The organism is Streptomyces tailanensis, assembly GCF_008386495.1.
GTDB lineage: Bacteria > Actinomycetota > Actinomycetes > Streptomycetales > Streptomycetaceae > Streptomyces > Streptomyces tailanensis.
On the sequence record NZ_VTHJ01000062.1, the window covers coordinates 1 to 57,671 of the forward strand.

The following is a 57,671-nucleotide window of genomic DNA, read 5'->3' on the forward strand; positions in this document are numbered from 1 at the left end:
AGCGCCTGGTGGAGGAGCTGCGGCCCGAGAGGGACCTGAGCTACACCCCCCTCTTCCAGGCCATGCTCGTCCTCCAGAACGTCCCCGCCGCCACGCTCGCCACCCCGGACCTCACGATGGAGGCGTACGACGCCCACAACGGCACGGCCAAGTTCGATCTGTCCTTCATGTTCTTCGACGAGTCGAAGCTGACCTGCTGGGCCGAGTACGCCACCGATCTGTTCGACGAGGCCACCATCGGACGGCTCACCGACGGCTTCTTGGCCTTCCTGGAGCAGGCCGTCGCCGACCCAGGCGCCCCGCTGTGGCGGATTGGCCTGGACGGCGCCCAGCGGCCCGGCGGTGTCCCGCCGGGCGACGGGGGCGCGCCACACCCGCTGGCCGCTGGGCGCCCGGTGCACGAGCTGATCGACGAGCGGGCCAGGAGCACCCCCGGCGCCGTGGCCCTCAGTGGCAACGGCGGGCTGGTCACCTACCGCGAGGTGACCGAGCGCGCCAACGCCTTTGCCTACCGCCTGCGAGCCCACGGCGCTGGGCCGGAGACGCCCGTGGGAGTCGCGCTCGACCGCTCGCCGGAACTCGTCGTCACCTTGCTCGGCATCCTCAAAGCCGGTGCGGCGTACGTACCGGTCGAGCCGGACCATCCGCCGGAGCGGCTGCGGCGGATGCTGCGGGGGGCCGGGGCGCGTCTGCTGGTCACCACGCCCGGCCTGCTGCCCGGCGGCGCGGCCGACGGCATGACGGTGCTGGCTCCCCCCGGCGAGGGCGAGACTGCCCAGGACCCGCCGCCCACCGCCGTCACCGGCGACTCGCTGGCCTACGTCATCCACACCTCGGGCTCGACCGGCGCCCCGAAGGGCGTGATGGGCACCCACCGCGGGATGCTCAACCGCCTGCTGTGGCTGCGCGACCTGTACCGGCTCGACGAGAGCGACCGGGTGCTGTTCAAGACGCCGGTCAGCGTGGACACCTCCATCGAGGAGGTCTTCCTGCCCCTTCTGTGCGGCGGCCGTGTGGTCGTCGCGGCGCCCGGCGGCCACCGCGATCCGTCATACCTGGTGGACGTCGTGCGGGCGGAGCGGGTCACGCGGCTGCGGTTCGTGCCCTCGATGCTCGAACCCTTCCTCGCCGAGCCCGCCGCCACCGACTGCACCAGCCTGCGCCTGGTGCTCTCCGGCGGCGAGCGGCTGCCGCGCACCTTGGAGCGGCGGTTCCTGGAACGGCTCGGCGCCCGGCTGGACAACGTCTACGGGCCGACCGAAGCGTCGATCGACGTCACATGGTGGCGGTGCCACCCCGAGGACGACACGCCGCGTGTTCCGATCGGCCGCCCCATGGCCGGGGCCACGATCCGCCTGCTCGACGACCACCTGTGCCCGGTGCCGGTGGGCGTGCCGGGCGAGCTGTACATCGGAGGGGAGTGCGTCACCAGGGGCTACGCCGGTCGGCCCGCGACCACCGCCGAGCGGTTCGTCCCCGACCCGTTCGCCGCCGAGCCGGGTGCCCGCATGTACCGGACCGGCGACCGGGCCCGGTACCTGCTCGACGGCAGCATCGACTACCTCGACCGGGTGGACAACCAGGTCCAGATCCGCGGGTTCCGGATCGAGCCCGCCGAGATCGAGACGGCGCTGGGCGGCCACCCCGCGGTCAGGTCCGCCGTCGTCACCGCCCACCAGCACGGCCGCGGGCCGCTGCGCCTGGTCGCGTACCTGGTGACCAGCGAGCCACGCCCCTCGCTGCCCGAGCTCCGGGCCCACCTGCGGGGCGACCTGCCGGAGCACATGGTGCCGGCGTTGTTCCTCTTCCTCGACGCACTGCCGCTCACGGCCAACGGCAAGGTGGACCGCCGCCGCCTCCCAGAACCCGGCAATGAGCGCCCGGAGATCGGCGCGTTCGCCGCCCCCGTCACGGAGACCGAGCACGCGCTGGCCGAGCTGTGGGCGAGCCTGCTGGGCGTGGACCGGGTCGGGATCGACGACAGCTTCTTCTCGCTCGGCGGCGACTCGATCCTCAGCATCAAGGTCGTCTCCCGCGCCCGCGAACTGGGCCTCGACCTCTCAGTACGGCAGGTCTTCGCCCACCAGACGGTACGTGAGCTGGCGGGCGCCGCCACAGCTGCGAGAACGGGAAGGCACGCGAGCCGGTCGTTCGAGCTGATCCCCCCGGCGGACCGGGAACGGCTCCCCAGCACGGTGCGGGACGCCTACCCGCTGTCGGCCATGCAGGCGGGCATGCTCTTCGACACGGAGTTCGCCGCCGACCAGGCCCTCTATCGGCAGGTGATCAGCCTGCACCTGCGCGGCCGGTTCGACCACGGCCGGCTGGCCGCGGTGCTCTCCGGTATGTGCGCGCGCCACCCCCTGCTGCGGACCTCCTTCGACATCGGCGGCTACACCGACCCGCTCCAACTCGTTCACGCGGAGGTGGCCGTCCCCCTGGAGGTCGCCGATCTGCGCGGCCTGCCGCTCGAGGAGAAGGACGCCTGGCTCGCCGAGTGGACCGAGCGGGAGCTGCGCCGGAAGCCCGACCTCGCGGCGGCGCCCCTGTTCCTGGTCCACATCTGCCGCTGGACCGACGTCAGTTTCCAGCTGTCGCTGAGCACCTCGGCGCTGATCCTGGACGGCTGGAGCAACGCGTCCCTGCTGAGCGAACTGCTCCACGACTACGCCGCCGCGCTCGCGGACCGGGAGACCAGGCACGAACCGCCTGCCAGCCTGTACCGGGACTTCGTGCGCGCGGAACTGGCGGCCACGGCGTCGGAGGACCAGCGCCGCTACTGGGCGAAGCGGCTCGCCGAGCCCGCCGGGCGGCTGCCCGCATGGCAGCCCGGGGACGAGGACGATGACGGCGGTGAGCCCACCGCGGCCGGCCAGGACGCCACCCCGCGCCGCGAGGTGGCCGTTCCTGAGGAGGTCGAGCGGGGGCTGCGGGACCTCGCGGCGCGCGCGGCCGTGCCGCTCAAGAGCGTGCTGCTCGCCGCGCACCTCAGGGTGCTCGTCCTCCTCACCGGCGGGTCACGCGCGGCCACCGGGCTGGTCGTCAACGGCCGCCTGGAGGAGCTCGACGGCGAGCGTGTGCTGGGCCAGTTCCTCAACGTCGTCCCGCAGACCATGACGCTGCGGCCCGGCACCTGGACAGACCTGGTCAGGCAGACGTTCGAGGAAGAGCGCGAGGGCCTGCCGTTCCGGCGCTACCCGGTGGCGCGCGCGGACGCCGGGCACGACGCCGCCTACCTGGACACCGGCTTCAACTACGTCCACTTCCATGTCTACGAACTGCTGCGGGACGTCGAGGGCCTGGAACTGCGCGGCGCCTCGGTGGCGAACAGCACCACCTTCGCGCTCTTCGCCGAGTTCAGCGTGGATCCCCGGACTTCCCGCATGCGGCTGGACCTCCAGTACGACCCCGCCCGGATCGGAGCCCGGCAGATCGACGGAATCGCCGGCCACTACGCCGGCGTGCTGGCCGCGATGGCGGCGGAGCCCGAGCAGCGGCACGAGGCCCACCAGGCGCTGTCGGGCACCGACCGGGATCTCGTCGTGCGCACGTGGAACAACACTGGCGCCGGAGTGGGCGAGGACGGCAGGTCCATCCCCGAGCTGTTCGAGGAGCGAGTGCGCCTCGAACCGGACAGCACCGCCCTCATCCAGGGCGGGGAGCGGCTGACCTACGCGGAGCTGAACCGCCGCGCCAACCGGCTGGCCGCCTTCCTGCTCGACCGCGGTGTCACCCCCGAGGCGCCCGTCGCCGTATGCCTGGAGCGGTCGTTCGACCTGACGACCGCTATGCTCGCCGTCCTCAAGGCTGGTGCCGCCTATCTGCCGATCGACCCGGCCACGCCCGCGGAGCGCCGGGCCGTCCTCCTGGCGCGGGCCACGCCCGCCGTGCTCGTGACCCGGCGGGACCTGGTCCCCGACCCCCCGCCGGAGCGCGTCCTCGTCGTCCGGCTGGACAGCGAGGCAGCGGCCATCGAGCGGTTTCCTTCCGAGAACCCGGGGCTCGCGATCCACCCGGAACATCTCGCCTGCCTGATCACCACGTCGGGATCGAGCGGCAAGCCGAAGACAGTCGCTCTGCCGCATCGGCAGCTTCACAACCGGCTCGCCTGGTCGTGGCGCGCCTACCCGTTCGCGCCCGGCGAGACCGGCTGCCAGAAGACACCGATCGGCTTCGTGGACGCGCTGGCGGAGTCGCTCGGCCCGCTGCTGGCCGGGGTGCCCGCCGTGCTGGTCCCCAAGGAGGCGGTCCACGACCCGGAGCGGCTGGTCGCGCTGCTCGCCGAGCACGGCGTCACGCGGATCCTGCTCGTACCGACGCTGCTGGGCGTCCTGCTGGAGCACGGCGATTTCCTGGAGCACACTGAGTCCCTGGGGCGCGAACTGCCGTTGCTGCGGCTGTGGATGGTCAGCGGCGAAGCCGTCCCGGCGGGCCTGGTGGACCGGTTCGAGGAGCGGCTGCCGGGGCGGAGGCTCGTGAACATCTACGGCTCGACCGAGGCGTGGGACACCACCCACCACGAGCTGCCGCGCTCCGGCCGCCGCGGCGGCCGGGTACCCGCGGGCCGGCCGATCGACGGCACGCGCGTCTACCTTCTCGACGCCACCTTCCAGCCCGCCCCCGTGGGCGCCGTCGCGGAGGTCTACGTGGCGGGCGCGGGCATGGCGCGCGGGTACGTGGAAGCGCCCGGCCTGACCGCCGAGCGGTTCGTCCCCAGCCCGTTCGGCACCGGCGAGCGCCTCTACCGCACGGGCGACCTCGGGCGCTATCGGACAGGAGGGGAGATCGAGCTGCTCGGCAGGGCCGACGACCAGATCCAGATCAGTGGCATCCGTGTCGAGCCGGCGGAAATCGAGGCGGTTCTGCTGCGCCACCCCAGCGTGCGGCAGGCGGCCGTGGTGGCAGTCCAAGCTGACGGCGGCCCGCGGCTTACCGTCTGCGTGGTCATGCGTGCCGGCGAGCGACTCGGTGCCGTGGCCCGGTTCGCCCGGGAACGGCTGCCGGGCGGGGTGGCCCTCCACATGGTAGCTCGGGACCGGATGCCGCTGACGGCCACGGGGAAGGTGGACAGGCGTGTCCTGGCGGCCGAGGCGGGCGCAGGACCCGGTGCCGGTGCCGGGAAGGAGGCCGGGCAGACGCCCAGGAACCCGGTCGAAGAAGCGATCCGCGCCGACTGGGCGACCGTACTGCGCCGCGAGGGTGTGGGCGTGCACGACGACTTCTTCCAGCTGGGTGGCAGCTCCGTCAGCGCCATGCAGCTGCTGGCCCGCGCCCGCGCCACGTGGGGCGTCGAGCTCACGGTGCGGGAGGTGTTCACCTACCCGACCGTGGCCCAGCTGGCGCGGCGGGTGTCCGCGCTACGCGCCGGGGCCCGCGGCTCACGTACGCCGCTGACGAAGGCGGCGGCCCCCGCGGAGGGGCAGGGCCGGCCGCTGTCCTTCGCGCAACAGCGGCTGTGGTACCTCCACCAAGTGGACGCCACGAGTGCCGCCTACCACCTGCACGCGGCCGTCCGGATGCGGGGAGCGCTCGACGCGGACGCCCTGGAACGCGCGCTGTCGGAGATCGCGCGGCGGCACGAGGCACTGCGCACCAGGTTCCGGATCCGCGACGGCGAGCCCGCGCAGTTCGTCCAGCCGCATGCGCCGCTGCGGCTCGAACGGATCGACCTGAGCGCCGGAACGGACCACAACACGCTGACCGCGACGGTAGGCGCGGCCGTGCGCGAGCCGTTCGACCTGGAACAAGGACCGCTGCTCCGGGCCACGCTGATCAGGCTGGGAGAGGACCACCATGTCGCCCTGCTGACGACCCACCACATCGTGAGCGACGCCTGGTCGATGCGGGTGCTGATACGCGAGCTGACCGCGCTGTACGGGGCGTTCGTCTCGGGCGCGCCGTCACCGCTGCCGGAGCTTCCCCTTCAGTACGCCGACTACGCGGCCTGGCAGCGGGCTGAGCTGGACGGCGAGGCACTCGCGCGGCTGGAGGACCACTGGCGACAGCAGCTTCGGGGCGCGCCCCTGCTCCTCGACCTGGCTCCCCGCCGGACACGGGGCGCGCGGCGCGGCCGTGGCGCCACGGAGACGGTCGAGCTGACCGCGCCGCTGACCGCCGCGGTCAGAGGGCTGGCCACCGGGTCGGGCGCCACGCTGTTCATGTGCCTGCTGGCCGCCTTCACCGTCGTGCTGCACCACCGCACCGGCCACGAGGACCTGATCGTCGGCACCGACGTGGCGGGCCGCGACGAGGAGGCGCTGGAGGACCTGATGGGGTTCTTCATCAATCAGCTTCCCCTGCGGGCCGATCTCTCGGGCGATCCTCCGTTCCGCGAACTGCTGGGCCGTGTGCGTGCCGCGACGCTCACCGCCTACGACCACCGGGACCTGCCCTTCGAACGGCTGGTGAGCGCCATCCGGCCCCGGCGCAGCCCGGACCACGCGCCGGTCGTCCAGGTCAAGCTTGTGATGCACAACGTGCCGGAGCAGCGGCTCGATCTCCCTGGCCTGGGCCTCGAACCGTTCGAGGTGAACCGTGGCACCTCGCAGCTCGACCTGAACATCCGCGTCGTCGAGGACGGTCCTGGGCTGCGCCTGTCCGCCGAGTACGACACGGACCTGCTCCCCGCCTCGGCGGTCCGGTTGCTCCTGGAGCAGCTGCGCGTGGTGCTGGCCCGAGTCACCGAGACACCCGGCACAAGGCTTTCCGGCCTCGTCGCGGAGTTGGACGCGGAGCGCGAGCGGCAGCGCGAGCACGAGGGCAGGGGCCGTGAGGCCGCCAGCGCGCTGCGGCTGCGGACGGCGCGCCGCATCCCGGTACGCGCGCCCGAGGGGGGCGACGCGGCAGCCGGAGCTGACGGACCAGAAGAAACGGACGAGACGGAGGACGCGCCATGACGAGCCAGCCAGAACTGGGACCCGAGGTTGTCGAACGGCCGCTGTTCGGCCGTCGGCTGATGCCCCTGGCGATCAGACCGGCCACGGCGCCGCTGGGACTCGTCAGCTGGGCCGCCGCGCGCGGCGACGCGCTGCGTGCCCGGCTCACCCGGCACGGCGCCGTGCTGCTGCGCGGATTCGCTGACGTCTCGGCCGAGACCTTCGAGGAGCTCATCGCCCACGTGTGCGGTGATCCGCTCGACTACGTGGAACGAAGCTCCCCCCGGCACGCCGTCCACCGCAACGTCTACACCTCGACGGACCACCCGCCGGAGGAGCCGATCTACCTCCACAACGAGCAGTCGTACAACCTGTCCTGGCCTCGGTATATCTGCTTCTGCTGCCTCCAGCCCGCCCGGTCCGGCGGCGCCACACCCCTTGCCGATTGCCGCCGGGTCCACGACCGGATATCCGAGCCCGTCCGGGACCGTTTCGCGGAGCTGGGCTATGTGTACGCCCGCGCCTTCGGAAACGGTTTCGGGCTCAGTTGGCAGGAGGCGTTCCAGACCCAGGATCCATTGGAGGTGAAGCGGTACTGCGAGGCGAACGACATCGCCTACGAATGGACCGGGGAAGGCCGGTTGCGCACGCGGCAGAAAAGGCCCGCCGTGGCCCGCCATCCGCTGACGGGAGAACCAGTGTGGTTCAACCACATCACGTTCTTTCATGTCTCCACGCTCGGGCAGGAACTGTCCTCGCGTCTGATTGATTCAGTAGGTATGGACGGTCTGCCGAACAATACCTACTATGGCGACGGTCGCCACATCGAGCCCGAAGTCATGAACGAACTGCGGGCCGCCTATGACGCCGAGCGGATCGAATTCCCGTGGAAGCAAGGAGACGTACTGCTTCTCGACAACATGCTGACCGCTCACGGCCGCTCTCCATATCAACCTCCCCGCCAGATCATTGTCGGTATGGCCGCACCAGAAAGGACCGCGCCATGACCAATCCCTTTGACGACCCGAACGGTAAGTTCTTCGTCGTGGTGAATGACGAGAACCAGCACGCCCTGTGGCCCGCGTTCGCCGATATCCCCCTCGGCTGGACATCCGCTCACGGCGCCGCCGGGCGGGAGGACTGCCTCGCCTACGTGGAGAAGCACTGGACCGACATGCGGCCGGCCAGCCTGATACGCGAGATGGAGAAGCGGAGCGAATGACCGCGAGCCGGCAGACGAGGGCATGGCGCACCACGGTCGCGGCCGCGGCGATCGCCGGATTGGCCATCAACACCACCGCGTACGCGACCGTGGGGGACAGCCTCATGTCCTTCACACAGCAGAGCAACGCCCTGGTGGCGCTGTGCTTTCTCTGGCTCGCGCTGCGGCCGGTCCCGAGCGACGGGCGGCGGCAGGAGCACGTGATATTCCTGCGTGGCGCGGTCACGCTGTACATCCTCATCACCGGAATCGTGTACAGCCTGCTTCTCGCCGACGGCTGGGATTCGTACGGGCTCGGCGACACGCTGGCGCACGTCGCCGTACCGTCCGCAGTTCTTGTCGACTGGGTCGCTACGGGAATGAACGGCGCGCCACGCCGCACCTGGTATCCGGTGACCTGGCTTGCCTATCTCGTCGGCTATCTGACGGCCGTGCTGATACGCGGAGCCATCACCGACCGTTATCCTTACTATTTCCTGAATCCGGACACCGTAGGTGTTGACGGCCTGATCTTCTACATCGCGGCCTTTATCGCCGGATTCACGGCACTTGGATACGTAGTGCTGGCCGCCGGCCGGATGAAAAGAGCCGGCGACGCTGGTATCGCGTACAGACCTGAGAGCGAATATGCCGGACCACAGTGAATCGGTGTCAGAGATCCCCGGATTCCTTTTCCGCCCCTACCGGGGGGAGGACGACCATCCGCACATCCTCCGCGTGCGGCTGGCGTGCCGGAACGGCAGCGGCATCGACCCCCGGTCGGTGGCCGAACCGCTCCCCACCGCCCGGGAGGTAGCCGACGCGGCGGCTGCGCCCGGCGATCCGCACCGGGACCAGATAGTTGTCGAGCAGGCCGGATCCGTTGCCGGTTACGCCGTCATCACGTCGTGGCGGGACCAGGACGGCACCGAGGTCTACCTGCACCGGGGCTGGCTGCTGCCCGCGCTGCGGGGCCGGGGCGCCGGCACCGCCATGGTCCGGTGGGCGGAGGACCGGATCGCCGCGCTCGTCGGCGCGCACGGCACCGGTGACCGCGCCTGCTTCGCGGCCAACGCCGCGGACGTCGAGCCGGCGGCCGTGGCGCTGCTCAAGGACCTGGGGTACCGGCGCGTGTTCGGCGTCACCGAGTTCGAGCGGGCAGATCTTGACGACCTCCCGCCACTGCCCGGTGCTCTGCCCGACGGCGCCGAGCTACGGCCCGCTGACGAGTCCCACTACCACGCGGTGTGGGAGATGATCAGGGAAGCGTACGCCGACACCGGCAACGTCGGGGGCTGGGACTTCGAGGCGTTCGCCCGGCGCGCCGAGCCCGCGCACTGGCAGGTCGCCTGGTGCGGCCCCGAGGTGGTGGGCGCGGCGCTCTGCGTGGCGGGACCGGAGGGCAGCGGCGTCAGCGAGGTGCGCGAACTGAGCGTTCGCAAGGACCGACGGCGCCGCGGGCTGGGCAGGGCCCTCCTTCTCTGCGGCCTGCACGCGCTGGCCCGGCACGGCGAGCGCGGCGTGCGGCTGTTCACCGGATCGGCCAACCCCTACCGCTCCTACGAGCTGTACCAGAGCGCCGGGTTCCGCCGCGTCGCAGAGTTCGGGCGCTACCGCAAGCCGTTCGACGGCGAATGACCGGCCACACGAGGCAGATAGGACAGACCACCATGCGGACCGACGATCACCGTGCACGTGCCCGACCTCAGAGGGCGGCATGAGACTTGATGCCTGCTTCTTCGTTTCGTCCAGAGTGGGCGGGCAGGTCGTGGTGGTGCCGGACGGCTACGGCCGGGGCTGGGTGAACAGGCCCTGCTCGGTCTCGGCCGGGATTCCGCGGTCGGTCAGCCGCTTGAGCTTCAGGCGGATGTTGTTGATGTTGTTGGGTGCGACCGTCAGGTCCATCGCCTCGCAGACCTGCCGCGCCCGCAGTGGATGGTCGGCCGTGGTGAACACGGCCATGATCTGCTGGTAGGCCGGATGGTCCGGCAGTTTCGGTGCCGGCGGCGCGGACGGTTGCGGATCGGGCAGCTCCAGCAGTGTCTTGCGGGTGATCCGGACTTCCTCGGCGGCCCGGTGGAGTTCGTTGAGCTGTGCGGTCAGCTGCGCGATCTGCTCTTTCGTCGCCCCGGCCTGTGCGCTGATCTCTCGTTCCCGCTCCTCCAGCCGCGCCAGCACCGCCCCGAGCGTCAGCTCCCCGCCGGTCATGCGGTGCGCCAGGCCGGCGTGGTCGCCCCGGTCAGCCGGCGCACTATCACCGCGGTCATCGCCCAGTACACCCGCGACTCCGAACTGCGGGGCATGTGCTCGTACTATTCCGAGCTTCGCGTTATCCCGAGCTGACACAGACCGTGCAGGTCAGCGGAGTCGCATGTCACTGGTGCTCGGTATAACGGGCGGGGTCAGAGGCTGTTGAGGAAGGCGAGGACGGGGTCGGGGGCGGTGTAGCGGCCCGGTTTGCTGTCGGGTGGTGTGGTCCGGGCGAGGGCACGTTCCTTGAGCGTCATGTCCGCGTGGAGGTAGATCATCGAGGTTTCCTGCGACTCGTGACCGAGCCACAGGGCGATGACGGAGGTGTCGGCCCCGGCGTGTAGCAACGACATGGCCGCGGTGTGCCGGAGGGTGTGCGGCGTGACGTTCTTGGTGCGGAGGGAGGCGCGGGCCGCGGCTGCGGTGTCGGTGTGCTTGGCGACGAGACGGGCGACGGCGTCCGGGCTGAGGCGGCTGCCGCGGCGGGAGCAGAACAGCGGGTCGGCAGGGTTTCCGCCGCGTTCGGCGAGCCAGCCGCGCAGGACGGTGACGGTGTGGGGGGTGAGCGGGGTGGCGCGGTCCTTGCGGCCCTTGCCGTGGCAGAGGACGCGCGGGCCGCGTCCCAGGTAGATGTCCTGGAGTTGGACGCCGGTGAGTTCGCAAACGCGCAGGCCGGTCTGGACGGCCAGGTGCAAGAGGGCGTGATCGCGGCGCCCCCACCAGGTGTTGAGGTCGGGTGCGGTGAGCAGTGCCTCGATTTCGTCCCGGGTGAGGTAGCAGACGTCGCGCCGCTCGGTGCGTTTGGAGGGAATGGCCAGCACCTGCTGGATCAGGGCGGAGTGCTCGGGGACCCGGAAGGCGGCGTATCGGAACAGCGAGTGGATCGCGGCCAGACGCGCGTTGCGGGTGGTGGTGCCGTTGCCCCGGCCGTTCTCCAGATGCCGCAGGAACGCGCCGATCAGTGTGGCGCCGAGGTCGCCGAGGTCGAGGCCGGCGGGCTGTTTGCCGGTCTGCTGGCTCGCATAGCGGAGCAGCAGCCGGATGGTGTCGCGGTAGGCGACAACGGTGTGCTCGCTGGCCTGGCGTTGGTGGGCGAGCCGGTCGGTGAAGAAGCCCTGGAGTAGGGGTGCGAGTGAACTCATGGGAGGTCTCCGAGGAAGGCGTCGAGTCGGCCTGCGGCCAGGGTGAGCAGTTCGGGGGCCGCTTGGAGATACCAGTAGGTCGAGACCGGATCGACGTGACCCAAGTAGGTCGACAGCACGGGAAGTTGGGCCTGGACGTCCGCGCCGGCGCGGTACCAGTCGAGCATCGTCGCCAGGCAGAAGGTATGTCGCAGGTCATGGATGCGGGGTTTGCGTCCGCCCGCCGCGGGCCGGATCCCGGCGGTGTCGCGGAGCCGGGCGAACATTTCGGGGACGCGGCGGGCGGCGAGCCGGTCTCCTCGGGTGTTGACGAAGAACGCCGGTGTCGTCACTGCGGGTTGCAGCCGGTCTCGCCGCTGGTCAAAGTCGTGCAGGGCCTGAACGGTGCTGGGGTGCACGGGAACCTCGCGGGCTTTGCCGAGTTTCCCCGCGCGGATAGTGAGCACTCCGGCGTCCCAGTTGATGTCGGTGTGGTCGAGACCGCAGGCTTCGCCGACCCGCATGCCGGTGACGGCCAGCAGGCCGATCAAGGTGGTGTAGTTGAGTGCCTGCAGCGGGTGGCGCAGAGAGGCGGCGGCCGCCATCAGCGCGGCGATCTCGTCCGGGGTGAACAGGTGCGGGGCGATACGGCGGTAGCGCAGCGGCATCAGGTCCGCGGGTGGGATCTCGGTGGCCGGGTCAAGGGTATGCAGGTGCCGGGCGAAGATCCGCGCCACTGTGAGCCGCGCGTTCCAGCGGGCCGGGTTCGCTCCAGGCGCGGTTCGCGTGGCCCAGGCGACCGCCAGGTCGGTGGTCACGGTGGCGGCACCGGCGCCTTCGAGGTAGCCGACGAAGTCCATGAGCACCCTGCCGTGGCCCTCCAGCGTGAACCCAAGGTTCCGCCGCATCGCCAGGTAGTCCTCCGCGCATTCCCGCAGGCTGGTCATGCCGTCGCCCCGGGCCAGGGCCGGGCCAGTTCCCGCAGCCGTACTCGGTCGACCTTGGCGTAGATCGCCGTGGACAACTGAGAGCGGTGCCGCAGGACCTGGCCGATCTCGGGCAACGGTGCCCCGGCAGCCAGCAGGTCGCTGGCCACCGTGTGCCGCAGCCGATGGGCGGCAAACCGCGGCAGACCGGCCCGCTTGCAGCCACGGGCAACGAGAGCACGGACGCCACTGGGGGCGACAGGCCGGCGCGGAGCGCGTTCGGTGAGGAACAGGCGGCCGGTCGAGCAGCCGGGAGGGCGGCCGTGCAGCAGGTAGTCGGCCAGGGCCTCGCCGACGTCGGCCGGCAACGGGAGACGGTCAGCGAGTCCGCCCTTGCCCCGGACCGCCAGCACCCCAGACCGCCAGTCGATGTCGCTGATCTCGATGGCGGCGACCTCGCAGGCACGCAGTCCGAGCCGGGCGAGAACGGTCAGAATGGCGAAGTCGCGCCGCCCGGCGGGAGTACTCCGGTCGCAGCCGGACAGCAGCGAGTTCACCTCACCGGCTGTCAGACGGCCGGGCAAGGCGGCGAGCTTCCGGTTCGCCACCGTGGGCACCGCATCGGCCAGCGGCCTGCTGATCCGGCCCGTGACGAACAAGAACCGCAGCAGCGACCGCAAGCCGGTGACCATCTTCTTGGCGTCAGCGGTGCTGCGGCGCTGGGCCCCTTCCATGACGAAGCGGACGACCTCCTCAGCCCTCAGATCGGCCAGGCCCTGCGCCAGCGGCGGGGGCACGGTGGACAAGAACGCCCGCACCGGCGGCAGGTAGCGGCGGATGGACACCTCGGCCAGCCCGCGCTCGTCCCGCAGGTACTGCCGGTACTCGGTCAGCAGCACCCCCACCTCGCTGTCGTCGACGGGCACCGGCGCCTCCGGCACCACCCCGGACGCTCGCAGACAGGCGAGCAACGGCATGACGGCACGCGGGGTCGTCCTCTTGTGGTAGTTGTGCCGACGCTCGGCGAGGAACTCCCCGATCACCTGGTCTGTCAGGGCTGCCGGTTCCAGACCGCGGGCGCCCATCCAGCGGCTCAAGTGGGCCGTAAGCTGCATCAGTTCACAAGCCGACTTGTGGGTGTAGCCCTGGCGCAGCACCGTGGTGCACACGCTGGCCGCGTACAGAGCCAGCGGCCCGACCACCACCACTCGCGACGGATCACGCTCATACATGACCGCCCTCCCAACTGGGCTTCCACCAGTCAGGCAGGCCGAGCCGCCGAACGCGACCCCTGCGTTATTCCGATCGATCTACGCTTGCTTACTGGCTCTACCTGCACGGTCTGTGTCAGATCGGGGTAACGCGAAGCTCGGAATAGTACGAGACCCTCACTGCCAGTTCCGAAGCCATGATCCACATCGCCTCGATCGACAACCTCGCCAAACGCATAACGGACGAGACCACGCCAACCTGGCGAGGAACCTACTAGGGCATACAGGGCAATACGCGTATATCAAACGCCCTCTGAGGCGACTCGCTGAAGCAGCCGCGCAGCAGGCGCCCGTTCCGATCCATGTCGTCGATGACAGTGCTGAAAGGCTTTCCGTTCCCGGTAAGAGCTTCGATGCCGTGGTGTTCTCGTTCGTGCTTTGCACGGTCCCCGATCCCAACGTGGCCCTCGACGAAGCCCTCCGCGTACTCAGACCGGGCGGACAACTCCGTTTCCTGGAACACATCCGCGCCGATACCTCCGGCCTCATCCGAGTTCAGCGCCTGCTGGACGCCACCGTCTGGCCGCTCCTCGTCGGCGGGTGTCACACCGGCCGCGACACTCAAGAAGCCATCACACGGGCGGGATTCACCATCGAGCACCTCGACCGCTTCCTCTTCCCTGAAGCACGGACTCCCGTCTCCTTCCACATACTGGGAACAGCATCCCGAGACTCGAGGTCGAAGTAGACGGCAGGATCAAGTTCGTTGTCCCGACCCCCAGCACGAGACCGCTCGCTAGAGTGGGCTTCGTCACCTGCCAGCCCGGAGAAAGCGACACGCTGAGCTGCGCGAATGCGACACAGGCCGAATCAGCAGCCCGGCTGTAAAGCGACACCACCTGCGGGGGACACGGTCTCTGCGGAAACAAACCTCCTGCGCGAACTGCACTGGAGCCCGACCGCCCTCGGGATCGTCATGGGCGCCGGCGGAGTTGGCGGCATCCTCGGAGCTCTCGTCTGGCAGCCCCTGGAGCGACGTTGGGGTCCGGGCAAGGTGATGCTCGGCGCGCTCGCCCTCAACCCCGTCGCCCAGATTCCCCTGGTCGTCGCCGGCCCCGGGCTCGGCGGGCAGTCCGCCATCGGCGTCGGCATGGTCATCCAAACCGGTGCCGCCGTGTGCCACGGCGGGCTCCAGCGCGCCGTCCGCCAGGAACTCGCCCCCGACCACCTCCAAGGACGGGCCCAGGCCACCGGAGCCTGGCTCGCCTTCAGCCTGCGCCCGTTCGCCGCGCTCGCCGCCGGCGCTCTGGGCAGCCTGCTCGGCCTGCGCCCCACCCTCACCCTCATTACCGCGGCCCTGGCCGTCCCGTTCCTCGTGCTGTGGAACTCGCCCGTCCGCGCGCTCGGCCCCGCCGCCCCTGTCTCCCTGACCCCGACCGAGGAGCCCGCCAGCCCATGACGATCACCAAACCGGCCGATTACTGGGACCCGCTGTGGACTTCGGGGCGCCGCTATCGCGGCCTTGGCCCCGAGGAACAGGAGCTGACCCGCCGCTTCCTCGGTGCCGGCCGAGGCCGGCCCGCGCTCGACATCGGCTGTGGCGATGGTTGTATCGGCAGGGACCGTGTCCCACGCAGTTCGTGTCGCATTACGTGGGGGCGGAGTTCGAAGCGCCTGTCGCGTTGTGGCGACTCATCGTGTTCCTTTCCACCCTCGGGATTGTGATCGACATCACATGGAGTGGATCAGTCGACCAACCGGGATGACAGGAGCCATGCACTCTCCCATCGGTCGACCCGACGAGGTGTAGAGGTCCCGTTGATCGCTCCCAGAAGGGTGGGTCATCGGCCAATGGAGCGACTGACCCCTACCGGGGGCTCGCACGCGTTGGTCCGGGGAGCGCGGGTCGAAGGGTACCGTATTCGGCGAAGCCTGTGCCCGGGAGCACACCCCAACGTTCCCTGCACGCGAGGCCATGCCGATGGAGCATTGCGCGTATCCGTCTGCACACAGAACGAGTTCGGAAGCGTGCTCTGCCTGAACTTTCCAGTCATCGGTGGCCGAATATCCAGCACCACCAAGGTGAACACCCAGCTTTTTCACATCAATTGATCCATCAGAGTGACGCAGATCACTATAGTGGCAAGTTGCCCCCTGTCCACCTTCTGTAATCTTGTCACCGTTTTCGATCTTTACCCGACGCATATCTTCACATTGGCATCACGGGCGTGATGTCGATGAAAATGCGAGAGGTCGAAGAATCATGACGGTTCACAGACCCGCGCCACGATGGCGCGGGCGGCCTTGGCTCGGGGGGAACGTCCGCTGGACAGCGGGCGGTGTCGCCTTGGCCATGGCCATCACCCTGCTCGACGCCACAAGTTCCGTTGCAACAGCGCCGCTTGAAACAGCGGACGCGCCGAAGAAGGCGACAGCGACCCAGGCAGCCGACATACCTTCTGCCCGAGTCGCGGCAAGGCTTTCCGGCAAGAGGGTTGAGGCGCTCTCCGAGCGCACCGAGACGTCGACGACGTGGGTGAACAAGGACGGCAGCCTCACAAGCGAATTTGCGGCAGGCCCGATTCGCTTCGAGCGGGACGGCAAGTGGGTCGATGTCGATGTGGACCTGCGCGAGTCAGGGTCGGGAGTTGAGCCAGTCGCGCACCCAGAAGGGTTGCGGCTCGCGGGCAAGACGGGCACGCCGGCCAAGTCGTTGAAGGCCGCGCGTGAGGCCAAGGCCACCGATCTGGTGACGCTCGGCGAGGGCGATCAGCAGATCACGCTGCAGTGGAAGGGTGGTCTGCCGCAGCCGAAGCTGGACGGCACGCGCGCGGAGTACGTCAATGCCGTGCCCGGCGCGGATGTGGTTATCGAGGCCACGCGTACCGGTTTCGAGCAGTTCGTCGAGATCAAGCAGCGCCCGGCCACGGGCAGCTACTCCTATACGCTGCCGCTTAAGGTCAAGGGCCTGAAGGCGAAGCAGCTCGCCGACGGCAGCGTGCTGTTCACCGACAAGAAGAACAAGAAGCGGGCCGTAATGCCCGCGCCGGTGATGTGGGACGCCACCGTCGACAAGCGGTCCGGCGAGCACACGAACCGGGCTAAGGTCGGTCTGAAGGTCGTTCAGAAGGGCTCCACCGTCGACCTCGTCGTCACCCCGGACGCGAAGTTCCTCGCCGACCCCGACACCCAGTACCCGGTCACCGTCGACCCTTCCACCTCCTCGTTGTCGAACGTCTTCGACACCTATGTGCAGCAGGGTGAGACCGTCGACTGGTCCACCGACACCGAGCTGGATCTGGGCAACCCGGGCACGACCAACGCCGATGGCACTCCGCGCACCGCGCGTTCCTTTATTTCCTGGAACACCACGCCGATCCAGGACGCGCTGGTGCTGGACGCCAAGCTGTCGCTGTGGAACTTCCACTCGGGTAACAACACCGACTGTGCGCTCTACCCGTGGGAGGTGTGGTCGACCGGCGCGGCCTCGACGTCGTCGCGCTGGACGGCGCAGCCGTCGTGGACGGCGAAGGAGGCCACCTCTACCGAGACTCGCGGCAACGCCGCGTGCACCGCGCAGCCGGACGGCTGGATCAACGCCGACGTGAGCACGCTGGTGCAGGAGTGGGCCTCCGCCAAGGCCACCCGCGGCCACATGGGCTTGCGTGCCTCCAGCGAGTCCGTGGTGGCGCAGTGGAAGCGGGTGAACTCCGCGAACGCCGCTGCCAACCCGCCGAAGCTGGTCGTCAACTACAACTACCGGCCGCGCACCGGCACCAAGCAGGAGGCCGGCCCGCCGTACTTCTCCTACAGCGGCGCCTACACGGTCAACACCACCATGCCCACGCTGCGCGACACCTTCGTCGACGCCGACGGTGACAAGGTCAACGGCACCTTCCAGATCTACGACAACGCCACCAACACACAGGTCGGCGACGTGATCGTGTCGAAGTACGTACCCTCCGGGCAGGTCGCCTCGGTGACCGTCCCGTCCGGCGTGCTGGCCAATGGCAAGACGTACAGGTTCCGCACGTCACCATACGACGGCACGCACTACAACAACGGCTGGTCGGCCTGGAAGACCTTCACCGTCGACACCAGCGCCCCCTCCGCCCCGACAAAGATCGTCTCCACGGACTATCCCTCGACCGCCTGGGTCAAGGGCGCGGGCCAGGCCGGCACCTTCACCGTCACCCCGCCCGCCGCCGACCACAACTGGCTGGAGTGGTCCCTGGACGGCGTGACCTGGACCAAGGTCGCCACCGGCGGCTCCAGCGCCGACAAGGCCATCTCCATCACCCCGCCGCAGGACGGCACCCACACCCTGCAGGTGCGCGCGGTCGACAAGGCGGACAACAAGTCCGAGGCGATCGAGTACACCTTCCACGCCGGGCCGGGTGGCTTCGTCCAGCCCTCTGACGGCGAGCGCACCGCGCGCCGCCTGTCCCTGGTCGCCGAGGCCGACGCGAGCAAGTACGACAGCGTCTCGTTCTCCTGGCGCCGCTCCGAGGCCGACGCCTGGGTCAAGATCCCCGTCGGAGACGTCACTTCGGGTGGCAACGCGCTCACCGCGTGGCCGGTCGCCCTCACCAACGGCAAGAACTCAGCCCTGGTCTGGAACACCACCGACACCGTCGACCCCGACGGCACGGTGCAGATCAAGGCCGACTTCGCGGGACCGAACAGCGCCTCGGGCAGCACCGAGCCACTCACCGCAGTTGTCGACCGCAATGCCGAGGGGGCCGCCACAGAGCGGCTTGGCCCGGGCTTGGTCAACCTGCTCACCGGTGACTACACCATTTCCGAGACGGACGTTTCCGCGTTCGCGCTCTCTGTTTCGCGCACTGCCTCATCCAGGACTCCCAACAAGGGTGCCGAGGAAGAGGGCCAGGCTGCCATCTTCGGCAAGGAATGGGTGTCTGGCACGGTCGCGCAGCTCACGGAGTCGAACTCCACCTACCTGCGCAAGGTGTCCGACACGGCCGTAGACGTGGTCTCGGCAGACGGTGACAGCATCCACTTCACCGCCAACGCCGCGAAGGACGGCTGGATCCCAGAGCCGGGCTCGGAGTCCCTCACGCTGACGGGCAATGTGAGCGGCAGCTTCACGCTGGCCGACACCGAGGGGATCAAAACCACCTTCACCAAGCCCGAGGCGAGCGCCACGACATGGCAGGTGTCGAAGACCGAGCCTCTCGGCCTCGCGGGCAACAGCACGACCGTCGTGTCCGAGACCGTCACCTCGGGCGGCAAGACACTCGCCCGCCCCAAGCGGGTCATCGCTCCGAATTCCGGTGTCGCCTCGGCCTCCTGTTCGTCGGATCCGGCCACGAAGGGGTGCCGTGTCCTTGAGTTCGTCTACGCAACGAACACCACCGCCACCGACAGCGCGTTCGGCGACTACAGCGGACAGGTCAAGGAGATCCGGCTCTGGGCAACGGAACCCGGCGCGTCGAACGCCACCTCCAAGGTCGCGCAGACCTATGCCTACGACGACCTCGGCAGGCTGCGGGAGGCTTGGAACCCGCAGATCAGTCCCGCTCTGAAGACGAGCTACACCTACGACAGCTCTGGTCGGGTCACCCGGCTCACACAGCCTGGCGATCTGCCGTGGAACTTCACCTACGGCAAAGCGGGTGGCAGCTCGGCGGCTGCCGACGGCATGCTCCTCACCGTCTCCCGGCCCGCCCTGCAGCAAGGCACCCTCGACGTGGTGGCCGGTGAGGCCGTCACCAGCCTCGTGTACGACGTGCCGCTGACCGGCACGGCAGCCCCCTACGCGATGGGCTCCTCCAACGTCAGGTCATGGGGACAGACCGATACGCCGACCGACGCAACCGCGATCTTCCTCGCCGATGTGAAGCCAGCCTCCCATGCCGGTGGCGGACTTACGGCCACCGACTATCGGCGCGCCAGCATCCACTATCTGGGCGCCTCCGGACGCGAGGTCAACTTTGTCGTACCGGGCGGGCACACCACAACCACCGAGCACGACCAGCACGGCAACACCGTCCGCCAGCTCTCCGCCGCCAACCGGGCAATCGCCCTCGGACTGACCGCGGCCGACCGGGAGCAGCAGGCCGAGTTGGGCATAGGTCAGCTGACCAGCGCAGAGCGCGCCGAGTTGCTCTCCGACCGGTGGGTGTACAACGGCACCGGGACCCGAGAACTGGAAGAGTTCGGCCCCCTGCACCGGGTGGATCTCACTTCCGACCTCAAGTCCGGCACGACCACTCTTGTTCCCTCCGGGACTTCGGTGACCGGGCGCTCCTGGACGCTGACCACGTACGACGAAGGTCGCCCCACGGACGGCACAGCCAAGATCAAGGACCAGGTCACCAAGGTCTCCTCGGGTCTGGAGGTGCGCGAGCACCCCGGTGTCCAAGGGGAGGCACGGATCACCGAGACCACGTACGACTGGGCCAAGGGTCTTCCCGTGAAGTCCATCCAGGACCCAGCCGGACTGGCCCTGACCACCACGACGGAATACGACACACAAGGTCGCGTCACCAAGAAGATTCAGCCCGGCGCCGCCGGGACCGACGCCACGACCCAGGTGATCACCTACTGGGCGGCAACCGGAACCGGAACGTGCCAGGGACGCCCCGAGTGGGCCGACCAGGTGTGCACCACCAGCCCAGGGGGTGCGATCACTGGCGGCGGATCCAACCCCACTCAGATGCCGGCCAGCACGACGGAATACGACTGGTGGGGAAACCCGGCCAAGGTCACTGACACCGCGAACGGGGTGACCCGGACCACCACCACGTCCTACGACGGGGCCGGCCGCGTCACCACGGTGAAGACGAGCGGCGGCACGGGACAAGCTCTGCCGGAGAGCACCACCGAGTACGACACCGCCAGCGGCCGCGCGGTCAAGACCGTGTCGCCCACTGCCGGGACCATCACCAAGCAGTACGACAAACTCGGCCGTCTGGTCTCCTACACAGACGCCGACAACGGCAAGACCACGACCGAGTACGACATACTCAACCGCCCGGTCAAGGTGAGTGACTCGGTCCCGTCAACAGTCACCTACACGTACGATCACTCCGCTGAGCCGCGGGGCCTGGCCACGACCACGACAGACTCGGTCGCCGGTGCCTTCCAGGCGACGTACGACGCGGACGGCTCGGTTACCAGCGAGAAGATGCCCGGCGGTTACACGCTCACGGTGACCGACGACGCGACGGGTGCGACCGTCAACCGCACCTACACCCGGGACAGCGACAGCACCGTCGTCTACGCGGACACGGTGGCCACAACGGCTCAAGGCCAGGTCTCCCGGCATGCCGGCTGGTCCGACCAGACCTACCGATACGATGCAGTCGGACGTCTCACCACCGTCGAGGACACCTCCGAGACGATCTGCACCCGCCGCGCGTACACCTTCGACGCCCGCACCAACCGCAAGTCCCTGACCACCGCGACCGGTACGCCGGGCGCCGACTGCCCCACCAGCGGAGGCACCACCACCAATTACACCTACGACAGCGCAGACAGACTCGTCGATACCGGCTACACATACGACGCGTTCGGGCGATCCACGGCGGTGCCCGGTGACGGCACGTTCAGCTTCTACGTCAACGACCTCATCTACCGGCAGACCGCGAACGGCGAGCGTCAGACCTGGGCCCTCGACGCGGCACAGCGCTTCCGGTCCTGGACAGTGGAGACCGGCAGCGGCAGCACGTGGACCACGGTGCAGACAAAGCTGAACCACTACTGCAGCGAGTCCGACAGCCCTCGCTGGATCGTCGAGGACACCTCCACCGGAGCGGTGACTCGTAACGTATCCACGGCAAGCGGCGAACTGACCGCGACAACGAGCAAGACCGGCGACCGCGTCCTCCAGCTCACGAACATCCATGGGGACGTTGCCCTCCTTCTCCCGCTGGACAGCGGCGCGGCTCCGCTCGCGCTCGACAGTGACGAGAACGGCAGCCCGAGGCCCGGCCAGCAGGACGTCCGCTACGGCTGGCTGGGCGGAAAGCAGCGCTCAGGTGAGACACTCACCGGTCTCACCCTGATGGGTGTCCGGGTATACAACCCGGACACCGGACGCTTCCTTTCGGTCGACCCGATCGTCGGGGGTGGCGCGAACCTCTACGGATATCCCGGTGACCCGATCAGCCAGTACGACCTCGACGGCCAGAAATGGGCGTGCAAGGCCAAGTGCGCCCTGGTCGGCAGTGACCCTAAATGCACCGGATTTGTCTGGGGCGCGGGTTCAGGAAAGACCCTGGACAAGGCAAGTAAAGCGGCGAAGAAGGACGCTTCCAGCCAGGCACCACGAGGCTGCCGCACCAAGCACTGCCGGATTGTTGGCGACTGCACCAAGAGCAGTTTCCTGCAGTGGTGGGATGCCGACTACAAGCCAAGGGTGATCCACACACGTAACCCTCCTGACTGGATGCGCCGCATGAACCGTTGGACCGGCGGTGTCATGTTCTACAGCTATGTATGGCGTGGGACATACGGCAGCTGGTGTGGATGCGGGCCGTGACCCGACACGAAGCATGATGTGAAGTTCCCGTAAAGGGGAGGGGTGGCCGCTCATGTGGTGGCTTCCCTTCCCTTTACCGGCACCGCCTCCATGGCCAACTACCGCGCGAACAACCGGTCTAGAGGCATCAGACACCAACTATGCTTGCCGCCGTGAACAGACGGAGACAGAAGAAACTGTCAAGAAGGCTGGTCGAGGCAGCAGAGTTCGAGGGGGTCGGCGTTGTGCAAGCGCTGGTTCGAGCAGGCGTCGACCCCAATGTCGAAAATTCCGATGGCACCACACCGCTGTACGCGGCTGCGGTCAGAGGAGCCACAGAGATCGTCAAGTACCTGCTGGACGCGGGAGCCTCCCCTGACGTTGAAAGCGGTGACGAAACGGAAGGCACCCCCCTGTGTGCGGCCGCCGCTTGGGGCCACACCGACGTGGTACGTCTGCTCCTCGCACACGGTGCCACCCCTGATCTCCGAGAGGACGGCGGCAAGGGCCGCTCTCCCCTTGAGTGGGCTAAGGACGGCCACCATGCCGAAACAGTCGCACTCCTCCTTGCAGCAGGCGGACAGGCTGACAGCCCTTCCTGACGACCGCTGTCAGGCGGTAAGACCGCAGTTCAACCGGTCACACAGCAGGCCGCGCAGACAGTAGTTTTCAATCGGAGGTCCGCGCACCGCAGGTCATGGACCCAGCCCGTCACAAGGAGACGGAGAAACTCGGCGGCACCTGCCTCAACCGCGGCTGCATCGCCTCCAAGACGATGATCGCCTCCGCCGCAGTGACCCACCTGGTCGCCGTGCCGCCGAGTTCGGCGTGACCACCAGCGTCCCCACCCTGGACCTGGCCGCCGTCGTCGCCCACAAGAACGCCATCGTCGAGGGCATCCTCTCCGGCTCAGGACAAGGCGGTCGACCGGGTCCAGGACTTGGACTTCTTCCATACCGAAAACCGCTTAACCGCGCCGCGGCGGCTCACCGTGGGCGGCACGCCACTTGAGGCCGACAAGATCTTCCTGGTGCCGGGGATGCGCACCGCCCGCCTGGTCATAGACGGCCTCGACACCACCCCACACGACACTTCGCGCACCCAACTGGACCTCACCGAGCTGCTCGGGCACCTCATCGTGGTGGGCGGCGGCTGCATAGGCTGCGAGTTCGATCAGATGCTCGCCCGCTTCAGCTCCCGGCTGACCCTCATCCAGCGCGCCGGGCGGCTGCTGCCCGCCGAGGACCCCCGAGATCTCCGCCGCCCAGCTCGAAGCCATGGAACAGGCCGGGAAAGTCGAGATCAACACCACCACGACCGTGGTCAACGCACGCTTCCTGACCTGGTCCGGCGGCCAGCGGTAGACAGCCCGCCACACCTTCACAGCTTCAGCTGCACGACCCGTACGGTGCCGTTCCCGATCTGCTCGATGGGAGCCTGCGGACGTTGCCGATGGCTGCGGCTTGTTCCCGTAGACGCTCGATCTCCAGGTGCTGGGCGGCGATCTGGGAGAGGGCGCGGCGCTTGAAGTCCTTGAGCGCCTCCAGCTCGGCATCGCGTTGATCCAGTCGGGACTTGAGAGCGGCGTTGGCCTCCTTGACCCGCTCGATCTGCGCGGCCCGGGGGTCGGGGATCATCCCGGCGTCGCCCACGGCGGTCAGGCGTCGTTCGAACTCCTGGGCCAGGTGCTGATAGGGCCCTGGCCGGGCGGTGCCGTCGCGGTTCTTCTTGGCGTAGAAGGCTGTGCGGGGCACCCCGGCCTCGCTCGCCAGGGTCCGAAGGTCGCATTTGCCGCCGGGCGGCAGGTCGCCACGCAGCAGCCGGTTCATCGCGGCTCGGATCGCCTCTTCGTTGCGGGCTCGGGTGTCCTCGCTGATACGTCCCATGTCATGCTGCCGTTCCAGTTGCGGCGTCGATCTCGGCCAGCACCCGCAGGTCGCGGTCGAGTTCCTTCTGCAGGCGGGCCTTCTCGTCCTTCTGCCCGCGTCCGATCTTGCCGATGAACACCTTCTTGTTCTCCGCACTGGTGGCCCATACCGGCCGGTGTCGGCTGTGGTGGGTGGCCTGTGGGCAGCGGGCCGAGTCGCACATGCCGACCAGCGGCTTGTCCGCTTTCGGCGTGCCGGCCAGGAGCAGACACAGCGCTCTGGAGGGATCGGCGAACCAGCAGTAGTTCGCGATTCCCAGGTGCAGCGTCTTCGCCCGGCGGGCCAGCAGCTGAATCACCTCCTCGTCCCCTGGGCGGACGCCAGGAGACGATGCCTGCAGTTCGCGGAGCTTATCGTCCACGGATTCGAAGTGGGCGATCAGGTCGCGGGCGCCGGGTCCGGCGGGACGGATTCCGTTCTGGAAGTCGCGGAACGCCGCCAATATCAGATCCTTGTTGCGGACCTGCTCCTCCGCGCTGACTTCGACCATGAACTTGGCCTGGGAACCGCCGGGGCTCGCGGCGTAGCCCTCGGTGGTGACGATGGAGACGTGCTTGAGATGGATCTTGGCAGCCAGTAGTCCGCCGGGGCGGTGTGCGAGCGCCATGGCCAGGGTACGCCGGGTGATGCGCATGTTGATCTGGTCGTCGGGAATCGGTTCGAGGCCCAGTCGCCGTCCCTCGGGGCCGTTGACCCACTCGCGCAGGGAACGGCAGCGTTTCGCCATGGCGGTGCGGCCGAAGACGTGCTTACTGGGCCGGCGGGGGTCCAGGAGGTCGATGGCCAGAACGACCGCGTCATGGGCGGCGGCCACGGTGACTCACTCGTCCCAGACGCCACCCAGTTGTTCCTGCCCCTTGATCAGCTTGGTCCGCAGCCGGTAGCGCGTGCGCCCCGCGCCGAGGTCCTGCGGGGGGACACACGCATCGAGGGGCATCGCCGCCAGCTCGCTGCCGCGGAGGCCGGTGAGCAGGGCGACGACGACCTGGCAGGCGGTCCGCACCCGCTCCACCATGTGGCCCGCCTCTTCGGCCGTGGCGAAACCCTCGGTCCACGGGACGGTCCCGGCGTTGTCGGCGCGTTCCACCGGGGCGGCGTTCCCCGCCCACCTCGGCCGCAGCCCCACCGCCGCCACGGTCCGTTCCAGCAGCGGACGCAGCGGGGCCAGGTGTCTGTAGGAGAAGACTGCGAGCCCCGCCTCCCGGGCGATGGAGAGCACGTTCAGCGCAAGCAAGGGGTCCTCGGCGGACCAGCCCTCGACCAGCCGTGAGCCGATCTCCCGGGCGCCGACCGGCTCCAGGGGGACGCCCTGGTCGAGGTGGGTACGTATCGCGGCCTCAAGCCGCTCCAGATGCGTGCCCTCGCCTGGCCAGGGCGCCCCGTCGTCGTACTGGCGCACGGCGCGGATCAGGTCGAGTACGTGGAGGCCGAGGGTCTGCACGATGTACAGGGCCGCGGCCAGCCAGGGGCGCAGAGCCTCGTCGCGCAGCGGCTGCACGACGTTCTCGGTGGACCGTGTGCGGCCCGCGACCTGATAGGGGGTTCGGCCAGCCCAGGGGATGAATCCGTCGGTGAAGCGGTCGGTGGTGAACAGGTCGTTGTAGAAGACTGGTTCCTGCACGGCCTGAGCGGCGGTCATGAGCGTGTGCGAGCTGGTCGGCCGCAGTGGCCCGCCGTGCGTGCCCCGGGTGTGCCTGCGGGAGTCGTAGAAACCCTGGCAGTGCTGTTGCGTCACGTCCTGAAGGGACGTGACGCGGCGCCGCGTGAGCCAGTTGAACCACCGTGCCAGCTCGGCCAGACGGCTCCGGCAGGTGTCGAAGTGCAGCGGGATGCGGAAGGCGCTGGGCAGGTGCCGCACGGCTTCGTGTCCGGGGGCCAGGCGCGCGAACAGGTACTCCTGGGCGAGGGGGCGCCACTTCGGGTTGCGGATGCTGGTGAAGTCCAGGCGGACCTGGCCCGGTCGCAGGTGGACGGGCAGATCCTCCAGGTCGGCGAAGTCCCAGATCAGGTCGCCGACCAGGGGACGCTTCCCGCCCGGGTGCACCGCGAGACCCACCGCCTCGCAGATGTCGACGCGCGCCAGCGGGCCGGGATGGGGCTGGGTCTGGTCCGGTGCGGCGGTCTTGGGGTGGTTCGTCATCGCGTTGTCTCTTCCGGCCGCAGCGGCAGTTCGTCGTCGGTGTCGGCCACCTGGGCGGCGGCCTCCAGCAGCAGCGGGGACGGGAAATAGATGCCGGGGGTGAGGATCTCGGCTACCCGCTGGTCGTACGGGCCGAAGTTCCGCATGAACTCCCCGGATGGCATCTGGTCCCATTGGCGGGCGAAGAACGCGCGCAGGCGCATCAGGTTTGGCAGGTGCCGCGGGGTGAACAGCGCCAGCGGGCACAGCAGGCACACCCAGGGGCGGGCCGGACACGGCTTCCCCTTGGGGCCGTGCAGGCCCGACAGGTGATCGCCACAGGCGGCGCCGAACACGTCCCGTTCGCCGTGGGCGAGTTCGGCGAGCGCCGTGTCGTCCAGTCCCAGGCCAGCGACCCGCTCGGGGTACTCACGTATGAGGGCGGCGGTGTCCTCGGTGGTGAGTACCATCGGGAGCTCGGCCTTGCGCAGCATGTCGTGCTGGGCCTCGGCGATGATCTCGTCGACCAGGGCGCGCTGCTCGGGCGTGCCGGCGCCGAGGTAGTGGTCGGCTTCGACCTGCGGGCTTCGGTTGGGATCCAGCGTGGCGCGCCGGGTTCCGGCCCAGGCGCGGCGGTCACGCATCGAGTCGTACGTCGTCCGGATCCTGTGCAGGTGCACCCGCAGCGGCTTGCCACTGTCGGCCAGGAGCCCTTGCGCGGCGATCCATCTCTTCATGTTCTCCTCATGAGGCACCGCGGTTACCCACGTGACTCGGCCCCGGGGTACGTAGCGCATCCACAGGGCGTCACGCATGTTCGTGGGCGCGAACTTCCGAGTGAGCGAGGAGTGGTCCAGCCACTGCTCCAGGAGCCGGGTGGCCCTCCTGGTCAGGGTCCGGCTCTCCTCGGCCGTGCGGCGCTTGATGTAGGAGAGCAGGATCGTCGACTCGCCGGCCCAGTCCACGTCGCCGAGTCCGAGGTCGTCCAGGCCGTCGGGCACGATGCCGGTGTAGACGCCCAGCAACAGGCGGTAGGCCAGCACGGTGGAGGCGTCGGGAAACAGTCGTGCTGAAACGGCGACCTTGCGGTACGGGAACTCGCCCTCCGGCAGGCCGGAGAAGTGGCCGGGCGACCAGTCGGCATACGGCCTCGCCTCCAGAGGTCCCCACCTCATGTAGGCCCAGTACACGTTCGCCTCGCTCCACCCGCCTGTGAGCGGATCTTCTCCGCCTTCAGCGGCACTTCTCGCGCTGCGGAAGACGGAGTACGAGTCCTTCACCGCCTTCTCGCAAGCCTCGGTCAGCCGGGCCCACTCGCCCTCGGTGTACGGCGCGAGCGCGCTGTCGGTACGGCGGGGCCGCGCCACCTGGAACTGGCGGCCGTCCACCATTTCCCGGACGTCCGGCTTCAACAGCCCGTACAGGTCGTCCATGCGGGCGAGCATCCGACGGCTGAGAGACTCGATCGCGGCACGGTGCTCACCGCGCAGCCAGTGCTCGGCGAGATGAGCACGCGTCAGTTCGGCCGCACCGCCAGTGAACCCCAGGTCGGCAAGGCCATTGGTCAACGCACGGATCGCCGAGGTGTATTCGTTGAGCGTGCGCGTCGCATCCACGTCACCATGGGGATGCACCAGATCGGCCACCCCCGATAGCATGTCCCGGGCCAGAACAGGGTTCCGCGTGCTGTAGGTCTTGCCACCCGCTCTGACGTTCACTGTCAAGGACACGCTCGTACCGTCGCTGAAGACGGCGGCGATGCCCAGCGGGTCCTCGATCACGGTGGCAGGCATCAGCGGTCCTCACCGTTGTCGTCATCTTCGAACTCCGCCGTGGCCTCGTCCACAGCGGACCGGTCCAACAGGCCGGCGTCCTCGCCGACCCGCCGGTATAGTTCGGCGAAGATCCGGGTCGTGTCCAGGCGGTTGAGATAAAGCTCCGTGGTCAAGACGCTGGAGTGACCAAGAAGGTCACGCAAAACCAGCAGCGGCTCGGTGGTCTTGAGGTACAACGCCAGTCCGGCATCGTCATCGCCTTCCCCGACCAGGCGAGCGGCCCGCTCGTAGTACCCGCGCACCAGCTTGGCCAGGGTCTGCATGGCGAAGGTGTGGCGCCCGCGATGCGGGGTGACATGGGGGAAGCGCGGTTCGTAGCGTTCACGGATCCGGTCCGACGCCCGCTCGAACACGGTGTTCCAGTCGGTGAACGGGCGCCCCGGTCCCCACACGGACAGCAGCATCGACCCGCCGCCGGGCGCGACCAGCCGACGCCGTTCGGCCGGCCCCAGGGTCTCCCAGCTCATCCAGCTGCCGTTCACCCTTCCGCCCCGCGCCGTCGCCTCCGTCACGACGAGCGGCTCACCCCAGCGTCGCGGCGGCATCCAAGTCGACCCCTGAACCGCCGCAGCCCGCTCGAACTCCAGATAGTTGTGCAGTTCGGCCAGCGCGTCGTAGTCGATCCACGTGTTGCGGAACTTGCTGCCCTTGGTGATGCCCTCCGGCAACGGGACGAGGACCGGCACGTCACTGCGACGGCTCGGCAGCTTCGGCACCTCGCAGGCCAGCAGGTACGAGAACTCCTGCCTACGCGGCCCCGAGGAGAAGACGAATCGGCCGACCGCCGCGTTGCGGGCCATCTCCCGGCCGCGGTAGCCGCGCTCCACCGACCCGTCGGGCCGCAGCCGGGCCAGCCCCTTGCGGAACAGGTCGGCGAACTCGTCCTCCAGGTACTTGACGGTCACGTGTGGCTTCGGCTGCCGACGCCGGGCGGCGTTCCGACGGACCTCCCGCCGCTGGCCGGAGAAGACCGCCGTGGCCTGCCGGTAGGTGAACGGCAGCGAGGTGGTGTAGCCGTTCTCGATCGCCCAGCCATAGAAAGTGCTCAGCATGGTCATGTGCTGGTTCCACGTGGTGACCCTGAACCTCTGCCTACTGTCGACAGGACCCTGCGACCGGTACACCGCATAGGCGCTCAGCAGCGCCTTGAGCCGCTCACGGCTGTCGAAAAGACCGACTCCGTGCGCTTCCCCGAACTCCGACCACTGGCGTACGGCACCGACATACGATGTCCAGGAGTTCGCCGCGGGGCAGCCGTTGGTCGGCAGCTCGCAGGCCCACCGGTTCACGATCGCCGAGGTACGCAGCCCGTGCTCGTCTTCAAACCGAAGGTCGTCGTCAAAGACGAGAGCCATCCCCTCGGGAATGACCGGCTTGAACTCCAGGCCCCAGTCTTCCCAGCCCTCAGATGAGTAGAACGCCTGTTCCATGCAAGGGATGTTAAGCAGAGAGACACCCCTTGAACTTGCTCACAACCGCTGGTCAGCGGGAGGCGCAGTCATCAAAGAGACACTGCACGGTTGCCGAAACAATGACGGGGCCCTCGCCCGGTACCTGCACGCCGACCTCGGATACCGCACCACGGCGATCGACTGTTCCTCCGCCGCTCTGAAGATCGCGCAGGCAGAGCAAGACGCGAATGACGGCCCGGTCTTCCAACAACTGGACATCGAGACCGACGACAGCAGCGTTCTCCCTGACGCCGGCTACGCCCTCGTCACCTGCCGCCTGGTGTTTGCCTTCATCAAGGACAAGCCCGCCTTCGTCGACCGTATCCGATGCCTCCTCCCGCCCGGCGGAACGTTCTGGGTGGTCACCCCTCTTGCTGAACGCCTCCCGGAGGAGCGGAAGTCGATCGGAATCACCGTGCAGCAGGTGGAACTGCTGACCGCGCCCTGGTCATCGGTCGAAAGCGAAGCCCTGGACTCGATGTGCTGCTACGCCCTGCGCCCCTGACTCGCCACGATCCAAAGAGTGACTTCGGCAAGGCACCGGGGTGGCAGGGACGGGCTGATTCAGGCTGCTGCTGCCCGTAGGTGGGCCAACAGGCCCTCCGTATCCGTCAGATCCGGAACAACGAAGTCGGCGCCAGCGGCATGGAGTTCCGCCACCGAGTGGATGCCCGAGGCGACGGCAACACAGTGTGCCCCGGCGTCATGCGCCGCCTGCACATCGCGAGGCGTGTCACCGATCAGTACGGTCGGCGCCATCATCGCTACGCCATAGGCGGCGTGAATCCTGGTTCGTGCAGCGTCGACGAGTTGGGCTCGGTCCTCGCTGTCTTCGCCGTACCCACCCACGGACAGGTCGAGCAGGCCGTCGAGACCGAAAGCCCTCAGCTTGACGCGCGCATTCGCCGCGATGTTGCCCGTGAGAACCGAGGAACAGACCTCGGAGTCCGCCGCGAGCGCCTTCAACGCCTCCTGGACACCGGGCAGAACCCGGCCCCGCCGTCGCAGATCCTCCTCTCGGCCCCGCCCGGCTTCTTCCAGCGCCCGCTGTGCCGACTCCCATCCGGGAACCGGCAGACCGTGACGGACGAACATCTCGCGCGTGATCGCCCGGTCCGTGCGTCCTTCCGTCGGCGCGGGCAGTTCGGCATCCCGCCCCGCGAGGGCCTTGAAGGCGTTGGCGTAGATCTCTTTGCTGACGCCGGCGTTGTCTACGAGGGTGTGGTCCACGTCCCAGAGCACGATGAGCTGCACGTGCCCAGGGTATGCAGCGTGAACTGCCTGTTAATAGGGCCCTCTTGGGACGTCCTGGCGTCCCGCAAGATCTTGCCGCGTCCCAGGACGTCCTGCGAGGATGCGAATGTGAACGAGCGGCTGCGTACGGTGATGATCCAGCGGAAGGTGACCCCGGAGGACCTTGCGGCCTCCTGCGAAGTCGACGTCAAGACGGTGGAGCGCTGGATCAGCCTGGGCCGGCAGCCACTCCGCAGGCACCGCTGGGCGGTTGCGGAACATCTCGGCGTGGACGAATCGTATCTGTGGCCGCCGGAGGAGGACGACGCCCCGGGACAGCCGGTGGAGCAGGCGGAACTGGTCGCCGCCTTTCCCAACCGTGCGAGCGTCCCGCAGAAGACTTGGGTTCGCCTCCTGCAGTCCGTGCAGGAGCACATCGACGTCCTGGTGTTCAGCGGGACGTTCTTCGCCCAGACCAACCCGCGCGTGGCGGCGATGCTCGCTGAGCGCGCCGACGCCGGCGTCCGGGTCCGCCTCTGTTTCGGCGACCCGTCGGGCAAGGCGGTCGCCGTCCGCGACGAGGAGGAAGGGATCGGCGGCACGCTCTCCGCGAAGATCAGGGCATCGCTCACCTACTACCGCAAGCTGATCGGGACCCCCGGCTGCGAGGTACGCCTGCACGACACGACCCTCTACAACAGCCTGTTCCGCTTCGATGACGCACTCCTCGTCAACCCGCACGTCTGGGGCCAGCCCGCCAGCGCCAACCCCTTGTTCGAACTGCGCCGCCTGGGGGACGACGGCTGGTTCGACCACTACGCCGGCAGCTTCGAGGCGGTCTGGGAGACTGCAAAACCCTGGTCACCCGAATCCATGTAAGGAGCACGGCCCGCGATGGGACGTACGGAGTACTGGTACGACGAGACCGCACCCAAGCCGAACACGCTGATCCCGGCGTGCAACATGCTCGCCGCCCGGGACGACGGAGCGATCCTCCTGCAGCGCCGCCGCGACACTGGCCAGTACGCGCTCCCCGGCGGAGCCATGGACATCGGAGAATCCCCCACCCAGTGCTCGGTGCGGGAATGCAAAGAGGAGACCGGAGTCGATGTCATCCCCATCGGACTCCTCGGCGTCTACTCGCTCCCCGAACACGTGGTCGCCTACACCGACGGCGAGATCCGGCAGGCATACGAGGTGACCGTGATCGGACGCCCCGTCGGCGGCCAACCGACCGTCAACGACGAAGCAGACGACGTCCGCTGGGTCCTGCCCGACGATTTGGACTCGTACGACATCCATCCATCGATGCGCCGGCAGATCGCCCACTACCTGGACGGGACATACCCGCACGTCGACTGAGCGCCATGCGCTCCCTTACCGCTCTGCCAAGAGCAGCCGGGCTTCGACTCTGCGCACAGTAGCTCGGAGTTCCTCATCGGCCCGGCGGATGAAACGCCCGACGATGCTGTCGCGGTCGTATCGCGTGAGGATCTCCGCCAGCCGGGCTTCCACGGTGGTGGAGGTGCCGTCCGGTGTTGTGGTCATGTCACAGTACGCCAGAGCGTCCACCAGCCCGGTGTTGTCGAGGATCGGGAACTCGGCCTCCAGCTCTTCCCTGAGCCCGCGCTCGTCCGCCTCCAGCAGCGCGCACGAGTGATTGGCGACCAGCCGTACCAAACGCTCGTCCGCCGCCGAAGAGTCGCGCAGGTAGCGGGCCCCATCCAGCGGATGGAACCCTGTCATGACCAGCGACGGCGCATATCCGATGTCGTGCAACATGGCAGCCGCCCAAATTAGCTCCGCATCGTCGCCCAGGATGCTCGCCAGGCACTGCGCCCTTTCGGCAACGCCCTGAGAGTGCGCCCAGCGCCGCGGCAGGGGCTCGGCGAGGAGGGAGTTGGCTAGATCGCGCGCCCACGCGGTGAGGTCCATGCTCCGCAGCCTATGGTGGTAGGCGCGTTGACTGGTTGGCGATCAGCAGGACGTCCCAGGACGTCTCGGGTAGTCCCGGCGCCTCGCATCCAGCCAACTTGCAGCAATGGCATTAAGCTTGTGATTTAACGTCCTGACATGAGCGGTGCGCACCCTTCTCGGTGGCCGTTCCGGTCAGGATTCGTTGTGTCAGTTCGTGTTGTCGATGACGCTGCGGGCTGCGAGGCGGAAGTTCTTGACTGCTTGGTAGAGGATTCGCTCTCGTTCGGCAGCAAGGGCGGTGTCCTCGGCTTTGCGGGTGCTGTCTCCCGCGTGAGCGTTCTCGGTCATCCGCCGCATGATGTGGGAGAGATCGCTGGAGGCGTGGGTGACTCGTGAGGCGACTTCCGCGAGGGAAGCCGGTCCTTCGAGGATGACGACTTCGGCAGCGCGGTGGACCTCGCGGGCCAGGGCGATGAAGCGGCGTATCTTCTCGTCGACGTCTGCCAGGTCGGGGTTGTCTGAACGCAGTGCGTCGAGGATGGCGTCCATGGCGATGTCGCGGTCATGGAGCGCGCTGAGATAGCTGGCGTATGCGTCGCGGCGATGCTGACGGCGCCACTGGTCATGCTGCGCCCGTGCCTGTGCCCGGCCAGTCACGATCGCGGCGGCGAGAGTGGCGATAGAACCGACAGCGGCGCCCAACAGCGCGGCAAGTCCTGCGTCCATGGGCCCAGTCTGCCGTTGTTGTCGTTCATCCAGTGCGCCGGGGTTTGGTGCCGACCTATCCGCACCGCGGTCCTCCTGTATCTGAACTCCGCCCAGGCCGCCCATCCCGCGTACCACCAGAGCATGGAGCGGCTACGCGAGATTGGCGTCCTGATCGGCTCGTACAAGCCTCACCAGCCGAAGGCCGGCGGTGGGGCGGACCGGTTCCGCTGGGAGGAGGCGTTGGAGCTGCTCGCACTCGGCTGGCCGCGCGGCCAGTTACGGGGTGAGCCGGTTCGGCCCGCGGAAGAGGAAGCTGGCCTCGCGGATGGAGTCCAGGCCGAGCAGCACCATCAGCACCCGCCCGAGGCCCATGCCGAGCCCGCCGTGGGGTGGGCACCCGTACCGGAACGCGTTCAAGTAGTCCCGCATCGGCTCGGGGCTCATGCCCTTCTCGGTGGCCTGCTGCACCAGCACGTCATACCGGTGCTCGCGCTGTGCACCGGTGGTGACTTCCAGCCCCTTCCACAGCAGGTCGAAGCTGAGCGTCACGCTCGGGTCGTCGGCCGGCCGCATGTGGTAGAAGGGCCGGATGCCGGCCGGGTAGTGCGTGATGAACACGAACTCGTGGCCGGTGGCCTGCTGGATGTGGGCGCTGATGCTCCGCTCGCCCTCCGGGTCCAGGTCCTCCTTGGCCCCTGCCCGGTCCCAGCCGCTCTCGCGCAGGATCTTCTGCGCTTCGGCCATGGTGACGCGCGGGAAGGGCGTCGTGGGCACGGTGACCTCGACACCGAAGCGTTCGGCGATCGCCCCGCCGTGCGCGTCCGCGACCTTGGCGATCGCGTGGGCGAGCATCTGCTCCTCGAACGCCATCACGTCCTCGACCCCGTCGATCCAGGCCAGCTCCACGTCGACGCCCGTGAACTCGGTGGCGTGCCGGGAGGTGAACGACGGCTCGGCGCGGAAGACCGGCCCGATCTCGAAGACCTTGTCGACGCCGGCCGAGATCGCCATCTGCTTGAAGAACTGCGGTGACTGCGCCAGGTAGGCGCTGCCGCCGAAGTAGCCGAGCTTGAAGACCTCAGCCCCCGACTCTGAGGCGGTGCCCATGAGCTTGGGCGTGTGCATCTCGGTGGCGCCCTGCGCGTAGGCGTACTCGCGCATGCCCTGTTCCAGGGTGGTCTGCACCGCGAACATCAGCTGGGTGGCGGGACGGCGGCGTACGTCCAGGAAACGCCAGTCCATCCGCTGCTCCAGGCCGGTGTGCTCGTCGATCGGTAGCGGTGTGGCGGCCGGGTTCAGGACCTCGACCGCCTCGGGGACGATCTCCAGGCCGCCGAGCTTGACCTGGGCAGCGTCGACGACGCGGCCGGTGATCCTGACGGCGGACTCGGATGTGAGGGCTTCGAGTTGGGCCTCCAGCGGCCCTTCGTCACGCTTGTGGGTCACCTGCACCATGCCGGTGCTGTCCCGCACGATGACGAACTGCATCTTGCGCTGCAAGCGGAGGGTGTTCACCCATCCGCAGACGGAAACGGTACGGCCGACGTGTTCTCGCAGGTCAGAGACGTGTACGCGGCTGTGGATCATTTCGGTCCTCCGAAGGACATCGTCATGATCCCTTGGGAGTGCGGGCGAGAAGGGCAACTCGCGGTACCACCGCACTTTCGCCGCCACCCAGTGGCGGCCTCATTCAGGCCCGGTGACGGGGGCCGGCCGACGGGGCATTGGACCACCGGGTGGGGTCATTCCTCCCCGCACTCGGGAGGGTCTTCACCACAGGGCACGAGACCGCCTTCCCAGCTTCCGGCGGCTCTCTCGGCTCGCGTGATCCGTGGCTACTTGTCTCCGTCGACGCGTTGCTGTGCAGGGTACGGAGCGGGTGGCGGCGATGGCAATCAAAAAACTGCCCTGAGCGGGTCCCATATGGCTGGCCGCGGCCGTCGATGCCAACGGTAGCTTCCGTACAGCAGACGCTCGGCGAAGTCGTGGTCGGGGGGACTTGATGGTGCCGAGCTGTATCTCAAGGTCGGCCACATCGACGTCTCAGATCAGACGCGGCGTCGAACTCACCTGCGTGAGTCGCCGTTTCCATTTGCCCTCGATGTGTGGCAGGCGCGTTGTCAGGGCGCCTATCGATGGTCATGCGGAGGAACGGCACTTCCGATCGATGTCGACCCGAGCGAGATCGTTGATGCCACGCCCGGAAGGCTCGCACGGATCACGAAGCCCAACCGGGCCCCAGGGCGAGTCGGCCAGCTTGATGTGCGTCGCGTTGCTCGGTGATCCAGTGCTTGACCTGGCGTACGGAGTTCGGCACTGGTTGGTCCGTGGTGTCGAGCAGTTGAATGCGCCATCGGGGATCACTGGTGTGCCAGCTGGTCCAGCGGTGCCAGACCATCTTGTGCCAGCTGTTGTCGATGATGACGTCGGGCCTGTGGCCCGGGTCGAGCGCGTGCTGCCTGTGCCATGTGGCCCAGCCGAGGAAGGCGTCGACAGCCGGCGCGTCCCACCGGCCGGGGTCACGTGCGGCAAGACGAGCGCGCCGGACCTCGTCGGCGACATCGACCAGGCATACGGCGATGCCATCGAGAAGTGGCGCGGAGGGAACGGCGAGGACTTCACCCAAAGGAGACTGCCCGGTGAGCAACAGGTCGATGCCGCGCGCCTGGTACTCCAGCGCGCGCCGCACCCACATCTCGGTCATGCGGTGGCGCCAGTGCAGGTCGGCGCCCGCTGGCACACCGAGTTCATCGAAGTCGTGCACGGCTATTTGCGGAAGCCTGCTGGCGGTGGCGTAGGCGAGCGTCGTCTTGCCCGAGCAGCTCGACCCGGTGAGCTTGAACAACATTGCCTCACAGTGCCAGCGCCTCAGCGCCTCTCTCGACCCATTTCTGCTCGCCCACTGCCTCGGCCGGGTACCAAGCGAGGTAGCGGGTGCCAGGAAGGCCGACGTCCACCGCAAGGCAGCCCGTTACCTGCAGGATGCCGGCCGGGCGTACTGAGGGGCAGTGGGACGGCTCGACGGCGTAGGCAATACCCGGTGTGCCTCGCGGAGCATGTCCTGCCCAGTACTTCGCCCAGCTCGCGCCGCAGTTCATCCGCGTTGGTGACCCACTGCCGACAGAGCCAGTTCTACACCGCGGGTCGGCGGGAGGCTCGTCCACGTGCTCCACTACGAGCCCAGCGGCGCCTGCCTGCTCCTCCCAGACGGGTTCCGCGCCGTAGCGACCGGGCTAAGACGAGCCGGCCACCTGGGCCAGGACGCGGCCGGGCGCGCGCACCGCCGCTTCCCTATCGGCGGCGCGACCGAGGGCGTCCACGCACATGCAGCGGGGCCCCACGCAGTGAGTAAGGGGCTGCCGGAAACCTTCAGCTCACGGCAGACGGGAAAGAACCCCAACGGACTGGAACCTCCTGCGGGATCATGCCAACGTACAACGACCCGCAAAAACACCAGGTCAGCTAAGGGGTATCGGCATCCGGGCCGAACCGGCCGTCGGCCAGCCGTCCCCAGTTCACAGCCCGCGACACTCGATCCTATGACCGAGCGCAGCCCCAAGGAGGTTCATCTGTCGAATCCCGCAATCCGCTCTGCTCGTTTCACTGCCCCCAATCCTTATGGCGCTCGGCGCCGTGAACGCGTGGGCCGCCCAGGTGACGGAGGACTATGCCGCCTTGTACGGCGCTGTGTCTCTGCGTCTGCGCGGCAGGACTATTCGGTGAGGACCTGTTACAACGCGGCTACCACCGCGACCGAGAGGTCCTCACGTACATCGCGGTACATCCCGGCGTCGCAACTCGCCACTCCGCCCAGGCCATTGGCGCCTCCGAGCGGGTTGTGGCCCGCAACCTCGACCGCCTCACCAGCGACAGGCTGCTGGTGCTTGATGCCGATGACGCGACCCCCGCTCTCCGCTCGTACCGTCTGGCCTCCTGACCGATGCGAAGGATGGGGCGAGGGACAGATCTCGTAGTGCAGAGCGATACGTAGCAGACGATCCCCGGTTACCGAAACCGGGGCTCCTGCGGAGCATTAATGGTGTTCGCACCCGGCTGTGCTTGGCGGTGGAGCCGTAGCGAATGGTGCCGCCAGTTTGCCTACCCCGATCGGTAGACGCGGCGTTGTGATGTTATGTCGGCCTGTTCGAGGAGAGTGAGTATTCTGTCCGATCCCATCAAGAAACTTCCGCCGAACTCGAAGGGGAAGGTTCGATACCGGTTTGTTGTCGACGCAGGAATCGACCCCGAAACTGGGAAACGTAAGCAGTTGAGGCGCACCTTCGACTCGTTGAAGGAAGCTAGGGCTGAGTACGCGAACATAACTAATCGGCGGCATGAAGGGTCGCTTGTGCCGCCCAACAAGATCACCGTGAATGAGTGGCTCGACCGATGGCTGGCCATGAAAGCGGAGGACCTCGAAGAAACCACCATCTACAGCTACGAGATTACCCTGGACCGAGTTCGGGGGAGGCTCGGCAATATTCGTCTCCAGGACCTTACTGAAGAGCACGTGGAAGAGTGGAGGGACTGGGCGCTGGCGCATGGCCGCGTGCGTGGTAAAAGGGCCGGGACGCCGCTCAGTGTCACGAGTGTAGATATGAGCCTCGCTCGGCTGAAGGAAGCTCTGGGGAGAGCCGTTACCCGGCGATTGGTGTACGTCAATGTCGCTGCGCACGTGACCATTCCCCGGAGGGCGCGCAAGGAAGAGCGGAAGACTAAAGAGGAGGTGCCGCCCTGGAACGTCCAGGAGGTTCAGAAATTCATACATGGAATAAGGGGCGAGCGTCTCTATGCTGCGCTTCTTCTTTCGCTGATGGGGCTTCGTCCAGCTGAAGTCTGCGGCCTCCGGTGGGAAGATGTGGACTTGGAGAATGCGACGATCGTCATTGCCAACACGCGCACGATGATGGGTAACCGGTACGTGGTGGAGAAGGACACCAAGTCTCTTGCGGGTGAGCGGGATCTGCCGCTGCCGGCGCTGGTGCTGGGGGCCCTCAAGGCATTCCGGGCTCTCCAAGCCGAGGAGAGGCTCGCTCTGGGGGAGGCGTACACGGTGTCGGGCTACGTGCTGGCGCACGAGGCGGGAGATCCCTTCACGATCAAGCAACTTCGCCGACGCGCGTACCGGCTTATGGAGCTTCTCGGGCTCCGTCGCGTCAGGCTCTACGACGCACGCTCGTCGTGCTTCACCTTCCTGGCCAACAACGGGGTCCCGGACCACATCCTCGCGCGATGGGCCGGACATACGAACGTAAAGACGACCAAGCGATGGTACGTCAAGCCGGATGTGGAAGATCTTCGCGGAGCCGCCACCACTTGGGATGGCCTGCACGGGGGTGCGGCGGAGGGGCAAGAGTGAGCCACGCGGACTATCAGCCGAGCGACTTGCGAGCCCTATGGCCAGCAGGATTGGGGCGAGGTGGATTCGGAGTCCGCTTGCTGGTTTTGGGACCGGTGGCTGTAACTGAGAGCATCGGCTACGGCCAAACCTTCTACCAAGCGTTCACCGTGTGGTATTCAAGCTGCTGTTGTGCGGGATTCCGGAAGGTTTCCAGGTGAGTCACGCCGAGCCTCGTCCGTGCCACCACACTCGATGCTGCAACCCGAACCGCCTGGAGGCCGTGATCAGAGAGGGAAGCGTTGCTCGTAGCGACTGCAGGAGGGCATGCGCCCGGAGGGCTCACTGCCGACACGGCCACGAGTACATGACGGAGAACGTATACCTGGGTTCTCGTCGGCAGGTCCGGCACTGCCGGAGCGGGGCAAGGCCCGCTAGGTCCACCCCGGCGATGTGACATCTCGTGACAGATGAGAGGGTCAGGCGGGTGAGTGAGACACCACCGAACACCCTGCAATACCGCTTTGACGGGCCAGAAGACGCCCCAGTCCTGATCCTGGGTCCCTCACTGGGTACCACATGGCACATGTGGGACCGGCAGATCCCGGAGCTGACCAAGCAGTGGCGGGTCTTCCGGTTCGACCTGCCGGGCCACGGCGGCGCGCCCGCGTACCCCGGCGGCTCGGTCACCGAGCTGGCCGCCCGGCTGCTTGCCACCCTCGACGCCGTCGGCGTCCAGCGCTTCGGCTACGCGGGCTGCGCGCTCGGCGGCGCCATCGGGGCCGAGCTCGCGCTGCGCCATCCCGACCGCCTCGCCTCGCTCGCGCTGATCGCCGCCTCGCCCCGCTTCGGCACGGCCGACGAGTTCCGCCAGCGCGGGGTGATCGTACGGACGAACGGCCTCGACCCCATTGCCCGTACCTCCCCGGACCGCTGGTTCACCGCGGGGTTCGCGGCGGCGCAGCCCGCGATCACCGAGTGGGCCGTGCAGATGGTCCGCACCACCGACCCCGGCTGCTACATCGCCGCCTGCGAGGCGCTCGCCTCGTTCGACGTGCGCGCCGAACTCGGCCGGATCGGCGTCCCCACGCTCGTCCTCGTCGGCTCCGACGACCAGGTCACCGGCCCCGCCGAGGCCCGTACGCTCGTCGCGGGCATCCCGGACGCCCGCCTCGCCGTCGTCCCCGGCGCCTCGCACCTCGTCCCGGTCGAGCAGCCCGCCGCGGTCACCGACCTCCTCGTACGCCACTTCTCCACGGCCTGGCAGCCCGCCTACGACTCCACCACCGGCCAGATCGCCATCCCGGCGGCGCCCGTCAAGCCGGTACTCGCCGCCGTCCCGCAGCAGACCACGCAGACCGCACCGCAGTCGGGGCCACAGACCGGGCCGGTGGCCGAGATCGCCCCGGCCGCCGTGCAGCCCGTGGCAGAGGGCAGACCCGACCCGTACGACGCCGGGCTGAAGGTCCGCCGTGAGGTGCTCGGCGACGCGCACGTCGACCGGGCGATGGCCTCGGCGGACGAGTTCTCCGGCGACTTCCAGGAGTTCATCACCCGCTACGCCTGGGGCGAGATCTGGGACCGGCCCGGCCTCGACCGCCGCTCCCGCAGCTGTGTCACGCTGACCGCCCTGGTCGCCGGCGGGCACATGGACGAACTCGCCTTCCACACCCGGGCGGCCCTCCGCAACGGCCTCACCCCGAACGAGATCAAGGAAGTCCTCCTCCAGGCCGCCGTCTACTGCGGCGTACCGGCCGCGAACAGCGCGTTCAAGGTCGCCCAGCAGGTGATCCGCGAGGAGACCACCCCCGAGGAGTGACAGCGGGGGCGAGCCGCCGGGGGCAGGATGGAGCCATGAAGCTCACGCTCACGAAGAAGTCGCACGCGTGCGTCCGTCTGGAGAAGGACGGACGCACGCTCGTCATCGATCCCGGTGCCTTCAGCGAGGAGGACGCCGCGGTCGGCGCGGACGCCGTCCTGGTCACGCACGAGCACGCGGACCACTTCGACGAGGGACGGCTCCGCGTGGCCCTGGACGCCAACCCGGCCGCCGAGATCTGGACCCTGCGGTCTGTCGCCGAGAAGATCTCCGCCGCCTTCCCGGGCCGCGTGCACACCGTCGGCCACGGTGACACGTTCACCGCCGCGGGCTTCGACGTCCAGGTCCACGGAGAACTCCACGCCGTCATCCACCCGGACATCCCGCGCATCACCAACGTCGGCTACCTCATCGACGGCGGCCGCGTCTTCCACCCCGGCGACGCCCTCACCGTCCCCGATCACGCCGTCGAGACGCTGATGCTCCCCGTCATGGCCCCCTGGAGCAAGATCTCCGAGGTCATCGACTACGTCCGCGAGGTCAAGCCCCAGCGCGCGTACGACATCCACGACGCCCTCCTCACCGACCTCGCCCGCCCGATCTACGACCGCCAGATCGGCGCCCTCGGCGGCGCGGAACACCTGCGGCTCACCCCCGGCGCCTCGGCCGACCTCTGAGGGGATGACCGGGCGGGACGGCGTTGTCAGACCCGCCCGGTAAGTTGTGGGCATGCGTATCGCCACCTGGAACGTGAACTCGATCACCGCCCGCCTCCCGAGGCTTCTGGCCTGGCTGGAGAGCAGCAACACGGACGTGCTCTGCCTCCAGGAGGCCAAGATCGCCGAGGACGGCTTTCCGTTCGAAGCACTGCGCGAGCAGGGCTACGAGGCCGCGGTGCACGCCACGGGCCGGTGGAACGGCGTGGCGGTGATCTCCCGCACAGGCATCGAGGACGTGGTCAAGGGCCTGCCCGGCGACCCCGGCTACGACGGGTCCGTGGAGCCCCGCGCGATCTCCGCGACCTGCGGCCCGGTCCGCGTCTGGTCGGTGTACGTGCCGAACGGCCGCGAGGTCGACCACCCGCACTACGCCTACAAGCTCCAGTGGTTCGAGGCCCTCAAGGCCGCCGTCGCGGGCGACGCCGCCGGCGGCCGCCCCTTCGCCGTCATGGGCGACTACAACGTGGCGCCGACGGACGACGACGTGTACGACGTCGCCGCCTTCGAGGGCCTCACCCACGTCACCCCCGCCGAGCGCGCCGCCCTCGCCTCCCTCCGCGAGGCCGGCCTCTCCGACGTCGTCCCGCGCCCCCTCAAGTACGACCACCCCTTCACGTACTGGGACTACCGCCAGCTCTGCTTCCCCAAGAACCGCGGCATGCGCATCGACCTGGTGTACGGCAACGAACCGTTCGCGAAGGCGGTCAAGGACGCGTACGTGGACCGCGAGGAGCGCAAGGGCAAGGGTGCCTCGGACCACGCGCCGGTCGTGGTGGATCTGGACGTCTAGGCCGTTACAACAGCCCGAGGTCCACCGACTCGGCGAGCGCCGCGAGCCCCGCGTCCCCCGGATGCAGATGGTCCCCGCTGTCGTACGCGGGGAGCATCCGGGAAGGCCGCGCCGGGTCCCGGAGCACGGCGTCGAAGTCCAACACCCCGTCGAACTCCTCGTTCCCCCGGATCCACTCGTTCACCGCGACCCGCTGAACGTCGGCCGCGGCCGTGCAGCGGGCCTCGCCCTCGCAGGGCGCGATCGTGGCCACGAGCATCCGCAGACCGCGCTCGTGGCCCCGGGCGGCGATCTCCCGCAGCCCGGCGATGACCCGGTCCGCCGACGCGCCCCAGCGGACGTCGTTGACGCCCTGGAAGACGACGGCGGTACGGGCGGAGGTCTGGGCGAGGACGTCACGGTCGAGGCGGTGCAGGGCGCTCACGCCGCCCGAACTGGTGGACACCCCGTCGCCGGGGTAGACGTCGGTGCCCACCCGGTTCGCCGAGATCCCCTGGTTGAGGACCCCGTAGCGCGGGACGGCGTCCTGGCTCCGCAGCCGGTCGGCGAGCACATCAGGCCAGCGGTGGTTCGCGTCGGGCGTGGACTTGTCGCCGTCGGTGATCGAGTCGCCGAGGAGCACGACGGAGCCCGGCCCGCCTCCCACGTCGACACCGGTCAGCAGCGGCCAGCTCGTGATCGTCGAGGTGTACGCCGCCGCCGAGCCGTCGCCCGCGTGGTCGCCCGGTTCGCTGACGTACGAGGTCTGCTGGGTGAGCCGGTGGACGGGCGCGGCCGACACCGTGCCCGGCAGATGGAAGCTCACCAGCAGATCGCTGTCCGCAGGTACCTCGAAGCCCAGCGGATTGCTGAACGCCTGTGCCCCCGCCGGGATTTCGGTCCCCGCCGCACCCCGGAAGGACAACGGCACCGGCACACTCCGCGCGGCGGCACCCTCGGCCCGCAACGCCACCGTCGCGCTTCCGACCCGTACCGGCGCCGACGCGAAGGTGTTGTCGAGCCGGATCCGTACCCGGGGCCCGCCCGCCGAGGTGTGCACCACGAGCCGTAGCGTCCGGTCGGTCCAGGACCTGACGGCCGAGTAGCCCGAGGTCGCGGTCGCCCAGCTCCCGGTCCAGCCCTGTGACCCGGACCGCACGGACAGGGCGAACACATGCAGGTCCCGGTTGCGCGGCAGGGTCACCGAGGAGACCTCACGGCCGGGTAGGACCGGCACGGTGACGACGTACAGCCGTGCCTTCTCGGCGAGTTGACCGCCGGGGGTGTTGACGCGGGGGAGCGCCACGGCCTTGGTGGCGAGTGGGCCGGTGCGCCAGTCCGGGGCGGTCAGGCGGTACGTCGAGCGGGCGCCGCCCGCGTAGCGGACCGTGCCACTGCCGACGGCGTCGGTGCCGCCCGTGCCGGCGACCAGGAAGGCGAGGGCGTCGCCACGGCCGCGTGCCCGTACGGACTGGCCGTTCGCGCGTACGTTGTCCGGCTCGCCCGCGGTGCGGCGCGGCCAGGTCAGGCGTGCGCCCTGGACTGTCAGCGCGCGCCCGGGCGTCCAGCCGGCGGTGGTCAGGTCCTGTGCCGAGAGGGAGCCGCCGGAGCCGTCGAAGTCGGCCTCGGCGGGCCGGGCGTCGTCACTGACGGCCCTGTTGTCGAAGAGCCGTTCCAGCGGCGCCGGTTCGGTGCCCTCACCGGTGGCGGCCCGGGCGGAGGTGACGGGTGCGAGCGCCGCCAGCAGACCCAGTACGACGCCCGTTCTCCAGACACGTCGGCGCACGCGCGCCCCCTCCCGTTTCGCTGATGACGACATGACGACGATGACGAATGCGACATCGACGATTGCAACGATGAGACGACAGATGCGCCACGAAACTAAGGAGACGTCAGGGACCCGTCAACGAGGTGCGTGTGAACCACGGACGAACTCGCGGCGAACAGGGCGAACAGGCGGCGCCCGCGCGCCTGTGGTGCGAAGGGCGGTGCGAATGACACGCTGACCGCATGAACATCTCGTTCCTGGGCAACTGGCGCAAGAGGCGTGGCCCCGCTTTCGGGGTCGCGGTGTTCTCCGGCGGTGGCGACGGTGACGGCCATGACGGCGGTGACGACGAAGGTCACGAAGGCCTCGCCGAACTTCTCTCCGAATGCGAACTGCTGCGCACGCAGGCCCAGCAGGCCGGTGTCGAACTCGACGACTCCGCCGCCTCGTTGGAGGCCCTCGATCAGCTCGTGCCCCGCTGGCGCGACGACGAGGAAACCCTGGCCTGGCTCGGCAACGACGCCGGGCTCTATCTCGGCACGGTCGTCGTACGCACGATCCCCGGCGCCCGCTGGGAGATCTGGCCGGGCGGTCAGCCCGTGGTGCGGCTGGCCTCCGGCAGGGAGATCGACGTGGTCGAGGCCGGACACGAATGGGCCGCCAGCGGCGTACCGGAACTCTCGCAGCTGTACGCCGAGATCGCGGAGGGCAACGCTCCCTGAGGGCGGCCGACTTCTGATGACCGGTGCCTCTGGACCGGCTGCGCGCCTCGACTACGATGAGCGGTTCATCCACTTGAGGGTGATCGAGGCCGAGGGCGCCACCCCGGTCTCACCAGGAACGCTGCTGCCGAGCGCGCAGTAGCCAAGGGGCCAGGCCCGCCCGGCGGCAGCCGGAGATCACTGCTCGCGCAGCGGGATCGACACGTACGACGGGTCGTTCGGCGGCGAGGAGAAGGTCAGCTGCGCGCCGGTCGGGTTGTGCTCGATGTAGAGCGGGTCAACCTCCCCCACCGACGACCAGGGCGAGACGGTGGCCCGCCGGAACGTCGTAGGCCGTGGAGAACAACTCCAGGTCCACGCCGAACGGCTCGCCCGGTGTCTTCCCGTGGAAGGTGTACGGCGCGTTGCTGACCAGCTTGCCGAGGCCGAGCGGGCCCACGTCGTAGAGGTACGCGACGAGGGTGCCGCTCTCCTTGGTCGCGGTGACCGTGGTGTGCAGCTTCGCGGTGCCCCGCACGGCCTGCGCCTCCTTGTACTTCTCCGACTGCCACACGGCCGCGTAGCGGCGGGGGAGCAGCGGCATGGAGGCGATGGGCGGGAGCTGGGCCACCTGGTCCAGGACGCTGGACAGGAAGATGATCCCGCCGTTGGCGCCCGAGTCGACGTTCGCGCGGATCGTGGTGCCGCTCGTGAGGGCGATCTTCTTGCGGGTCGCGGTGACGGACTTCCAGTCCGGATAGCCCTCGAAGCCGCCGCCGGTACGGGACTTGAGCTGGACGGGCCGCTCGCGGTCGATGCCGTTGGCCGTGCCCTTGAGATGGTGGTCGAACCAGCGCCGGGTGTCCGTCCACACGTCGTTGGGCAGCCCGAACAGGCCGGTCGCCTCGGTGGTGGCGTGGTCGCCGGGCCGTAGCTCCAGCCGCTTGGGGCCGGTGAGCTTCTCGTAGAAGTCGGCGTACTGGTTGGGCGGGAAGATGGAGTCGCCCCAGCCGTTGGCGAGCATGACCGCCGTGCCGTGGGCGTTGAGCCGGTCCACATAGGTCGCGGGGGAACGTTTCTTCCCCCAGGCGATCATCTCCTCCTCCTTCGCCAAGTTGGAGGCGAAGAAGTTCTTGAAGATCTCCTGGAGTTCGGGGCTCGGCCGGCCGGTGATCCGCCCGGCGCCGTCGAGGAGGGCGGCCGCCTGGGAGTGCTGGGTACGGCCGGAGTAGATCGAGTCGATCAGATCGCCCCACCCGCTCGGCGCGGCCACCACCTTGACCCGCTTGTCGTGCGCGGCGGCGAGCAGACTGATGCCCGCGCCGTACGACAGCCCCGCCATGCCGATGTGCTCGGCGTCGGCCGGGGTGTGGGCGAGCGCCCAGTCGATCACCTCGGAGGCGTCGGCTATGTCGGGTGGACCCGCCACTTCTATGTACCCGCCGGACTCCCAGAAGCCGCGGGCGTTGTAACTGACCACCACATAACCGGCGTTGGCGAGCTTCTGCGCCTGTGCGAGGTATTCGATCCGCGGGAGGCCCCAGCTCGTGGGGAGCACGAGGAGCGGGTACGTGCGGGTGGCGTCGGCCGGGGCGACGACGCCCGCCTTGAGGACCGTGCCGCCGTGGCCCTTGATGTCGACGAAGCGCGTGGTGGGCGCGCTCGTCGCGGCGGGGGCCGCCTGGGCCGCGGGAGCCGGCCCGAGGGCTGCCGGCGACCAGGGCGGTCGAGACGGCTCCCACGGCCGTCGTACGCAGTGCCCTGGGCCTGTTCGAGGTCTTGCCGTTTCTCATGGGTCACACCTCACTCGTGTAAGTACAAAGTGACCCGAAGGTAACCGGGGCTCCTTACTGGAGGTAACTCCCCAGTAAGTTACGTGAAGGTGACAATCGCCTCCCCGGCCCCGCCCGGCTGCTATGAGGTGCGATGCGAGGCCGTCGCCGGAACCACCGCTGCCGCCGGTGTCTGGGCGGCGCGCGTGACGTCCGCGACGAGTTCGACGACATCGGGGCCGTACGCCTGGGAGTTGACGACCTTCAGCAGGAGGACGAAGGTGCCCGTGCCGTACTTGCGGAACAGCCGTTCGTGGTGACGGGCGAGATAGCGGGTGGCGGCCTGGTTGCTGATGGCGCGCTGGCCGCAGAAGAGGAAGACGGGCCGGGACTGGTCCGGCTGGCCGGTGGTGAGCCGGGCCAGGATCACGTGTTCGTTGACGCCGGGTTCCAGGCGGTAGCGCTCGCTGCCGATCTGCAAGGCGCCCCGGTCGGGCCCCGGCTCGGGGTTGGTGTTGAAGCGGATGCCGGGGAGCATCGCGGCGAGGTGAGCGGCCACGCGGCGGTTCGAGCCGGGCCCGCCCACGCAGAACTCGGTGCGCTCGCCGAAGCCCTGCTGGGCGGCGTCCTGGGTGATGATCTGGGCGTGCGCACCGCAGTCCTTGATGAGCGCGGAGAGTTCCAGCAGCGCGAACACGTCGAACCGGTGCACCGCCAGGTCCGCGCTGGACGGGTCGCGGTTGACCACCAGCAGGGACTCGGAGCTGTCGGGCAGTCCGAAGAACGTCTGCTTGCGGCGGAGCTTGCGCTTCCACAGGTAGGTCCGGACGAACCAGCCCAGCGAGGCACTGGTGCCCGCCGCGATCACGCCGAGGACGATATTGCGCACGTCGTCATTCATGGCCGCGCATGGTAGCGGGCGCCGCGAAACGCCGCCCGAAGCCATGTCCGATTCACCGGCCTGTGATGCCTCCTGACGGGACCATGGCAACCGCGTTAGTCTGCGCGGACGGTCGTTGGCTGACGGTCGTTGACTGGAGGTTGTGGATGCGTCTGCGTCGCCCTGTCGCGCGGAAACTGGCGGTTCTGGCGGCTTCGGCCACCGTGGTGTCGGTGGGGGCGGCGGCGCCACCGACCTCCACCGCGACGGACCCCGTCGAGAAGGTGCCGGTCGCCGTCGGTTACGGCGGTGTCGTCTCCAGCGTCGACCCGGACGCCTCGGCCGCCGGGATCGAGGTGCTGAAGAAGGGCGGCAACGCGGTGGACGCCGCCGTCGCCACGGCCGCCGCGCTCGGGGTCACCGAGCCCTACTCGGCCGGTATCGGCGGAGGCGGCTACTTCGTCTACTACGACGCGAAGTCCCGCAAGGTGCACACCATCGACGGCCGCGAGACCGCACCGCTGAGCGCCGACGAGAATCTCTTCCTGGAGAACGGCACGGCGATCCCCTTCGCGGAGGCCGTCACCAGCGGGCTCAGCGTCGGTACGCCCGGCACACCTGCCACCTGGCAGACGGCGCTGAGGAGTTGGGGCAGCAAGCCGCTCGCCAAGCTGCTGAAGCCCGCCGAGAAGCTCGCCCGGGACGGCTTCACCGTCGACGCGACCTTCCGCGCCCAGACCGCCTCCAACGAGGCCCGGTTCCGGAACTTCCCGGCCACCGTCGACCTGTATCTGCCCGGCGGTGAGCTCCCGGTCGTCGGCTCGACCCTCAAGAACCCCGATCTGGCCCGTACGTACGAGGAGCTGGGCCGCGAGGGCGTCGGTGCCCTCTACCGGGGCGACCTCGCCCAGGACATCGTCGACACGGTCAACAAGCCGCCGGTGGATCCGGGTTCGGGCTACAACGCCCGCCCCGGTGACCTGACGACGGAGGACCTCGCCGCGTACCGCACCAAGCGCCAGGCGCCCACGAAGGTGTCGTACCGGGGACTCGACGTCTACGGCATGGCCCCGTCCTCCTCCGGCGGCACCACGGTCGGTGAAGCGCTCAACATCCTTGAGCGGACCGACCTTTCGAAGGCGAGCGACGTCCAGTACCTGCACCGCTTCATCGAGGCGAGCCGTATCGCGTTCGCCGACCGCGGGCGGTGGGTCGGCGACCCCGCCTTCGAGGACGTACCGACCAAGGAACTGCTGTCGCAGCGGTTCGCCGACTCACGCGAGTGCCTGATCAAGGACGACGCGGTGCTCACCAGCCCCGTAGCACCGGCCGACCCGCGCAACCCGGCGGCCTGCGCGACGGGCGGTACGGCGGCCCCGACGACGTACGAGGGCGACAGCACGACCCACCTCACGGTCGCCGACAAGTGGGGCAACGTCGTCGCGTACACCCTCACCATCGAGCAGACCGGTGGCAGCGGCATCACCGTGCCGGGCCGGGGCTTCCTGCTCAACAACGAGCTGACCGACTTCTCCTTCACCCCGGCCAACCCGGCGGTGCACGACCCGAACCTGCCCGGGCCGGGCAAGCGGCCGCGCTCGTCGATGTCGCCGACGATCGTGCTGGACCAGCACGGCAAGCCGGTCGTGGCGCTCGGCTCGCCCGGCGGCGCGACCATCATCACCACCGTCCTGCAGACGCTCACCGGCTTCCTCGACCGGGGCATGCCCCTGGTCGACGCCATCGCCGCGCCGCGCGCCAGCCAGCGCAACCAGACCACGACCGAACTCGAACCGGGCCTGTGGACCAGCCCGTTGAAGACCGAGCTCGAAGCCATCGGCCACGGCTTCCGGCAGAACCCCGAGATCGGCGCGGTGGCCGCCGTCCAGCGTCTGTCGAACGGCAAGTGGCTGGCCGCCGCGGAGACGGTACGGCGTGGGGGTGGCGCGGCGATGGTCGTGCATCCCGCGAAGTAGTCCTCTATCCCGGGGCGGGCGGTGTCGTGCGGAAGGTGAGCCGTCCGTCCTCGGTCTCCGCCACCACCCGGCTGCCGGACGGCAGGTGGCCGTCCAGGAGCAGCCGGGACAGGGGGTTGTCGACCTCCCGTTGGATCGTGCGGCGCAGCGGGCGGGCGCCGTACTCGGGCTGGTGGCCGTGGCGGGCGAGCCAGTCGACGGCCTGGTCGGTGAACTCGATGGTGACGTCCCGCTGGTGCAGCCGGTCCCGGGTGTGCTCCAGCAACAGGCCGGTGATCTGCCGTAGTTGGGCGTCGGTGAGCGGGCGGAAGACGACGATCTCGTCGACGCGGTTGAGGAACTCCGGCCGGAAGTGCTCGCGCAGCGGCCTGAGGATCCGCTCGCGCCGCTCCTCCTCGGCCGCCTCGGTGCCGCCCGCCGAGAAGCCCAGGCCGGCCCCGCCGCGGCCGATCGCCTCCGAGCCCAGATTGCTCGTCATCGCGATCACCGTGCTGGTGAAGTCGACCGTGCGGCCCTGGGAGTCGGTGAGCCGGCCGTCGTCGAGGACCTGGAGCAGGATGTTGAAGACGTCCGGGTGGGCCTTCTCGACCTCGTCCAGCAACAGCAGCGAGTACGGGTGCCGCCGTACGGTCTCCGTCAGCTGGCCGGCCGCCTCGTGGCCGACGTAGCCGGGCGGGGCGCCGACCAGCCGGCTGACCGTGTGCCGCTCCTGGTACTCGCTCATGTCGAGGCGCACCATCCGCTCCTCGCTGCCGAAGAGCGCCTCTGCGAGCGCGCGGGCCAGTTCCGTCTTGCCGACACCGGTCGGGCCCAGGAAGAGGAAGCTGCCGATCGGCCGGTCGGGGCTGGAGAGCCCGGCGCGGGAGCGCAGTACGGCGTCGGCGACCACGTCCACCGCCTCGTCCTGCCCGACGACCCGCCGGTGCAGATACCGGGCCAGCCCGAGGAGCCGTTCCTTCTCCTCCCGGGTGAGGCTGCTGACGGGGATGCCGGTCTGCCGGGACACCACCTCGGCGATGTCCTCGGCGGTGACCTCCAGGCTCTGCCCGTCGTCGGCCTGTTCCTCGGCGTGCCCCTCGGTGATCCGGCTCTTCAACTCGCCGATCCGGTCTCGGAGCCGCGTGGCCTCCTCGTACTCCTCACTCGCGACCGCCTGGTCTTTGTCCCTGGTCAGCTGCTCGATCTCCCGCTCCAAGGCCCGCACGTCCGTGCCCTTCGTATGGGCCCGCAGTCGCACCCGGACCCCGGCCTGGTCCATCAGGTCGATGGCCTTGTCGGGCAGCCGGCGCTCGCTGAGGTAACGGTCGGAGAGGTCCACGGCGGCCGCGAGTGCCCCGTCGGTGTAGCGGACCTGGTGGTGGGCCTCGTACCGGTCCCGCAGACCGCGCAGGATCTCCAGGGCGTCGGCGGCGGACGGCTCGGAGACCTGCACCGGCTGGAAGCGGCGGGCCAGCGCCGCGTCCTTCTCGATCCGGCGGTACTCCTCCAGCGTCGTCGCGCCCACGATGTTCAGCTCGCCGCGTGCCAGGGCGGGCTTGAGGATGTTGCCCGCGTCCATCGTGCCGCTCTCGCCCGCCCCGGCGCCCACGACGGTGTGCAACTCGTCGATGAAGACGATCAGTTCCTCGGAGTGCGTGCGTATCTCGTCGACGATGTTCGTCAGCCGCTCCTCGAAGTCCCCGCGGTAACGGGTCCCCGCGACCACTCCGGACAGGTCCAGGGCGACCACCCGGCGCCCGGCGAGCACGTCGGGCACGTCCCCCTCCGCGATGCGCTGGGCCAGCCCCTCCACGACCGCGGTCTTGCCCACGCCCGCCTCGCCGATGAGGACCGGGTTGTTCTTGCCCCGCCGGGAGAGCACCTCCACGGTCTGCTCGATCTCCTCCTCCCGGCCGATCACCGGGTCGATACGGCCCTGCCGTGCGAGATCGGTGAGATCGCGGCCGTACTTGTCGAGGGTCGGGGTGGGAGCGTGGCGCGGCATATCGGTGCGCGACTGCAGCCCGGGCGGCGTGCCCGCCGCCGGTGGTTCCGACGCCTCCGGCGGCAGCGCCGACGCCGGCAGTCGCGCGGCACCCAGGATGTGCCCGGCGGCCGAGTCCGGGTTCGCGGCGAGGGCGCTCAGGACGTGCTCGGGGCCTATGTAGCCGGAGCCGGTGGCCCGGGCCAGCTCATGGGCGTCCAGCAGGGCCCGCTTGACCGCCGGCGTCAGGGCCAGCGAGTCCGGCGTCGGCCCCTGCCCGGGCCGGTGACGGACCGGGCCCGCCCGCTCGTCGATCTCACCGGCCAACGCGTCCGGATCGGCGCCCGCCCGGGCCACCAGGGACCGGGTCGGCTCGGCCTCGAGCGCGGCCCGCAGCAGATGCTGGGTGTCCAGGTCACTGCTGCCGTGCCGCGCCGCGTACGCCGCCGCGTCCGCCACCAGCTGCCGGGCCTGGCCGCTCATCAGCCGCCCGATCTCGATCCGCTGGGGGCGCGGTCCACCGAAAAAGTGTGCGAAGAACTCACTGAAGGGGTCGGGGCCATAGCCCTCGGGGCCCGGGAATCGGCTGTTCATCCTCCCGCGAGTGCCCTGTCGCTGCGCGGCTATGCGGGGGGTGCCGTTGGGGGTCGGGGTGCGTTTTTGGGTGCGGGTGCGTTGTGGTTGCTCGCGCAGTTCCCCGCGCCCCTGAAAGACACGGCCCTGCGGGCCGAAAAGCACGGGGCGCAGCCCCTGCTTTTCAGGGGCGCGGGGAACTGCGCGATCAGCCCTCACTCACCCGCAGTCCGAAGGCAGCCCGCAGTGCTATGGCGCTACCGCTCGGTGAGGACTCGGGGGCCGGAGTCCGTGATGGCCACCGTGTGCTCTGTGTGGGCGGCCCGTGACCCGTCGTTCGTTCGTAGGGTCCAGCCGTCGGGTGCCTCGTGGTACCCGTCCGTGCCGCCGCCGATCAGCATCGGCTCGATGGCCAGTACCAGGCCCGGCCGGAGGGGCAGGCCCCGGCCCGGGCGGCCCTCGTTCGGGACCGGAGGGTCCTCGTGCATGTGGCGGCCGATGCCGTGGCCGCCGAAACCGTCGGGGATGCCGTAGCCGGCGGTGCGGCAGACGGAGCCGATGGCGTGGGCGATGTCGCCGATGCGGTTGCCGACGACGGCTGCCTCGATCCCGGCGGTGAGGGCCCGCTCGGCGGTTTCGATGAGCCGCAGGTCGGCTGGGTGGGGCTCGCCGACAGTGAAGCTGATCGCCGAGTCCCCGGCCCAGCCGCCCAGTTCGGCGCCGCAGTCGATGGAGACGAGGTCGCCGTCGCGCAGCCGGTACGAGGTCGGGATGCCGTGCACGATCGCGTCGTTGACCGAGGCGCAGATCACCGCGGGAAAGGGGACGGGCGCGAAGGAGGGCCGATAGCCCAGGAAGGGCGACGAGGCGCCCGCCGCGCGCAGCACCTCACGTGCCACCTCGTCCAGTTCGAGCAGTGATACGCCCACGTCGGCGGCCTTGCGTACCGCGGTGAGCGCTTGTCCCACGACCTGTCCGGCCTCGTGCATCGCGTCGATGGACGCGTGCGTCTTGAGTTCCACCATGCCAATTACTATACCGCTAGATGCCCAATTAATATACCGGTCGCCTGGCGGGGGCCGGCATTAGACTGGGCTCATGGTGCGCACCCCTCTCACCCCCGAAGAGCGTGAACGCGGCGAGCGGCTGGGCCGGTTGCTGCGCGAGGCCCGCGGCAGCCGCAGCATGGTGGAGATCGCCGCCGGCGCGGGCATCTCCGCCGAGACGCTCCGGAAGATCGAGACCGGCCGCGCCCCCACCCCGGCCTTCTTCACGGTCGCCGCCCTGGCCCGCACGCTGGGCCTGTCCATGGACGAACTCGCCGGCCAGTGCACACCGGTCGAGGTGGCGGCAACACCGGCCGCGGCGGTCGCCTGACCGTTCGTGCGGTCGCTTGGGGCCGATTTCGCGCACCTCGCCCCTACTTCGTCCTCACATCACGCACAGCCGCCGCTCGACCGCGCACAGCACACCGCGTCCACTTCGAAAACTTCGCGTAGCGCCGCTGTAACACAACTGGTGTTTTCTAGCGGACCGGAGCACTCCAGTCTGCCGGGGAGCAAGCGATGGCTGTGGATCAACTCCCGGGTCAAGTACGGGAGTTCGCCGGTTATCTGAACAAGCTGATGACCAAGCTCGACCAGGGCGGTGGCTGGTGCGCCGTTTTCTGGCAACGCGACCCCGACGGCATGCGCGCCTGTCTCGACGGCTTTGAAGTGCCGCCCTGGGACGTCGTGGAAGCGCTCATGCACGACCTCGCCGTCGCGTACGGCCCGGCGGCCGCGTCCCAGGAGACCGAGCGGGCCCGCGCCCTGCATGCGGCCTCGCTCGCCGCGTACGACTCCCGCCCCGGCGGCCGTGACGCCCTCGGTGACCGGCTCGACGGCATGATGCGCGAACAGCGCCTCGCCGCCGAACGCACCGCCGAACTGACCCGCCTGCTCCAGGCCGCCGCCACCCAGGAGGAGGCCGATTCGCTCCGTCTCGACCTGGCCTGGGCCCACGACGACCACGAACGCGCCACCGCCCGCTGCGCCGAACTGCGCAACCGCATCGAGCACCTCGACCGCCGCGCCCCGCACACCCCTGTGCGGGGCGCGACGCGCTTTCCGGAGGAGTTCGCCGGGGACGTCGTGCGGTTGCCGGAGCAGGAGGGGCACACGCGGCAGGATTCGGGGCGCGACGGACGTACGTACACCGCCGCCTTCCCCGACCTCGACGCACCGGTCCAAGCCGCCCCGGCCCCCGCCCCCGAGCCCCACCGCCCCGACCCGGAACCCCCGGCACCGACCCCGGCGCCCACCAAGCAGCGCTCCAAGCGCCGCCCCCGCGGCGGGGCCCGTTTCGCCGGTGTCGTGGACGCGGACGAGGCCCCGCCCGTCGTGGTCCCCGAGACCGCGCCGGCCCCCGTCGCCCCGAAGGGCCGTGCCGCCCGAGGCGCCCGGTACGCCGGTGCCGCCGAGCAGGTCGAGTCGGCGCCGGCGCGGCAGGAGCAGGCCCGGCGGCAGCCGCTGGACGACGAGGCGCGGCGGGAGATCGCCGGGACCGTCGGGCAGCTCGTCCGGCTGCGTAAAGAGAGCCGCAGCGGGGAGGCGCACGCCCTTCTCGTGGAGCTCGCGTACTGGCCCGCCGATCGTTTCCCGCTGCTCGCCGCCGAGATGCACCGGGCGGGGCTGGGTGCCGACTGGGCGACTCTTCTGTGGGAGGCGGCCTCGCTGCCGCCGGACCGGCTGGTCGCTGTCGCGGACGCGCTGAGCGTGGTGGGGCGTACCTCGGACGGGGAGCAGATGCTGCGGCAGGGTGTTCAGCGACCCGCCGAGGAGATCGGCGAGGCGGTGCTCGGGCTCGCCGCCGAGGGGCGTGAGCGGGAGGCGCGTGCGCTGCTCGACACGTATGTACACGTCCGTACTCCGGAGGAGGCGGCGCGCGTCGCGGAGGTCCATCCGCACCGGCTCGCGCCCCTTGTCCTGACGGCGGCGCGCGGTGTCTCGGAGGACCGCTACCGGGACGTGGTGCACGCACTGCGCGTGGCGGGACTCGCCTGAGGGCGGCCCGGGGCGCGGCGGGCTTCACCACCCGAGTCACCCGGGTGATCACCCACGCGAGTGCGAAACATGATCGACTCGGCTGCTTAACGGCGATGGTCTTGCCCAGCCCGTCGAGGGGGCTTACTTTCAGCCTCTACGGCCTGCGTCTACGGGCGTAGAGGTACGGGCGTAGAGGATCGTAAGGCTCACTGACTCCCCGGTCGAAGGAGCAGCTGCAATGGCCAACGTCGTACGCGCCGCCCTGGTCCAGGCGACCTGGACCGGTGACACGGAGTCCATGGTCGCCAAGCACATCGAGCACGCCCGTGAGGCCGCCCGGCAGGGCGCGAAGGTGATCGGCTTCCAGGAAGTCTTCAACTCGCCCTACTTCTGCCAGGTCCAGGAGCCCGAGCACTACCGCTGGGCGGAACCCGTGCCCGACGGGCCGACCGTCACCCGTATGCGGGAGCTCGCCCGGGAGACCGGCATGGTGATCGTCGTCCCGGTCTTCGAGATCGAGCAGTCCGGCTTCTACTACAACACCGCCGCCGTGATCGATGCCGACGGCAGTTACCTCGGCAAGTACCGCAAACACCACATCCCCCAGGTCAAGGGCTTCTGGGAGAAGTACTACTTCAAGCCCGGCAACCTCGGTTGGCCGGTCTTCGACACGGCGGTCGGCAAGGTCGGCGTGTACATCTGCTACGACCGCCACTTCCCGGAGGGCTGGCGCCAGCTCGGCCTGAACGGCGCCCAGCTCGTCTACAACCCCTCGGCCACCCATCGCGGGCTCTCCTCCCACCTCTGGAAGCTGGAGCAGCCGGCCGCCGCCGTCGCCAACGAGTACTTCGTCGCCGCGATCAACCGGGTCGGTGTGGAGGAGTACGGGGACAACGACTTCTACGGCACCTCGTACTTCGTCGACCCCCGCGGCCAGTTCGTCGGCGAGCCGGCGAGCGACAAGGACGAGGAACTCCTCGTAAGGGACCTCGACTTCGACCTCGTCGAAAAAGTACGCACGCTGTGGGCGTTCTACCGGGACCGCAGGCCGGACGCGTACGAAGGACTCGTCCGGCCGTGACGTGGGCACGATCCGTGCAGCCGTGGCACCCGCACGGCCGTACCGTCGTGACATACGCAGTACCCGTACAGCAGTGAAAGGAGTGGTGCAGCCGTGACCGACGAACTGCTCGGCCGCCACAAGGCCGTGCTGCCCGACTGGCTCGCGCTCTACTACGCCGACCCGATGGAGATCACCCACGGCGAGGGCCGCCACGTCTGGGACGCCGAGGGCAACAAGTACCTCGACTTCTTCGGCGGCATCCTCACCACGATGACGGCGCACGCGCTGCCCGAGGTCACCAAGGCGGTGAGCGAGCAGGCCGGGCGGATCATCCACTCCTCCACGCTCTACCTCAACCGGCCGATGGTGGAACTCGCCGAGCGCATCGCGCAGTTGTCCGGCATACCGGACGCCCGCGTCTTCTTCACCACCTCCGGCACCGAGGCCAACGACACCGCGCTGCTGCTCGCCACCACGTACCGGCAGAGCAACCAGATCCTGGCGATGCGCAACAGCTACCACGGCCGTTCGTTCAGCGCGGTCGGCATCACCGGCAACAGGGGCTGGTCGCCGACCTCGCTGTCCCCGCTCCAGACGCTGTACGTGCACGGCGGCGTCCGGACCCGCGGACCGTACGCCGACCTCAGTGACGCCGACTTCATCACGGCCTGCGTCGCCGACCTGGAGGACCTGCTCGGCCATGTCCGCCCGCCGGCCGCGCTGATCGCCGAGCCCATCCAGGGCGTCGGCGGCTTCACCTCACCGCCGGACGGCCTGTACGCGGCCTTCCGCGAGGTGCTCCAGCGGCACGGGGTGCTGTGGATCGCCGACGAGGTGCAGACCGGCTGGGGCCGCACCGGCGACAACTTCTGGGGCTGGCAGGCACACGGGCAGAACGGGCCGCCGGACATGCTCACCTTCGCCAAGGGCATCGGCAACGGCATGTCCATCGGCGGTGTCGTCGCCCGCGCCGAGGTCATGAACTGCCTGGACAGCAACTCGATCTCCACCTTCGGCGGCACCCAGATCACCATGGCCGCCGGCCTCGCCAACCTGGCCTACCTGGTCGAGCACGACCTCCAGGGCAACGCCCGCCGCGTCGGCGGACTGCTCATCGAGCGGCTGCGCGCGATCACGGCCCAGGTCCCGGAGGTCAAGGAAGTACGCGGCCGGGGCCTCATGATCGGCATCGAGCTCGTCAAGCCCGGTACGGAGGAGGCCAACCCGGAGGCGGCGTCCGCCGTCCTGGAGGCCGCCCGCCGGGAGGGCCTGCTGATCGGCAAGGGCGGCGGCCACAACACCAGCGCGCTGCGCATCGCGCCCCCGCTCTCCCTGACGGTCGCCGAGGCCGAGGAGGGCGCCGACGCCCTCGAACGCGCTCTGAGGAGCATTCAGTAACGCCAGATGTAAGGAACACCGCCATGACCACCGCCTTGGAACCCGCCCTTTCGGTACGCCAGGTCCTCACCCTGGACCGGGTCCTCGCCGGAGAGCCCGAGGTGGTGGCCGGGGCCGGTCAGCTCGACCGGCCCGTGCGCTGGGTGCATGTGGCCGAGGCCGCCGACGTGGGGGTGATGCTCAGCGGCGGCGAGATGGTCCTCACCACCGGGGTCCTCCTCGCCGGCGACGAGGAGGCCCAGGCCGAGTACATCCGCTCCCTGCACCGCGCGGAGGCCTCGGCGGTCGTCCTCGGCCTCGGCCGGGCCTTCCCGACGCCGCCCGACGTGATGCGCCGGGCGGCCGAGCGGTGCGGGCTGCCCATGGTCGTACTGCACCGGCCGTTCCCCTTCGCCGAGCTGACGGAGGAGGTGCAGTCCCGGCTCGTACGGCGCAAGTTCGCGGCGGTCAGCCTCTCCGAGGCCGTACGGACGGCGCTGACCGGGCTCATCACCGCCGGCGCCCCGCTGCAACGGCTCCTCGACGAGATCGCCAAGCACGCGGGCTGTCCGCTCGTCGTCGCCAACCTCGCCCACCGCGTCCTCGCCACGGCGGGGGAGCGGTCCGCGGTCGACGACGTGCTGCGCGACTGGGAGCGCGTCTCCCG

General features: G+C 69.1%; 44 protein-coding genes and 4 pseudogenes (1 of these 48 running past the window's edge). 29 read left to right on the plus strand and 19 right to left on the minus strand.

All coding sequences use genetic code 11. The features are described from left to right. Positions 1–8: 8 nt before the first annotated feature. Genes F3T56_RS36460 through F3T56_RS36480 form a run of 5 tightly spaced genes read left to right on the plus strand, consistent with a single transcriptional unit; the run spans position 9 to position 9,714 of the window. The gene (locus F3T56_RS36460) at positions 9–6,896 is read left to right on the plus strand and encodes a non-ribosomal peptide synthetase (protein WP_281291945.1); all 6,888 of its coding nucleotides are present in this window, start codon (positions 9–11) and stop codon (positions 6,894–6,896) included. A 59-nt stretch (positions 6,897–6,955) separates the two neighbouring features. Further along, positions 6,956–7,882: a TauD/TfdA family dioxygenase gene (locus F3T56_RS36465; protein ID WP_172639311.1), complete on the plus strand. Its 927-nt coding sequence runs from the start codon at positions 6,956–6,958 to the stop codon at positions 7,880–7,882. Further along, entirely contained in the window at positions 7,879–8,097 is a 219-nt protein-coding gene (locus tag F3T56_RS36470) for an MbtH family protein (RefSeq protein WP_149829669.1), read from the plus strand. The genes F3T56_RS36465 and F3T56_RS36470 overlap by 4 nt, the downstream gene beginning before the upstream one ends. Continuing rightward, on the plus strand, positions 8,094–8,741 hold the full coding sequence (locus F3T56_RS36475) for a Pr6Pr family membrane protein (RefSeq protein WP_149829671.1): 648 nt from the start codon (positions 8,094–8,096) through the stop codon (positions 8,739–8,741). The genes F3T56_RS36470 and F3T56_RS36475 overlap by 4 nt, the downstream gene beginning before the upstream one ends. Positions 8,742–8,745: 4 nt before the next feature. Beyond that, entirely contained in the window at positions 8,746–9,714 is a 969-nt protein-coding gene (locus F3T56_RS36480; protein ID WP_246204256.1) for a GNAT family N-acetyltransferase, read from the plus strand. A 147-nt stretch (positions 9,715–9,861) separates the two neighbouring features. Here F3T56_RS36480 and F3T56_RS36485 read toward each other — a convergent pair whose 3' ends face one another. The 4 genes from F3T56_RS36485 to F3T56_RS36505 all read right to left on the minus strand — a co-directional run bounded on the left by F3T56_RS36485 (position 9,862) and on the right by F3T56_RS36505 (position 13,605). Next, positions 9,862–10,284 (minus strand): hypothetical protein, encoded by a 423-nt coding sequence (locus tag F3T56_RS36485; RefSeq protein ID WP_149829674.1) that lies wholly within the window; start codon positions 10,282–10,284, stop codon positions 9,862–9,864. Positions 10,285–10,478: 194 nt separating this feature from the next. Then, positions 10,479–11,468, minus strand: a complete 990-nt coding sequence (locus tag F3T56_RS36495) for a tyrosine-type recombinase/integrase (RefSeq protein ID WP_149829675.1) — start codon at positions 11,466–11,468, stop codon at positions 10,479–10,481. Beyond that, positions 11,465–12,394 (minus strand): tyrosine-type recombinase/integrase, encoded by a 930-nt coding sequence (locus F3T56_RS36500; RefSeq protein ID WP_149829676.1) that lies wholly within the window; start codon positions 12,392–12,394, stop codon positions 11,465–11,467. Before F3T56_RS36500 ends, F3T56_RS36495 begins: the two co-directional genes overlap by 4 nt. Then, positions 12,391–13,605 carry a site-specific integrase gene (locus F3T56_RS36505; RefSeq protein ID WP_216373047.1) on the minus strand — a complete coding sequence of 405 codons (1,215 nt, stop codon included), beginning with the start codon at positions 13,603–13,605 and terminating at the stop codon, positions 12,391–12,393. The genes F3T56_RS36500 and F3T56_RS36505 overlap by 4 nt, the downstream gene beginning before the upstream one ends. A gap of 146 nt (positions 13,606–13,751) precedes the next feature. Between F3T56_RS36505 and F3T56_RS46575 the strand changes: the two are divergent. The 7 genes and pseudogenes from F3T56_RS46575 to F3T56_RS48595 form a co-directional block, all read left to right on the plus strand. After that, positions 13,752–13,862: pseudogene (locus F3T56_RS46575) on the plus strand (IS5/IS1182 family transposase); the annotation flags it as partial. Positions 13,863–13,942: 80 nt separating this feature from the next. Then, a complete protein-coding gene (locus F3T56_RS47180) occupies positions 13,943–14,332 on the plus strand; it encodes a class I SAM-dependent methyltransferase (protein ID WP_246204261.1) in 390 nt (129 codons plus the stop codon). Between the two features lie 105 nt (positions 14,333–14,437). Then, positions 14,438–15,043 (plus strand): hypothetical protein, encoded by a 606-nt coding sequence (locus F3T56_RS36515; RefSeq protein ID WP_216373048.1) that lies wholly within the window; start codon positions 14,438–14,440, stop codon positions 15,041–15,043. Positions 15,044–15,937: 894 nt separating this feature from the next. Then, positions 15,938–22,090, plus strand: coding sequence for a DNRLRE domain-containing protein (locus F3T56_RS36520; protein ID WP_149829677.1), 6,153 nt, complete (start codon positions 15,938–15,940; stop codon positions 22,088–22,090). A gap of 152 nt (positions 22,091–22,242) precedes the next feature. Next, a complete protein-coding gene (locus tag F3T56_RS36525; RefSeq protein ID WP_149829679.1) occupies positions 22,243–22,671 on the plus strand; it encodes an ankyrin repeat domain-containing protein in 429 nt (142 codons plus the stop codon). Between the two features lie 95 nt (positions 22,672–22,766). After that, on the plus strand, positions 22,767–22,901 hold the full coding sequence (locus F3T56_RS49495; RefSeq protein ID WP_281291946.1) for a hypothetical protein: 135 nt from the start codon (positions 22,767–22,769) through the stop codon (positions 22,899–22,901). 159 nt (positions 22,902–23,060) lie between these two features. Continuing rightward, a pseudogene (locus tag F3T56_RS48595) lies at positions 23,061–23,261 on the plus strand (FAD-dependent oxidoreductase); the annotation flags it as partial. Between the two features lie 196 nt (positions 23,262–23,457). Here F3T56_RS48595 and F3T56_RS36535 read toward each other — a convergent pair. Genes F3T56_RS36535 through F3T56_RS36555 form a run of 5 tightly spaced genes read right to left on the minus strand, consistent with a single transcriptional unit; the run spans position 23,458 to position 29,381 of the window. Further along, entirely contained in the window at positions 23,458–23,955 is a 498-nt protein-coding gene (locus tag F3T56_RS36535; RefSeq protein ID WP_149829680.1) for a hypothetical protein, read from the minus strand. Position 23,956: 1 nt separating this feature from the next. Continuing rightward, on the minus strand, positions 23,957–24,811 hold the full coding sequence (locus F3T56_RS36540; RefSeq protein WP_149829681.1) for a hypothetical protein: 855 nt from the start codon (positions 24,809–24,811) through the stop codon (positions 23,957–23,959). Positions 24,812–24,817: 6 nt separating this feature from the next. Next, positions 24,818–26,137, minus strand: coding sequence for a hypothetical protein (locus F3T56_RS36545; protein ID WP_149829683.1), 1,320 nt, complete (start codon positions 26,135–26,137; stop codon positions 24,818–24,820). Continuing rightward, entirely contained in the window at positions 26,134–27,909 is a 1,776-nt protein-coding gene (locus tag F3T56_RS36550) for a hypothetical protein (protein WP_149829684.1), read from the minus strand. The genes F3T56_RS36545 and F3T56_RS36550 overlap by 4 nt, the downstream gene beginning before the upstream one ends. Beyond that, on the minus strand, positions 27,909–29,381 hold the full coding sequence (locus F3T56_RS36555; protein WP_246204257.1) for a site-specific integrase: 1,473 nt from the start codon (positions 29,379–29,381) through the stop codon (positions 27,909–27,911). Before F3T56_RS36555 ends, F3T56_RS36550 begins: the two co-directional genes overlap by 1 nt. A 7-nt stretch (positions 29,382–29,388) precedes the next feature. Between F3T56_RS36555 and F3T56_RS36560 the strand changes: the two genes are divergently transcribed. After that, complete coding sequence (locus F3T56_RS36560) at positions 29,389–29,907, plus strand: class I SAM-dependent methyltransferase (RefSeq protein WP_246204258.1); 519 nt, start codon at positions 29,389–29,391, stop codon at positions 29,905–29,907. A gap of 59 nt (positions 29,908–29,966) precedes the next feature. Here the strand turns inward: F3T56_RS36560 and F3T56_RS36565 are convergent, their stop codons facing one another. Next, the gene (locus tag F3T56_RS36565) at positions 29,967–30,656 is read right to left on the minus strand and encodes an HAD family hydrolase (protein ID WP_149829687.1); all 690 of its coding nucleotides are present in this window, start codon (positions 30,654–30,656) and stop codon (positions 29,967–29,969) included. 108 nt (positions 30,657–30,764) lie between these two features. Here F3T56_RS36565 and F3T56_RS36570 point away from each other — a divergent pair, with 108 nt between their 5' ends. Both F3T56_RS36570 and F3T56_RS36575 read left to right on the plus strand, forming a co-directional pair. Further along, on the plus strand, positions 30,765–31,514 hold the full coding sequence (locus F3T56_RS36570; protein WP_149829689.1) for a helix-turn-helix domain-containing protein: 750 nt from the start codon (positions 30,765–30,767) through the stop codon (positions 31,512–31,514). A gap of 15 nt (positions 31,515–31,529) precedes the next feature. After that, positions 31,530–31,997, plus strand: a complete 468-nt coding sequence (locus F3T56_RS36575) for an NUDIX hydrolase (protein WP_149829690.1) — start codon at positions 31,530–31,532, stop codon at positions 31,995–31,997. A 15-nt stretch (positions 31,998–32,012) separates the two neighbouring features. Here the strand turns inward: F3T56_RS36575 and F3T56_RS36580 are convergent, their stop codons facing one another. Further along, complete coding sequence (locus tag F3T56_RS36580) at positions 32,013–32,570, minus strand: HD domain-containing protein (RefSeq protein ID WP_149829691.1); 558 nt, start codon at positions 32,568–32,570, stop codon at positions 32,013–32,015. A gap of 189 nt (positions 32,571–32,759) precedes the next feature. After that, complete coding sequence (locus tag F3T56_RS36585; protein WP_149829693.1) at positions 32,760–33,278, minus strand: proline dehydrogenase; 519 nt, start codon at positions 33,276–33,278, stop codon at positions 32,760–32,762. A gap of 57 nt (positions 33,279–33,335) precedes the next feature. On the opposite strand from F3T56_RS36585, the pseudogene F3T56_RS48600 reads away from it, so the two are divergent. Further along, positions 33,336–33,515 (plus strand): annotated as a pseudogene (locus F3T56_RS48600) (flavoprotein); the annotation flags it as partial. A gap of 21 nt (positions 33,516–33,536) precedes the next feature. Here F3T56_RS48600 and aspS read toward each other — a convergent pair. Both aspS and F3T56_RS36600 read right to left on the minus strand, forming a co-directional pair. Then, on the minus strand, positions 33,537–34,847 hold the full coding sequence (aspS, locus tag F3T56_RS36595) for an aspartate--tRNA(Asn) ligase (protein WP_149829694.1): 1,311 nt from the start codon (positions 34,845–34,847) through the stop codon (positions 33,537–33,539). Between the two features lie 631 nt (positions 34,848–35,478). Continuing rightward, entirely contained in the window at positions 35,479–36,108 is a 630-nt protein-coding gene (locus F3T56_RS36600; protein ID WP_149829695.1) for a P-loop nucleotide/nucleoside kinase family protein, read from the minus strand. Between the two features lie 819 nt (positions 36,109–36,927). Between F3T56_RS36600 and F3T56_RS36605 the strand changes: the two genes are divergently transcribed. The 5 genes from F3T56_RS36605 to F3T56_RS36625 all read left to right on the plus strand — a co-directional run bounded on the left by F3T56_RS36605 (position 36,928) and on the right by F3T56_RS36625 (position 41,926). Beyond that, positions 36,928–37,197 (plus strand): MarR family transcriptional regulator, encoded by a 270-nt coding sequence (locus F3T56_RS36605; RefSeq protein WP_246204259.1) that lies wholly within the window; start codon positions 36,928–36,930, stop codon positions 37,195–37,197. Positions 37,198–37,413: 216 nt separating this feature from the next. Further along, positions 37,414–38,619 (plus strand): tyrosine-type recombinase/integrase, encoded by a 1,206-nt coding sequence (locus F3T56_RS36610; protein WP_246204260.1) that lies wholly within the window; start codon positions 37,414–37,416, stop codon positions 38,617–38,619. A gap of 466 nt (positions 38,620–39,085) precedes the next feature. Then, complete coding sequence (gene pcaDC / locus F3T56_RS36615; RefSeq protein ID WP_149829697.1) at positions 39,086–40,417, plus strand: bifunctional 3-oxoadipate enol-lactonase/4-carboxymuconolactone decarboxylase PcaDC; 1,332 nt, start codon at positions 39,086–39,088, stop codon at positions 40,415–40,417. Between the two features lie 35 nt (positions 40,418–40,452). Beyond that, positions 40,453–41,094, plus strand: coding sequence for an MBL fold metallo-hydrolase (locus F3T56_RS36620; RefSeq protein ID WP_149829698.1), 642 nt, complete (start codon positions 40,453–40,455; stop codon positions 41,092–41,094). A 52-nt stretch (positions 41,095–41,146) separates the two neighbouring features. Continuing rightward, the gene (locus F3T56_RS36625) at positions 41,147–41,926 is read left to right on the plus strand and encodes an exodeoxyribonuclease III (protein ID WP_149829700.1); all 780 of its coding nucleotides are present in this window, start codon (positions 41,147–41,149) and stop codon (positions 41,924–41,926) included. A 4-nt stretch (positions 41,927–41,930) separates the two neighbouring features. On the opposite strand, the gene F3T56_RS36630 is transcribed toward F3T56_RS36625, so the two are convergent. After that, the gene (locus F3T56_RS36630; protein WP_149829701.1) at positions 41,931–43,724 is read right to left on the minus strand and encodes an SGNH/GDSL hydrolase family protein; all 1,794 of its coding nucleotides are present in this window, start codon (positions 43,722–43,724) and stop codon (positions 41,931–41,933) included. A 191-nt stretch (positions 43,725–43,915) separates the two neighbouring features. Here F3T56_RS36630 and F3T56_RS36635 point away from each other — a divergent pair, with 191 nt between their 5' ends. Next, the gene (locus tag F3T56_RS36635) at positions 43,916–44,395 is read left to right on the plus strand and encodes a DUF6278 family protein (protein ID WP_149829703.1); all 480 of its coding nucleotides are present in this window, start codon (positions 43,916–43,918) and stop codon (positions 44,393–44,395) included. 16 nt (positions 44,396–44,411) lie between these two features. Next, entirely contained in the window at positions 44,412–44,537 is a 126-nt protein-coding gene (locus F3T56_RS49500; protein ID WP_281291947.1) for a hypothetical protein, read from the plus strand. Between the two features lie 35 nt (positions 44,538–44,572). Here the strand turns inward: F3T56_RS49500 and F3T56_RS36640 are convergent. Together F3T56_RS36640 and F3T56_RS36645 are read right to left on the minus strand one after the other, a co-directional pair. Next, positions 44,573–46,167 (minus strand): annotated as a pseudogene (locus F3T56_RS36640) (CocE/NonD family hydrolase). 121 nt (positions 46,168–46,288) lie between these two features. After that, complete coding sequence (locus tag F3T56_RS36645; protein ID WP_149829704.1) at positions 46,289–47,047, minus strand: hypothetical protein; 759 nt, start codon at positions 47,045–47,047, stop codon at positions 46,289–46,291. A 146-nt stretch (positions 47,048–47,193) separates the two neighbouring features. Here F3T56_RS36645 and ggt point away from each other — a divergent pair, with 146 nt between their 5' ends. Further along, the gene (gene ggt, locus F3T56_RS36650) at positions 47,194–49,002 is read left to right on the plus strand and encodes a gamma-glutamyltransferase (protein ID WP_149829705.1); all 1,809 of its coding nucleotides are present in this window, start codon (positions 47,194–47,196) and stop codon (positions 49,000–49,002) included. 4 nt (positions 49,003–49,006) lie between these two features. Here the strand turns inward: ggt and F3T56_RS36655 are convergent, their stop codons facing one another. Both F3T56_RS36655 and map read right to left on the minus strand, forming a co-directional pair. Next, positions 49,007–51,559: an ATP-dependent Clp protease ATP-binding subunit gene (locus F3T56_RS36655; RefSeq protein WP_149829707.1), complete on the minus strand. Its 2,553-nt coding sequence runs from the start codon at positions 51,557–51,559 to the stop codon at positions 49,007–49,009. Between the two features lie 236 nt (positions 51,560–51,795). Further along, on the minus strand, positions 51,796–52,563 hold the full coding sequence (gene map / locus F3T56_RS36660) for a type I methionyl aminopeptidase (protein WP_149829708.1): 768 nt from the start codon (positions 52,561–52,563) through the stop codon (positions 51,796–51,798). A 73-nt stretch (positions 52,564–52,636) separates the two neighbouring features. Between map and F3T56_RS36665 the strand changes: the two genes are divergently transcribed. The 5 genes from F3T56_RS36665 to F3T56_RS36685 form a co-directional block, all read left to right on the plus strand. After that, positions 52,637–52,915, plus strand: coding sequence for a helix-turn-helix domain-containing protein (locus F3T56_RS36665; protein WP_149829709.1), 279 nt, complete (start codon positions 52,637–52,639; stop codon positions 52,913–52,915). 188 nt (positions 52,916–53,103) lie between these two features. After that, entirely contained in the window at positions 53,104–54,582 is a 1,479-nt protein-coding gene (locus F3T56_RS36670) for a hypothetical protein (protein ID WP_149829710.1), read from the plus strand. A 220-nt stretch (positions 54,583–54,802) separates the two neighbouring features. Beyond that, positions 54,803–55,645, plus strand: a complete 843-nt coding sequence (locus F3T56_RS36675) for a nitrilase-related carbon-nitrogen hydrolase (RefSeq protein WP_149829712.1) — start codon at positions 54,803–54,805, stop codon at positions 55,643–55,645. Between the two features lie 93 nt (positions 55,646–55,738). Then, positions 55,739–57,025 carry an aspartate aminotransferase family protein gene (locus F3T56_RS36680; protein WP_149829714.1) on the plus strand — a complete coding sequence of 429 codons (1,287 nt, stop codon included), beginning with the start codon at positions 55,739–55,741 and terminating at the stop codon, positions 57,023–57,025. Between the two features lie 23 nt (positions 57,026–57,048). Then, positions 57,049–57,671, plus strand: partial view of a PucR family transcriptional regulator gene (locus F3T56_RS36685; protein ID WP_149829715.1) — the start only. It continues 943 nt past the right edge of the window; 623 of the gene's 1,566 nt are visible here — the first part of the coding sequence; the start codon lies at positions 57,049–57,051; its stop codon lies off the right edge, out of view.

Excerpts from the sequence above, each read along its gene's own strand:
- F3T56_RS36465 (WP_172639311.1), top strand. The coding sequence starts at position 6,956 with ATGCCCCTGGCGATCAGACCGGCCACGGCGCCGCTGGGACTCGTCAGC.
- F3T56_RS36675 (WP_149829712.1), top strand. The coding sequence starts at position 54,803 with ATGGCCAACGTCGTACGCGCCGCCCTGGTCCAGGCGACCTGGACCGGT.
- F3T56_RS36575 (WP_149829690.1), top strand. The coding sequence starts at position 31,530 with ATGGGACGTACGGAGTACTGGTACGACGAGACCGCACCCAAGCCGAAC.
- F3T56_RS36485 (WP_149829674.1), bottom strand. The coding sequence starts at position 10,284 with ATGACCGGCGGGGAGCTGACGCTCGGGGCGGTGCTGGCGCGGCTGGAG.
- F3T56_RS36600 (WP_149829695.1), bottom strand. The coding sequence starts at position 36,108 with ATGTTGTTCAAGCTCACCGGGTCGAGCTGCTCGGGCAAGACGACGCTC.
- F3T56_RS36545 (WP_149829683.1), bottom strand. The coding sequence starts at position 26,137 with ATGACGAACCACCCCAAGACCGCCGCACCGGACCAGACCCAGCCCCAT.
- F3T56_RS36560 (WP_246204258.1), top strand. The coding sequence starts at position 29,389 with ATGTTAAGCAGAGAGACACCCCTTGAACTTGCTCACAACCGCTGGTCA.
- F3T56_RS49500 (WP_281291947.1), top strand. The coding sequence starts at position 44,412 with ATGACCGGTGCCTCTGGACCGGCTGCGCGCCTCGACTACGATGAGCGG.
- aspS (WP_149829694.1), bottom strand. The coding sequence starts at position 34,847 with ATGATCCACAGCCGCGTACACGTCTCTGACCTGCGAGAACACGTCGGC.
- F3T56_RS36580 (WP_149829691.1), bottom strand. The coding sequence starts at position 32,570 with ATGGACCTCACCGCGTGGGCGCGCGATCTAGCCAACTCCCTCCTCGCC.
- F3T56_RS36645 (WP_149829704.1), bottom strand. The coding sequence starts at position 47,047 with ATGAATGACGACGTGCGCAATATCGTCCTCGGCGTGATCGCGGCGGGC.
- F3T56_RS36605 (WP_246204259.1), top strand. The coding sequence starts at position 36,928 with ATGCCGCCTTGTACGGCGCTGTGTCTCTGCGTCTGCGCGGCAGGACTA.
- F3T56_RS36515 (WP_216373048.1), top strand. The coding sequence starts at position 14,438 with ATGCGACACAGGCCGAATCAGCAGCCCGGCTGTAAAGCGACACCACCT.
- F3T56_RS36635 (WP_149829703.1), top strand. The coding sequence starts at position 43,916 with ATGAACATCTCGTTCCTGGGCAACTGGCGCAAGAGGCGTGGCCCCGCT.
- F3T56_RS36625 (WP_149829700.1), top strand. The coding sequence starts at position 41,147 with ATGCGTATCGCCACCTGGAACGTGAACTCGATCACCGCCCGCCTCCCG.
- F3T56_RS49495 (WP_281291946.1), top strand. The coding sequence starts at position 22,767 with ATGGACCCAGCCCGTCACAAGGAGACGGAGAAACTCGGCGGCACCTGC.
- F3T56_RS36505 (WP_216373047.1), bottom strand. The coding sequence starts at position 13,605 with ATGTATGAGCGTGATCCGTCGCGAGTGGTGGTGGTCGGGCCGCTGGCT.
- F3T56_RS36585 (WP_149829693.1), bottom strand. The coding sequence starts at position 33,278 with ATGGACGCAGGACTTGCCGCGCTGTTGGGCGCCGCTGTCGGTTCTATC.
- map (WP_149829708.1), bottom strand. The coding sequence starts at position 52,563 with ATGGTGGAACTCAAGACGCACGCGTCCATCGACGCGATGCACGAGGCC.
- F3T56_RS36475 (WP_149829671.1), top strand. The coding sequence starts at position 8,094 with ATGACCGCGAGCCGGCAGACGAGGGCATGGCGCACCACGGTCGCGGCC.
- F3T56_RS36620 (WP_149829698.1), top strand. The coding sequence starts at position 40,453 with ATGAAGCTCACGCTCACGAAGAAGTCGCACGCGTGCGTCCGTCTGGAG.
- F3T56_RS36535 (WP_149829680.1), bottom strand. The coding sequence starts at position 23,955 with ATGGGACGTATCAGCGAGGACACCCGAGCCCGCAACGAAGAGGCGATC.
- F3T56_RS36670 (WP_149829710.1), top strand. The coding sequence starts at position 53,104 with ATGGCTGTGGATCAACTCCCGGGTCAAGTACGGGAGTTCGCCGGTTAT.
- F3T56_RS36550 (WP_149829684.1), bottom strand. The coding sequence starts at position 27,909 with ATGCCTGCCACCGTGATCGAGGACCCGCTGGGCATCGCCGCCGTCTTC.
- ggt (WP_149829705.1), top strand. The coding sequence starts at position 47,194 with ATGCGTCTGCGTCGCCCTGTCGCGCGGAAACTGGCGGTTCTGGCGGCT.
- F3T56_RS36665 (WP_149829709.1), top strand. The coding sequence starts at position 52,637 with ATGGTGCGCACCCCTCTCACCCCCGAAGAGCGTGAACGCGGCGAGCGG.
- F3T56_RS36470 (WP_149829669.1), top strand. The coding sequence starts at position 7,879 with ATGACCAATCCCTTTGACGACCCGAACGGTAAGTTCTTCGTCGTGGTG.
- F3T56_RS36655 (WP_149829707.1), bottom strand. The coding sequence starts at position 51,559 with ATGAACAGCCGATTCCCGGGCCCCGAGGGCTATGGCCCCGACCCCTTC.
- F3T56_RS36630 (WP_149829701.1), bottom strand. The coding sequence starts at position 43,724 with ATGTCGTCATCAGCGAAACGGGAGGGGGCGCGCGTGCGCCGACGTGTC.
- F3T56_RS36500 (WP_149829676.1), bottom strand. The coding sequence starts at position 12,394 with ATGACCAGCCTGCGGGAATGCGCGGAGGACTACCTGGCGATGCGGCGG.
- F3T56_RS36520 (WP_149829677.1), top strand. The coding sequence starts at position 15,938 with ATGGCCATCACCCTGCTCGACGCCACAAGTTCCGTTGCAACAGCGCCG.
- F3T56_RS36555 (WP_246204257.1), bottom strand. The coding sequence starts at position 29,381 with ATGGAACAGGCGTTCTACTCATCTGAGGGCTGGGAAGACTGGGGCCTG.
- F3T56_RS36495 (WP_149829675.1), bottom strand. The coding sequence starts at position 11,468 with ATGAGTTCACTCGCACCCCTACTCCAGGGCTTCTTCACCGACCGGCTC.